Consider the following 56356-nt stretch of genomic DNA (forward strand, 5'->3'; position numbering starts at 1 on the left):
CGGCCCCTCCGCCCGCAACCCCTCCGCCCCGTGCACGCAGCGGCCACCGACAAACGTCGCCAGCACACCGATCTCGCTGATCCGCTCACTCGGCACCGCGGTCGGGTCGTCGTCGAGCAGCACCATGTCCGCCCGCAGCCCCGCGGCGAGCCGGCCGCGTTCGTGTTCCTGGTGCGAAGCCCACGCCGGGTGCGCGGTGTAGGCCCGCAGCGCCTCTTCCGCACCGACCCGCTCGTCCGGGCTCAGCACGACCCCGGCGCTGGTCGTCCGCTCGATCATCGACCGCAGGCCGGCCAGCGGCGCGCCGACGCCGACGCACGGCCGGTCGGAGCTGCCCGGCACCCGCAGCCCGGCGTCCACGAAGGACTTCTGCCGGTACAGCCACGGCACCCGCGCCTCGCCCAGCGCCTCGGCCATCGTGTCGCCGATCTCGTACAGGAACCTGGCCTGCGGCACCGGGACCACCCCGAGCGCGACCAGCCGCGGCAGCTGGTCCGGCCGCACCATCGCGGCGTGCTCGATTCGGTGCCGCACGTCCGGGCGCGGCAGCACCCGCTGCGCCTCCTCGAACGCGTCCAGCGTCAGGTCGATGGCGCGGTCGCCGATCGCGTGCGCGGCCACCCGCCACCCGCTGCGGTGCGCGGCGACGATGGTGTCCCGCAGCACCTTCGGATCGTCCTGCAGCACGCCGAGCCCGCCGTGCGAGCAGAACGGCTCGGTCAGGGCCGCGGTCCGGCTGCTCAGCGCGCCATCGGTGAAGATCTTCATCGGGCCCAGGCGCAGGAACTCGTCGCCGAACCCGCTGCGCAGCCCCAGGTCGACGCCGATCGTGCCGGTGTCGACCGGGTTGCCGCCGAGCGGGTGCAGCACCTCGCTGGCCGGCATCAGCTCCACCCGCAGCGGCAGCGCCCCGCGTTCGCGCGCCAGGTGGTAGGCCGTCGCCTCGGCCGGGCTGTGCCCGATCCAGCCGCCGCCGATCCCGGCCTCGGTCACCGCGGTGAGCCCCTCGCTGACGTAGACCTTCGCGGCGCGCTCGATCGCCGCGGCCAGCTCCTCCACCGGGTAGGGCTTGACCAGTGCGTCCACCAGCTGCTGGGCCTGCTCGGCGAGCAGCCCGGTCGGCGCGCCGTCGTCGTCACGGGCCACCACTCCGCCCTCGGGCACGCGCGCCGAGCCGTCGAGCACCCCTGCCTGGGCGAGGATCGCCGAGCTCACCGTGCACATGTGCGCCGACCGGTGCTTGAGCCACACCGCGCGCCCGCCGCCGGCGCGGTCCAGCGCGGCGCGGTCGGGGTGACCGCCCAGCACGAAGTCGTCGTACTTCGAACCGATCACCCACGCGTCCGACGGCAGTTCGGCGGCCCGCGCGGCGACCGTGTCGTACAGCTCGTCCAGCGTGCGGCAGCCGGACAGGTCGATCTCGGCCAGCGACAGGCCGTACCAGACCATGTGGTTGTGGGCGTCGGCGAAACCGGGCGTGAGAACCGCGCCGCCGCCGTCGACCACAGTGCGGGCGGCCAGGCCCTCGACCTCCTCGTCGAGGCCGACGATCCGCCCGTGCAGCACGCCCACGGTGTGCGCGCGGGGACGCTCGTCGGACACGGTCAGCGCACGGACGTTGCGCACCAGCAGGTCGAGCACGTGGAATCCTCTCGGTCGGGGGCCCTTCCCCGCAGACTAGGGGTCCGGGCCGCCCGGCCGCACGCACCAAGGCCGCGCGGTATAGGTCGTTATACGCCCGGCCGGGACTCGCGGTAGGCGTTGACCGACTCGGTGAGCCCGCGCAGCGTCGCCCGCAGCTCCTCCAGCTCGTCCACGGGCAGGCCCATCGCGTCGCCGATCACGCCCGGCAGCGGCACGGCTTTCGACCGCAGCCCGTCGCCTTTGTCCGTGAGCCGGATGCACACCGAGCGCTCGTCGTCCGCGCGGCGTTCCCGGCGGACGAACTCCAGCTTCTCCAGTCTCTTGAGCAGCGGCGACAGCGTGCCCGAGTCCAGCGACAGCGCCTGCCCGAGGTCCTTGACGGACAGCTCGCCGTGCTCCCACAGCGCCAGCATCACCAGGTACTGCGGGTAGGTCAAGCCGAGCTCGTCGAGCAGCGGCCGGTAGAGCGAGGTGACCGCGCGGGACGCGGCGTACAGCGCGAAGCAGACCTGATCGTCGAGCCGCGGTGCGGCCGGTTCGGCCATGACTCCTCCTTGGTCAGCACTCGATCATCCCCCATCCGGCGGTCGCGCGCCATCCAGGGGTGACACATCCCATAGTAGGCAATTAAGTTGTGCACAAGATGGTTTGATGCAATAGACCGACCGGGAGCGACCCGGTCCCCGAAGCCTCAGGGAGACAGCGATGACCGCCAACCCGCACAACCTGGCCCTGGAACCCGCCGCGCAGGCCTTCGCCGAGGCGACGGACAACCCGCCGTACCTGTTCCAGCTCCCGCCGGAGGAGGGCCGCAAGGCCGTCGACGAGGTGCAGTCCTCGGAGATCGCCAAGCCCGAGGCCGACATCGAGGACCTCACCATCGAGGGCGGGCCGACCGGCCAGGTGAAGGTGCGCATCGTGCGCCCCGCCGGCGCCACGGGCACGCTGCCCGTCGTCCTCTACATCCACGGCGCGGGCTGGGTGTTCGGCAACGCGCACACCCACGACCGGCTGATCCGCGAACTCGCCGCCGGCACCGGCGCGGCCGTCGTCTTCCCGGACTACGACCGCTCCCCCGAGGCGCGCTACCCGGTCGCGCTCGAGCAGAGCTACGCCACCGCGAAGTGGATCGTCGCCGAGGGCGCGAAGCACGGCCTCGACGCGAACCGCCTGGCGATCGCAGGCGACTCGGTGGGCGGGAACATGACCGCGGCCGTGACGATCCTCGCCAAGCAGCGCGGCGACGTGACCTTCCGCCAGCAGGTGCTGTTCTACCCGGTCACCGACGCGAGCTTCGACACCGGCTCCTACCGGCAGTTCGCCACCGGCTACTTCCTCGCCCTCGAGGGCATGAAGTGGTTCTGGGACCAGTACACCACCGACCCGGCGCAGCGCGCCGAGATCACCGCCTCGCCGCTGCGCGCGAGCCTGGACGAGCTGGCCGGGCTGCCGCCGGCGCTGGTGATCACCGCCGAGGCCGACGTGCTCCGCGACGAGGGCGAGGCCTACGCGAACAAGTTGCGCCAGGCCGGCGTCCCCGTCACCGCCGTGCGTTACCAGGGCATCATCCACGACTTCGTGATGCTCAACGCGCTGCGTGAGACCAACGCCGCCGAAGCCGCCATCAACCAGGCGGTCGCGGTGCTGAAGAAGGCTCTGCAGGACTGAATTCCCGAAGGAAGGGACCGAAGTGATCCTCGACGAGGTGGCCACCAAGACCGTCGCCACCGCACTCCAGCGGACGCTGACCGATCTGATCGACCTGGGCCTGCTGGCCAAGCAGGCGCACTGGAACGTCACCGGCCCGCACTTCCGCGCCGTCCACCTGCACCTGGACGAGCTGGCCGCCACCACCCGCGAGCACGCCGACAGCGTCGCCGAGCGACTGGCCGCGCTCGGGGTCTCGCCGGACGGCCGCGCGAGCACCGTCGCCGCCGAGTCCACGCTGCCCGGCCTGCCCGCCGGACCGCTGGCCGACCGGGCCGTGGTCGAGGCCGTGACCGGCATCCTGGCCGCCACGATCAGCGGCCTGCGCGCCGGGATCGAGGCCACCGGCGAGCCCGACCCGGTCAGCCAGGACCTCCTCATCGGCATCACCGCCGAGCTGGAGAAGCAGCACTGGATGTTCCAGGCCCAAACACGCTGACCACCGACGGCGCCGGCCGGGTTCGCCCCGGCCGGCGCCGGTCGCGTCAGGCACGCAGGTGCCGGGCCAGGAACCCGTCGTCGACGCCGGTCCAGCGGATCGTGCGGTGGTCGCCCGGGTTGGCGTGCAACGTCTTCTCCGGTGAGGCGAAGGCGTCGAACAACGCGAGCGCGGAGTCGCGGCTGACGTGCTCGTCGTCCCACGGCAGCAGGAACTGGACCGGCACGGTGATCCGTCGGGCCGCCGCGATCAGCGCGTCGTAGGCGAAGAACCCGCCGCCGAAGATGGCCGCGGTGATCCGGGGGTCGGCCGCCGTCAGCGGCACCCCGATCGCGGTGCCGAGCGTGATCCCGCCGGCGTAGCCGACGGGCGAGTCGCCGAACTCGGGCAGCGCGCGCAGCGCGTCCAGAGTGGCCTGCCATTCCGGCACGGCGCGTTCCACCAGCGAGGCGGTGTAGCGGACGCCGGCGGACTCGAACCCGGGCTTGTCACCGGAGTCCATCGCCTGCCGGAGCGCGGCGCGGGCCCGCTCGTCGTCCGCGGTGCGCGGGCGGTCGCCGTGCCCGGGCGCGTCGATGGCGGCCACGTGGAAGCCCCAGGTGGTCACGGCGTGACGGGCGCGCGCGGCGAGCGCCGGGGTCTTCTTGTGCAGGCCGCCGCCGTGCCCCACCAGCACCAGGGGCGCGTGATCGGGAGCGGACGGGGGCGACCACAGCACACCGGGAACCTCGCCGACGGTGAAGTCGCGCTCGACGACCTCGTCGCCGGAAGATTCCGCGGTGAACCGGAAAGATTGCATGGGTTGACGCCCTTTCGGGAGTGCTGCGGGAAAACAGGCGCTCCCGGCGATCCCTACGTCAACCGCCCAGCCGTGACGCCGAGGGGAGCACCCACGTGCGTGCCAGGTTCATGGGTCTCACCTCCTCGCGGTCCGTCACAGCCGCAGGCAGGTTAGCCGGTCTCGTCGCGCTCCGCACCGGCATTTCCGGTCGCGGCGATGACGCGGGCGAGCGCGGCGTGCAGCTGCTCCAGCTCGGCGACCTCCATGCCGAGCGTCTCCACGACCCGGTACGGGATCTTCTCCGCCTCCGCGCGCAGGTCCCGGCCGGACTCGGTCAGGTCGACCATCAGCGCCCGCTCGTCGGACCGGTTGCGTTCCCGCGTCAGGTAACCCAGCGCCTCCAGCCGCTTGAGCAACGGCGAGAGCGTGGCCGGCTCCTGGCGCAGGGTCTCGGCCAGGTCCTTCACCGACCGGGGCGCGCGGTCCCACAGCGCGAGCAGCACCAGGTACTGCGGGTGGGTGAGGCCGTAGGGCTTGAGCAGCGGCCGGTAGATCCCGATGACGCTGCGGGAGGCCACGGACAGGGCGAAGCACACCTGCCGGTCCAGCGCCAGCGGGTTCTCGCCCAGGTCGATCGCGGTCATGTGGCCGAGCCTACTCCATCCGTGAGGGCACTGATAATTAATGCACTAACTCTTAGGGTACTGTGGGGCACGTGACCGAGCGCCGACGCCCCAATCCCCTCCAGTGGCTGTGGTACGCCCTCGGCGGCCGCCTGCCCGAGCAGCACCGCACCTGGGTCCTGCACGACGTCACCGCCAAGACCTGGCTGTGGCGGCACGCGGCGCGCGCCTCGGTGCTGCTCCTGCCGCTCATGCTGGTCTGGCTGCTGCTGCCCGGCCCGCTCACCCTGCGGCTGAGCCTGGTGCTCATGGCCGGGATCGTCGGGTTCTTCTACTCCCTCGTCTACGCCGAGGAGAGCGTCGAGAACCGGATCCGCAAGCACGGCTACCCCTACGGCACCGCCCGCAAGGTGCGTGCCGAGGCCAAGGAGGAGGCCGAGCGGGAGGTCAAGGAGCGCTACATCGCGCGCTACCGCTCGCCGCAGTAGGACACCAGCCAGTCCACCGTCCGGTCGAGCACCTCCCCGGCCGCCTCGCGGAACCCGTGCCCGGCGCCGGCAATCGTGCACCAGCTCGTGTGGTTGCGCGCCAGCGCGGCATCCCGTGCCACCTCGTAGGGCACGTGCTCGTCGGCGTCGCCGTGCAGCACCAGCGCGGGCACCGTGCTCGCCAGGAACGCCGCACGCGGGTCGAGCCGGGCGAACTCCTCGAACAGCTCCGCGCCCAGCTCGAACCGGCCCTCGATGTCCAGGAAACCGTTCTCCCGCAACGACGACCGGTCGCCGTAGAGCAAGCGGCCCCGCGGCAGCGAGGGCTCCAGGAACGTCGCGCGCAGATCGAGCACCGGCTGCCACAGCACCAACCCGGACAACCGGTCGCCCAGTTCCGGCAACGACAGCGTGGTGCTCACCGCGCCGAAGCTGGACGCCACCACCGCGACCCCGCGGCCTCGTGCGGCCGCCCAGTCCACCGCCGCCCGCAGGTCCAGCCGCTCCCCCGCGATCGTCATGTCCCGGGGCCGGCCCGCGCTCGCGCCGTGCCCGCGGAACGAGAACCGCAGCACCTCGAAGCCGTGCCCGGTCAGCCGGTCCGCCAGCGCGCCGAACAGCCCGTTCTCGGTCAGGTCGCCGGTGATCCCGTGCGCCAGCACCACCACCGGGCCGTCCCCGGGGTGCCGACGGGCGTCCAGTGTCAGCCCGTCGGCCGTCCGCAGCTTCACGGCAGGTACAGCACGGCGGTCAGGATCATCCCGCCCAGCGCGACCACCCACGTGTAGGGCAGGGTCGAGATCATCGCCCGCTCCGGCCGCACCCCGGCGTACTGCGCGCTCCACACCGTCTGCGTGCTCGTCGGGTCGGAGACGCTGAACACCTGGTTGTAGGAGGCCATCAGGCCGACCACCGCGGGCATCGGGTAGATCCCGCCGGACACCAGCACGCCGGCGACCCCGGCGCCGAGGCCGAACACGTTGAGCGGCCCGCGGAACAGGCACAGCGGCACCAGCACCGTGAACACCAGCACGAACGCGACCGCGCCCGCCGGGCTGATCGCCGACACGATCGGCGTCAGCGCGGCCTTCGCGCCGGGCAGCTTGACCGCGGCCAGCAGCATCCCGATCGCGATGAACAACACGATCGGCGGGGCGGCCACGTCGAACGCCTTGTAGAGCGAGCGCAGCGCCTGCCCGTTGAAGTTGCCCCACCGGGTCGTGGTCAGCAGCGCGAACACCACGCCCGCCAGCAGCGACGGCACGATCGGCACCTTCAGCCCGAGCGCGAGCACGATCGGCACCAGCGGGGTGAGCAGCGCGTACCAGGGCGCGTCGCCGCGGCGGACCCGCGCGCTCGGCCGGGCGGCCTTGACCGACCAGGTGTGCCGGGCGCCGCGGCGGCGGGTCTCGATCAGCACGTAGGCGATGCCGGCGACCAGGGCCAGCGGGAAGAGCTTGATCATGATCGAGCGCACGTCGGACACCGGCGCGCCGAGCGCGTCGGACAGGAACTGCCACACCGGCAGTTCCAGCGGCGAGCCCGCGGCGATGCCCATCAGCACCGTGCCGCCCGCCACCACCGGGGCGACGCCGACCGCGATCATCGCGGGGATGCCGACCACGCCGGCGAGCATCGCGGCCGGGGCGGACCCGGTGATGCTGCCGCACAGAATGGCCACGGCGAACACGCCGAGCGCCACCACCGAGGGCCGCTCGCCACCGAACTCCACGATCTTGCGGACCAGCGTGGCGGCGATGCCGGTGTCGTCCATCAGCGCGCCCAGCCAGGAGCCGAGCAGCACCGCGATCATCGTCGCGGCCAGCGCGGGCGCGCCGTTCTGCAGGACGGTGGTGAGGATGCTGTTCTTGTCCCCGGTCAGGGGCGCGCCGGACAGCACGGCGATGCCCAGCGCGAGCAGCACGAGCGCGAACGCGGTCGGCAGCACGCGGGTGAGCATCAGGACCACGCCGGCGGCCATCAGGGCCAGGATCGCGATTCCCATGGTCAGTCTCCAGCTCGCAGGGAGGCGGCGAGTGCCGCGGTGAGGAGCAGCGGGCTCTTGCCCAGGCCGCTGCGGCGGTGGGCGAAGCGGTGCGCGACGAGCTCGTCGGCCCCGGCGACGTGGCCGGGCACGCGGAACCGCCCGAGCCGCATGGCGGTGTGCCCGAGGCGCCGGTTCAGTTCGCGCCCGGCGCCGTGGTGCAGCCGGTGGTGGACCAGCTCGTGCGCGACGGCCGCGGCGCGCAGGGCCTCGGCCGGCACGTCGGCGTCCCAGCCGTGGCGGACCGCGATCCGGCGCAGCAGGGCCAGCGAGTCGCGGTAGACGGTGACGACGCCGCGGCGCGCGTGGTACTCGGCCAGCAGAACTTCGCCGTCGCGGCGGCCGCCGTCGGCTTCGGTCACGCGCACCGGCGGGTCCGGCTCGTCCCGGTCAGCCAGTTCGTCGCCGAAGGCCAGTGCTGTTTCGGCCCACCGGGCCAGCTGCTCCGCGGGCCGGTTCTCGTGCGTGGGGGTCTCGCGCAGCAGCCGGACGGCGAGCTCCACATCGGACTGCCCGGTCACGGCCGGTCCGCCACGACAGCCACCACCGGCTCCTCCGGCGCGCGGGTCTTCAGCTCGGCGCCGATCAGGGCCACCAGCTGGTCGCGGTCGAGCACCCCGGACAGGTCGGCGATCTTCGGGCCGACCAGCAGCCACACCGCGGGCGCGCGGGACCCGCCGTCGCCGTAGCGGGTGTGCCGGTCGACCACCGTCGCGAGCCGGCCCGGCGCCTCGCCGACCGTCGTGCTCTCCACCAGCGCGCCCGCGCTGTGCAGGCGGATCACGCCCTCGCCGTCGACGACGCGGACGTGCTGCACCGGACGGCGGAACCGGCGGCGCGCCCGCGCGCCCCACACCCGGTGCTGGGGCGTGGCCGCGAGTTCGGTGACCTCGGCGGCCGGGACGCCCATGCTGCGGGCCACTTCGGCCCGCACCGCGGCTTCGTCCACAGTGGCCGCCCGGTCCTTCGTGCGCAGCTCGGTGGCGCCGGTGGCGACCGCGCGGATCAGGTTGCGCCGCGGGTCGACCGTCACGTCCACCTCGACCCCGGCCGGGTCCGCGCCCTGCTCGATCACCGCCGCCTCGGCCGCGGCGCGGGTGGCGAGGATGTCGGCGTTGGACGGGCTGGGCACGATCCGCTCGACCGACTCGCGCACCAGCGCCAGCGCCGCGCCGAGCGGGCTGATCACCTCGCTGTGCGCGGCGAGCTTCCAGTCGTGGCCGGTGTCCTGCCCGAGGAACGGCGTCACCGCGGCCGCTCCCCCGCCCCCGCCGACGAGCGTGATGTGCTCCAGGCGGTAGGCACGCACCAGCTCGTCGACCACGGCCCGGACCGGTTTGACCGCCTGCCGCAGCACGGCGCGGGCGGCCTCGTCGACCGAGGCGTCGAGCGCCTGGGCGAGCGGCAGCAGCGCGAGCCGGGCGGACTCGGCGTCGCTGCGGGCGTAGGCCCCGGACGGGACCGCGCCGAGGGCGTTGGCCGCGCAGGTCAGGGTCAGCGCGTAGCGGGCGCCCGACGGGGACTCCAGGGCGACGTAGTCGGCCGGGTCGTCCGGGCGCGGCGCGATGGTGACCAGCTTGGCGCCCGCCAGGGCGGAGGCCGGCGCGAAGCAGGCGTAGGACAGGCCGGCGATGTGCGCGCTGCGCGGCCCGACGTCGGTGACCGCCCGGCCGGAGAACCGGACCAGCGAGCCGCCGCCGATGCCGACCGTGCGCACGTCGAGCGCGGGCAGGTAGGTCTCCCGGCCGCCGAGGTGCGCGTGCCCGACCTGGACCCGGCCGCGGCGCACCACGCTGATGTCGGTGGAGGTGCCGCCGGTCTCCAGGAAGATCCCCTCGGACAGCTTCTCCCCCATCAGCGCGCCCGCGACACCGGCGGCCGGCCCGGACAACGCGGTCAGCAGCGGGCGGCGGCGCATCTCGGGCAGCGACATCACGCCGCCGTCGCCACGCATCACCATCAGCGGCGCGGTGATGCCGGCGCGGGTGACGCTGCGCTCGACCAGGTCGGCGGTGGTGATCATGCGCGGCATGATGCCCGCGTTGAGCACCGCGGTGCGGGCGCGCTTGGCCAGCCCGTACAGCCCGGTGATCTCGTGGGTGGAGGTGCCGGGCAGGCCCTGCTCGTGCACGGCCGCCATCACCAGCCGCTCACCCTCGGGATCGTCCACACTGAACGGTTCGACCGCCACGACCACCTCGGCGCCGTCCGCACGCAGGTTCGCGATCGCCTCCTTCACCGCGACCGGATCGCCCGGATCCCGCACCGCGGCGAACCGGACGGGCAGTTTGCGGCCCGGCGCGAGCTCCAGCCTGCCCAGCGCCCGCAGGCGTTTCGTGGCGAAGCCGTCGAAGCCGGAGCCGATCCCGGCGATGCCCACGGTCGCCACGTCGCCTTCGAGCAGCGCGTTGGTGGCCTGCGTGGTGCCGTGCGCCAGGAACGACACGTCCCCGGCCCCGATTCCGGCACTGGCCTGCAGTTTCTCCAGCGCCTCGAGGATCCCGGCGGCGACGCCGTCGGCGTGGTCGTGGCTGGTGGGAACCTTGACCTGGGCGAGAAGTTCGAACGAGCGCGCGTCGACGGCGACGGCGTCGGTGAACGTGCCACCGACGTCGATGCCGATCCGGACACCAGCCCGGCGGGGATGTTGCGTCATTGCCACACCTCCTTGGTGTGCAGGGATTTGATGCGGAGCGGCTTGCGGGGCGGCGCGGGTAGCGGAACCTGAGGCGGCCCCTGGCTGTGGGATCGCCTCCTGATGACCGCCAGGTCACCACGGCGGCGGTGCCGGTTGACGGCCCACCGCAAGCGGCTCCGCCCCTTCGGAAACAAAAATCAGTAGCCGCGGACCTCGGGCCAGTGGCGTTCCACGCCGGACTGGTCGAGCAGCCGGGCGAACTCGTCGAACAGCTTCTCGTCGTCGCGGACCTGGTGCGGTTCCACGCCGCGGCGCAGCGCGAACCCGGCCAGGTGCCCGGCGACCTCGCCGACGTTCCACTCCACCGGGTGCAGCCGGTAGCAGCCGTTGGTGATGTGCGTCGTGCCGATGTTCTTCGCGGCCGGCACCAGGTTGCGCACCCGCCGCGGCAGCAGCGCCCCGAGCGGGATCTCGAACGGCACGCTGGCGACGTCGACGTAGTTGTCGCCGGAAGTCGAGGGGTGCAGGTCGATGCGGTAGCTGCCGACGCCGACCGAGTCGGCGTGCCGCTTGCGCCCGTGCGGGCCGAGGACGTCCAGCGAGACGTCCTGCTCGGTGACGGTGGTGACCGCCTTGATCCGCCGCGATTCCCGCACGTAGGCGGACTTCGCGAGGCCGTCCGCGGTGCCGGTCACGTCGTGCCGCAGCTTCAGCCCGGGGAAGCCGGTGCCGCCGTCCGCGCGTGGCGCTTCGGTCTGCAGCCAGTACAGCACCGACAACGACAGCTGCTTGGCCTCGTGGTGGGCGCGGGCGATGTCCTCCGGGCCGGTTCGGCCGTCGATCTCCAGCGCGGGCCGCAGCCAGTAGTCGTTGAGCGGCCAGTTGACCAGGGTGATGTCGGAGTCGAACGCGCCCGCGTCGTGCAGGCCGCGGGCCAGGATCCGGCGGAAGCCCCACAGCTCCTTGTCACCGGCGTCGGCACTCTGGTCGGCGGTGATCGCGAGCGGGTCGCCGTCCGGGTTGGGCACGAAGGTGCGCTCGACCGGCTCCAGCGTGCGCGGGTCCGGCGCGAGGAACCCGAGCAGCGGGCCGGGCCAGAACTCCGGGGCGTAGGAGCGCCAGAAGTCGTACATCTCCGGCCGGTCGATCACGTGGTCCTGCCCGGCGTGGTGCGACAGCGCGAAGCAGTAGGTGATGCCCTGCAGGTTGGCCGGGTCGGCGTGCTCGGGGGCGTGCGGCTCGCCGTGCTCGTCGCGCGACTCGGCGCCCACGGCGAACTCGGTGCCGGTCATCGGCAGCAGGTCGCCGTTCTCGGTGGCGTCCAGCACGTAGCCGGCGCGGACGGTGGTGCGGGTGCCGTCCCGGCCCTCCAGGGTGACCGCGTCCACCCGGTCGCCGGTCGTCTCGGCCGCCACCGGGCGGTGTTCGAGCAGGACGGTGACGCGCCCGGCCGCGCGGTGCGGGGCGAGCATGGCCTCCAGCACCGCCAGCGCGACCTGCGGCTCGTGGCACAGCTTGCTGACCCGGCCGGCGCCGGGGTTGAGGTCGGTCAGGCGCGCGGCCTCCGCCCGCAGCGGGTAGTGGCGCCGGTAGTAGTCGCGGATGCCCTCGCGCAGGCGGCGGTAGGTCACGGTCGAGCCAAACCGCTCGATCCACGGGTTCTCGTCCGGCGGCACGGCTTGCGCGGTGAGCTGTCCGCCGAGCCAGTCGGTCTCCTCGGTGAGCACGACCCGGTGCCCGCCGCCCGCCGCGGCCAGCGCGGCGGCGACGCCGCCGAGTCCGCCGCCGACGACGAGGATTTCGGTGTCGAGTTCAGGCATGGTCCCTCTCCGGTGCGGGGCCGGCGGTCGTGCCGGCCACGGGCGGGCACCGCAGCAGCTGCTGCGGCGTGGTCTCGGTTTCGGTGATCAGGTCGACGAGCAGGCGCACGGCGCGCCGGCCCATCTCGCGGCGCGGGATGTCGAAGCCGCTGACCGGCTCGTCTCCCGGGGGGCGGCCGAGCACCGCCAGCGACAGATCGTCCGGTGTGGACAGTCCGGCGGCGTCGAGTGCCTGGCGCACCGCGGTGTAGGCGGCGCCGGTGTCGGTTTCCTCCACGACGATCGCCGTCACGCCGTCGGCGAGCCAGCCGCGGACTGTGTCAGTGGTCAGCGCGGGCCCGTCGAGGCGGACGATCCGCGCGTCCGGCGCCGCCTGGCGGAGGCCGCGTTCGCGGTCGGCCGAGGAAGGCGCCTCGTCGGCTTCCCGCACGTACAGCAGGTTCCGGTGCCCCAGCCCGGCCAGCCGTGTGGCGACCTCGGCCGAGGCCGCGACGTAATCCGCGCCCACGTAGGGGATGCGGCCGCCGAGTTCCTCGCGCCGTCCGATGTAGACGAGCGGGAACCCGGAGTCGACCAGCTTCGCGATCGGCTCCTCGGGCACGTGCCGCCCGAAGAACAGGCAGCCGTCGGCGACGCGGGTGCGCCGGATCGCGGCCTCCCCGGACGCCTCGGCGCCGCTCAGCCCGGTGAACAGGATCAGGTCCTGGCCGAGCGCGGCAGCCTCCTCCTCGACCCCGACCAGGATCGGGTAGTAGGAGTCGGCCACCTCCATCGGGAACGTGGCGCGGAAGGTGTAGAGGCCGAGCATGTTCGAGCGCGCCGACGCCAGCCGGGTCGCGACCGGGTGCGGCACGTAGCCCAGGTTCTCCGCCACTTCGAGCACCCTGCGGCGCGTCGACTCGGCCATCCGCACCCCGGACCGGCCGCCGAGCACAACCGACACCGTGGCCTGCGAGACGCCGGCGATGCGGGCGATGTCGGCCTGCCGGGGCATGTCACGCCTGGACGGCACGGGGACCTCCTGCTGTTGCTAATGCGGATTAGCTGAGGCTCTGGCACGAGCAAAGCGGTGTCAAGGAACTTGTCCGAAACCGGACAAGGACGGGACTAATACGTATTAGCACCTTGACGCCACTCGAACGGGTCACGGACAGTCCCGTGTCGTCAACGCCGACGAAAGGGAGTCACCGAATGACCGAGCTCTCCCGCCGGGCCACGCTCAAGGTCGCTGCCGGGCTGGGCCTGGCGGCCTTCGCCGTCCCCGCCCTGCCCGCGCAGGCCGCCCCCGCGGGCTTCCCCGACTACCGGTTCCTGCGCACCGCGTTCGACAAGAGCGCGCTGAAGTACAACCCGACCGGCGAGCTGATCTTCCCGTGCGTCCGCGGCACGGTCGGCCGGGTGCGCAACGCGCTGGGCCGCTACTACCTGTACTACGCGCCGCACGACGCGCCCGGCGGGATCTGCCTGGCGTACGCGGATTCGCTGGAGGGGCCGTTCACCGAGTACCCGGCCAACCCGATCGTGTCCAACGTGTGGGCGCCGCACTACTCGGTCAGCCACGTCTCGTCGCCGCACGTGATGTGGCACGCGCCGACGCAGGAGATGTGGCTGTACTTCCACGGCGAGAACACCACGACCCGTCTGGCGCGGTCGAGCGACGGCATCGACTTCACCTACGACAAGGTCGTGCTGTCGGCGTCGATGCTGCCCGCCGGCACCAGCGAGACGTCCTACGCGCGGGTGTTCGAGCACAGCCTGCCCGCGCTGGGCGCGAAGTACGTGATGGTCTTCATGATCAACAACCAGACGAACCGGCGCACGATCGGCTGGGGCTGGTCGGCCGACGGGCGGAACTGGGAGTTCGCGCAGGAGCCGCTGATCCGCCCGGAGGAGGTCGGCGCGCGCGACATCAGCGGGCCGTCGGTTCTGAAGCGCAACGGCAGCACCTACGTGGTGTACCACTGCAACATCGAGGCCGGCGGGTCGATGCTGATCACCGAGGTGGGCAACGACTTCAGCCTGCGACGGCACCTCGGCGTGTTCCACGCGCCGCTGCCCGGAGCCCCCGACAACGGCCGGTGCGCATCGGCGTCGTTCGGCACCGAAAACGGCGTGGAGTACATGTTCTACGAGGCGGGCGCCCGTTTGGAGGGCTCGATCGCGATCGCGCGAGCGGTCTAGGCAGCCATCGCCTGGTGGGCGCGGCGCAGCTGGAGGGCGAACCACAGGGCGCCGGCGCCGCGCAGCACCAGGGCGATTCCGAGCCAGATCGCGAGCGTGAGGATGGTCAGGCCGGGCCACACCAGGGCCACCACCCCGATCAGCAGGGTCACCACGCCGAGGCCGAGCCACAGGCCCCACATCGGCAGGCGCCGCCGCCACGCGAGTGACGCCGCGATCTGCCCGGCGCCCGCGACGACGAACCCGATCCCGACCACCACGGCGAGCGTGAGCAGCGTGATGCCCGGCCAGGCCAGCGCGATCACGCCGATCCCGATCCACACCACGCCGAGCAGGTAGAACGGCCACCGGGTGCGGTGCCGGTCGGCGGTGAGGATCTCGTCGAAGCCCTCGAACAGCAGGGCGATCGCGACGATCACGGCGAGCGTCCCCACCGCCACGGCCAGGTTCACCAGCAGCAGCACCCCCAGCACCGCGGTGGCGACCCCCAGCAGGGCGACCATCCACCACCGCCCGGTGACCCGCCGCAACTCACCGCCCGTCCCCTCGCCGAGCGTCACCCGGAACGCCCCGTAGGGCTGGTGCACGGCCATGACGGTTCCCCTTTCCGCAGCCGGAACAGCCACCGTAGGCCCGCGCCGCACACCCCGCCAGTCCGGTGGGATACCAATGGAATCCGGCTCGGCCCTTAGATCATTCGGCGGCTTGTGCAACCGCGCGCCCCCTGATTGCGTCGTACCCCGGACGAGTCATGGGGGTGGCGCGTGTCGAATCCACTGGTGGCGCAGGCCCAGTCGCAGACGACGGGCGTGACGGGGATCGGCATCGCCGAATCCGCGACCGACCTGGCCAACGGCATCAAGGACGGCTCCTGGGTCGAGGGCGGGCTGGGCGCGCTCGGCGTCGGCCTGGAAGTGCTGTCGATGGTGATCGACCCGCTCGGCACCCTCGCGCAGTACGGGGTGTCCTGGCTGATCGAGCACGTCCGGCCGCTCAAGGAAGCCCTGGACTGGCTGGCGGGCGACCCGCCGGTGATCCAGTCCTTCGCCGACACCTGGGCCAACGTCGCGACCGAGGTGAACACGATCGCGCAGGACCTGACCACCGAGGCGAACACGGGCACGGCAGGGTGGACGGGCGAGGGCGGCGACGCCTACCGCGCCAACGTCGCCGCCCAGACCGACGCGATCGCGGGCGCGGCCACACTGGCCGACGGGATCTCCACGGGCGTCCTGATCATGGGCCAGGTCGTGGCCATGGTGCGGGAGATCGTCCGCGACCTGGTCGCGGAACTGGTCGGCAAGCTCATCACCTGGGCGCTGGAAGCCGTGTGCACCCTGGGTTTCGCGACCCCGCTGATCGCAGCGCAGGCCACCACGGCGATCAGCAGCGCCATCACGCGGATCGCCGACCTGATCCGCAAACTGGTGAAGACCGTGGGGAACGCGGCGCCGAAGATCCGCCGGGTGATCGACAAGCTGGGCGAGATCATCGAGAAGCTCTCGGCGCTGGGGCGGAAGTTCGGCCGCCACGGCGACGGCCCGACCACCCCGTCGGCCGCGCGGAGCGGGGACGGGATTTCCACCCCCGACGTGGACGGCACACCGTCCACTCCGGACACCCCAGCGAGCCCGGACACCCCGGGCACACCCGGCACCGCAGGCTCGCTGCGCACGGCGGTGAGCAACGCGGGGAACAAGCTCCGCGATCTGGCCGTCAGCGCGAAGGAGAAGATCGGGCGCGCGCTGGGCGACCCGGTGGACATGGTCAGCGGCGAGGTGCTGCTGACCCAGACCGACCTCGACCTCCCCGGGGTGTTCCCGCTGCGGCTGGAGCGCATCCACCTGTCGAACCACCGTTCGGGCCGGTGGTTCGGCCTGTCCTGGGCGTCCACACTGGACCAGCGGATCGAGGTCGACGCCGCCGGGGTGGTGTTCGCCGCCGCCGACGGGAAGCTGCTCGTCTACCCGCGGGGCGACGACGGCAGCCTCGCCAAGGTGCCCATGGCGGGGCCGAGGCACGTCCTGGCGGGGAGCCAGCGCGACGGATACACGATCACCGACCCGGAAACCGGCCGGGTGCTCAGGTTCTCGGTGGTCGACCCGCGCTCGCCGGGGACCATGCCGGTCACCGCGATGTCCGACCGCAACGGCAACACCGTGGAGTTCCGGTACGACGAGGCGGGCGCCCCGGTCGAGCTGCGGCACTCCGGCGGCTACCGCGTCGGCGTCACCACCGAGTCCGGGCGCGTCGTGGCGCTGACGATGCTCGGCGCCGGCGCGGGCGGCGCCGACGTCCCGGTGATGCGCTACGACCACGACGAGGACGGCAACCTCTCCGCGGTGGTCAACTCCTCCGGGCTCGCCATGCGCTTCGCCTACGACGGGCAGAGCCGGATGACCCGCTGGAAGGACCGCCGGGGAACCTGGTACGAGTTCACCTACGACGACGCCGGCCGTTGCGTGCGCGGCACCGGGGCCGACGGCATGCTGAACAGCACCTTCGCCTACGACGCCGCGCACCGCCTCACCCGGCACACCAATTCGCTCGGCCACACGACGACCTTCCACTACGACGAGCGCGGACAGGTCGTCCGCCGCGTCGACCCCCTTGGCGGCACCACCACCAGCGAGTGGGACGACCGCGGGCGGCTACTCGCCGAGACGGACCCCGTAGGCGCGACCACGCGGTACGTCACAGACGAAGCCGGCGATCTGATCGAGGTGGTCCAGCCCGGCGGGGGCCGCCTGCGCGCCGAGTACAACTCGCTGCACCAGCCGGTCGCCGTCACCGACGCCGCCGGCGCGGTCTGGCGCTGGACCTACGACGAGCGGGGCAATCCCCGCACCAGCACGAGCCCCACCGGCGCCACCACCACCTACACCCACGACGGCCGTGGCCACCTGCTGGCCGTCACCGACGCGCTGGGGCACACCAAGCGGTTCGAGACCAACGCGGCCGGCCTCCCGGTGACCGTGATCGACGAGGTGGGCGCCACCACCCGGCACACCTACGACGGGTTCGGCCGGGTCGTCAGCACCACCGACCCGCTGGGCGGGGTGACGCGGTTCGGGTGGACCGTCGAGGGCAGGCCCGCGTGGCGGACCCTGCCCGACGGGTCGACCGAGCGGATGACCTACGACGGCGAGGGCGACACGGTGGAGCACGTCGACCTCACCGGTGCGGTCACGCGGATCGAACACACGCACTTCGACCTCAAGTCGGCCGAGACGACCGCGGACGGCGCGCGCGTGGAGATCCGCTACGACACCGAGCTGCGCCCCGTCGCAGTGGTGAACCAGCAGGGCCTGGAGTGGCGCTACTCCTACGACGCCGCGGGCAACCTGGTCCGGGAGACCGACTTCAACGGCCGGGTCCTGACCTATCGGCACGACGCGGCCGGCCGGGTGGTGGAACGGGTCAACGCGGCCGGCGAGGTGATCCGCTACACCTACGACGCCAGGGGCGCGGTCGTCGAACAGGTCACCGGTGAGGAGGTCACGACCTTCGAGCACGATCCGGCCGGGCGCATCGTGCGGGCCGTGAACTCCGCGGCCGAGGTGACCGTCTCCTACGACGCGGCGGGGCGGGTGCTCGCCGAGACGTGCGACGGGCGAGCGGTGTCCTCGGTGTACGACGCGCTGGGCAGGCGGGTGCTCCGCACAACCCCGTCCGGCGGCCGGACGGTGTGGAGCTACGACGCGGCGGGCCGCCCCCGCGCCCTGGAGACCGCGGGCCGGGCGATCACGTTCGCCCACGACGCGGCCGGGCGGGAGACCGAGCGGCGGTTCGGCGCCGCGGCGCTGAGCCAGACCTGGACCGACAGCCACCGCCTGCACACGCAGGTGCTCACCGCCACCGGCGGGGGCCGGGGGCCGCGGGTCACGCAGCGGCGCGCCTTCACCTACCGCGCCGACGGCGGTGTCACCGCGATCGTCGACCAGCTGGCCGGGCCGCGCCAGTACTCGCTGGACGTGCTGGGCCGGGTCACCGAGGTGCGTACGCCGGGCGGGACGGAGCGCTACTCCTACGACCCCGCGGGCAACATCACCTTCGCCGCGTCCGCCGGGGCCGGCGAGGACGGGCCGCGCGCCTACCGCGGCACCCGGCTGGACCGGGCCGGCGGCCTGCACCTGGTGCACGACGCCGAGGGGCGCGTCGTGCTGCGCAGGCGCCGATCGCTGTCCGGGCGGGACCGGACGTGGCGCTACGAGTGGGACGCCGAAAGCAGGCTCACCGCGGTCGTCACCCCGGACGGCGTCCGGTGGCGCTACTCCTACGACGCGTTCGGGCGGCGGGTCGCCAAGGAGCGCCTGGCCGCCGACGGCAAAACCGTGGTCGAGCGCACCGTGTTCAGCTGGGACGGCACGCGCCTGGCCGAGCAGGTCACCTCCGGCGACGGCAGCGCGACGGCGACGGCGTGGGATTGGCACCCGGAGAGCTGGCGTCCGCTGACCCAGGTGGAGCGGACCTCCGCCGCGGACGCGCCCCAGGGGTGGGTGGACAGCCGCTTCCACGCCATCGTCACCGACCTGGTCGGCACGCCGACCGAGCTGGTCGACCCGGGCGGGACGGTCGCCTGGCGCGCCACCACCGCGTTGTGGGGCGGCGCGGCCGGCGGTGACGGGGCCGCCACGCCACTGCGGTTCCCCGGCCAGTACCACGACCCGGAAACCGGCCTGCACTACAACCTGCACCGCTACTACGATCCGCTCACCGGCCGCTACCACAGCCCCGATCCGCTGCACCTGCTCGGCGGCCTCGGCATCCACTCCTACGTCCGCAACCCGCTGACCTGGCTGGACCCGCTCGGGCTGCACGGGTACGACGACTCGCACAAGACCATCGCCTTCACCGACCGCGTCAACACCCTCAGCGGCTGGGGCAGGCACGAGCCGCACTTCACCCGGCCCTCCTTCAACGACATGCGGCAGTTCCACCAGCAGATCGGCCACCCGCTGGTCGCCGAGCCGAACGGACGGGACCTGGGAGTGTTCGGGCGGTACTTCGCGATGCACGCCGAGCGCCAAGCCGCCTACCTCGACCCCGACGCGCCGATCCGCGTGTCGTCCACGATGTGCGACGACTGCCAGGGGTTCTTCCTCGCCCTTGCGCAGCACCGCGGGATCCCCCAGCATGTCTCCGACCCGCACCACGATTTCACCTTCCACACCAACGGGACGATGAGTGCCACACCTCGACACTGACACCCTGACCCGCCTCGCGGACGCGTTGCCGCCCGACGGCGCACTGCCCTACGCCGACCGGCGCGCCATCCACACCGAACTGGGCGACGACGCGCTGTCCAGGCTGGAACTGCTGTGCGCGCAACGGGTCCGGCCGATCTGGGACGCCGCGTTCCCCGGCGACGACGAGCCGGTGCGGCTGCTCGCCGCCGCGCAGGCCGACCCCGCCGCCACGGGCCTGAAGCAGGCCGTCCGGGACGCGCACACCCACCTGGACAACCTCTCGCTGCGCGGCGGCACCGCCGTGTCCGCCGGTCTCGCATACTGGGCCGTGGCGCGCAACCTGGTGTTCGGCAGGCCAGAGGAACCCGGCGACGTCGACGACGAGACCGACCTCGACCCCGACGACTGGTCGCCCTGCTTCTACGCGGCCAACGCCGCGGCGGGCGGTCCTACGTGGCTGGACGGCAGCGACTCCGCCGCCCGGCGGGAGTTCTGGCGCTGGTACCTGCTCGAAGCCGTGCCGGCGGCCGCGCGGTCCTGACCCGCGCCCGGTGACCGTCCGCACCGACGGCTCCTCCATCGGAGCCGCGCGGATCACCGGACGAGTGCCCGCGCCGTGCCCGTCGTCACCGCACCGGGCACCGCGCGCGGCCCGAAGGGAGGAGATTAGTCCCTCCGCCGCCCGGGTAACTCCTGCGCCGTGGACACGGCAGGCAAGATCACCAAGGCCCGCGAACCCGACGACCCGCCCCGCCCGCGCCGGCGGCCCAGGACCGCGAGAGCGTTGACCTGCCTGGGAATCCTGCTCTCCTCGGCGCTGCTGCCGGGTGCCGTGGCGCAGGCCGCGCCCGCCCCGCGGGTGCTGCTGAACCAGGACTTCCCGGACCCCGACGTGCTCAAGATCGGCACCGACTACCACGCCTTCGCCACCGGCGGCCCGTCCGGCCGGATCCCCGTCGCCGTCGCCAAGGACGCCGACGGGCCGTGGCGCGTCACCGGCGACGCGCTGGCCGCCGATCCGTCCTGGGTGGACCCCAAGGGCGGCTACTGGGCGCCCGACGTGACCCGCCGCGCGGACGGCACCTTCCTCATGTACTACGCGGCGGTGTCCAAAACGGACCGGCACCGCTGCATCGGCACGGCGGTCGCGAACTCCGTGGCGGGCCCCTACCAGCCGGCCGGGGACGCGCCGCTGATCTGCGACCCTGGCGACAAGGGCGACATCGACCCGCAGACCTTCCAGAGCCGCGACGGCACCCGCTACCTGCTCTACAAGGGCGAGCACCCCGGCGGCGGCGCCTCGGCGATCTTCGTGCAGAAGATGACCCAGGACGGCACCGCGCCCGACGGCCCGCGCACCGAGATCCTGCGCGCGGACCGCCCCGAGGAGAAGGGCATCGTCGAAGCGCCGGTGATCACCCAGCGCGGCGGCCAGTACGTGCTGTTCTACTCCGCCGACGACTACCGCAACGCCACCTACCAGACCCGCTACGCCACGGCGTCCTCGCTGACCGGCCCGTACACCAAGGCCGACCAGCCGCTGCTGACCACCGAGTCGGTCGGCCACGCCACCGAAGGCCCCGGCGGGGCGGACGTCGTCGGCGGGCGGATCTACTTCCACGGCTGGCTCAACGGCCAGCGCGCCGCACGCGGCCTGTTCGGCCTCAACCTGGAGTTCGTCAAGGGCGTGCCGCAGGTGTCCTAACCGGACTCCCCCGCGAACCGCGCCTCGAGATCGCTCACCTCGGGCAGCCCGACGAGGTCGGTGAACTCGCCGAACGACGGCAGTCCGGGCAGCGCGGCCGCGGGGGTCCCGTCCCGGCGCACGGTGTCCAGCAGGGCGCGGACCCCCGCGGTCGCGGCGAGCAGCGTGCCGATCGGGTAGAGCACGAGCGAGAAGCCCAGCTCGCGGATCCGCTCCAGGGACAGCGGCGGGGTGCGGCCGCCCTCCGCCCAGTTGAACACCAGCGGGGCGGCCCCGGACAGCTCCCGCGCGACGGTGGCGATGTCCTCCTCGCTGGTCGGGGCCTCCACGAACAGCAGGTCGGCGCCGGCCTCGGCGTAGGCGCGGGCGCGCTCGATCGCGTCGGCGAGCCCGTGCACGGCGGCGGCGTCGGTGCGCGCGATCAGCACGAAGTCCGGATCCCGGCGAGCCGCGGCGGCCGCGCGCAGCTTGCCGGCCATCTCCTCCCGCGGGATGACGGCCTTGCCGCTCAGGTGCCCGCACTTCTTCGGGCTGACCTGGTCCTCCAGGTGGATGCCCGCCACCCCGGCCTGCTCGTAGGCCCGCACGGTGCGGACCACGTTGAGGGCGTTGCCGTAGCCGGTGTCGGCGTCGGCGATCACCGGGACGTCGACGGCCGACACGATCCGCCGCGCGTTGTCGATCATCTCCGTGCCGGTCAGCAGGCCGACGTCCGGCCGCCCGATCAGCGAGGCGGTGGTGCCGAACCCGGTCATGTAGACCACGTCGAACCCGGCCTGCTCGACCAGGCGCGCGGTGAGCGCGTCGTAGGCCCCGGGCGCCACCAGCGGCCCCGGCGCCGCCAGCAGCTCCCGCAACCGCTTCCTCGGCGCGGGCCCGCGGCCCAGCAGGTCTCCCACCACGTCCTCCTCGTGCCCGGTCGCCCCGGCGTCCGTCACCTACGCTAGTCCGCAGGGCGGCAGGCTCACCGAGTGGACAACGGCGCAACGTTCGTGCAACGTTTTACCTGTCCGGGTAGTCGAGTGAGGGGTGGCTGGATGCGGACCGTGACGGGCCCGGCGGATCGGATCGTCGTGGTGGGGGCGGGACTGTCCGGGCTGGCGGCGGCGCTGCACCTGGCCGGGCGGGGACGGCAGGTGACCATCGTGGAGCGCGAGCCGGTGCCCGGCGGCCGGACAGGACGCCTGGACCTGGGCGGTTACCGCATGGACACCGGGCCCACCGTGCTGACCATGCCCGACCTGGTCGACGAGACCCTCGCCGCGGTCGGCGACAGCGTCCCGAACCGGCTCGACCTCGTCCCGGTCACCCCCGCCTACCGCGCCCGCTTCGCCGACGGCAGCAGCCTCGACGTGCACAGCGATCCCGAGGCGATGACCGAAGCGGTGCGGGCGTTCGCCGGGCCGTCCGAAGCGGACGGGTACCGGCGGCTGCGCGAGTGGCTGACCCGGCTGTACCGGACCGAGTTCGACCGGTTCATCGCCGCCAACTTCGACTCCCCGCTCGCCCTGGTCACCCCGCACCTGGCCCGGCTGGTCGCGATGGGCGCCTTCGGTCCGCTGGACCGCAAGATCGGCCGCTTCCTCCGCGACGAGCGGCTGCGCCGGGTGTTCTCCTTCCAGTCGCTCTACGCCGGGCAGTCGCCCCAGCACGCGCTGGCCGTGTACGCGGTGATCGCCTACATGGACACCGTGGCCGGGGTGTTCTTCCCGCGCGGCGGCATGCGCGCGCTGCCCGACGCCCTGGCCGCGGCGGCCGCGGACGCCGGGGTGGAGTTCCGCTACGGCGCCGAGGTCACGGCGCTGCGGCGGTCCGGCTCCCGGGTGACCGCGGTGGAGACCACCGGCGGCAGCCTGCCCGCCGACGCGGTCGTGCTCACCACCGAACTGCCCGCCGCCTACGAGCTGCTCGGCCGGACCCCGCGACGGCCGGTGCCGCTGCGGCCCGCGCCGTCCGCGGTCGTCGTGCACGTCGGCACGCGGCAGCGGTGCGACACCGCGCACCACACCATCCTGTTCGGCGCGGCGTGGCGGCGGACGTTCCACGAGCTGATCCACGAAGGGCGGCTGATGAGCGATCCCTCCCTGCTGGTGACCCGTCCGACGGCCACCGACCCCGCGCTCGCGCCGGACGGGCGCGACCTGCTCTACGTGCTGGCCCCCGCGCCGAACCTGCGGCGCGGCCCGGTGGACTGGGACCGCGTCGGGGACGCCTACGCCGACGAGGTTCTCGGCCACGTCGCCGAGCGGCTGCTGCCCGGGCTCGGCGACGGCATCGAGGCCAGGCACGTCGTCACCCCGGCCGACTGGGCGCGGCAGGGCATGCTGGCCGGCACCCCGTTCGCGCTGGCGCACACCGTCGCGCAGACCGGCCCGTTCCGGCCGCGCAACCTGGTGCGCGGCACCGGCAACGTGGTGCTCGCCGGCGGCAGCACCGCGCCCGGGGTGGGCGTGCCGACCGCCCTGGTGTCCGGGCGCCTCGCCGCCGACCGCATCACCGGCGCCCACGTGACCCGCCCACTGGTGGCGGCGCGATGACCGGGGCCCTGGACGCCGCCGGGATCACCGAACCACGCCTGCGCGAGGCCTACGTCCGCTGCCGCCGCCTCAACGCCGAACACGGCCGCACCTACTACCTCGCCACGCGCCTACTGACCAAGGCGCAGCGCCCGGCCGTGCACGCGCTCTACGGGTTCGCCCGCTTCGCCGACGACATCGTCGACTCCGCTCCCCCTGGCAGCGATCCGGCCAGCCGCCTGGAAGCGCTTTCCGCGGAGCTGTTCGCCGGGCTGGACAGCGGCCGCAGCGACGACCCGGTTCTCGCGGCCGTGGTGGACACCGCGGGCCGCTACGGGATCCGCCGCGACCTGTTCACCGCGTTCCTCGACTCGATGCGGATGGACCTCACCGTCACCGGCTACGCCGACCGCGCCGCGCTGGACCGCTACGTGTACGGCTCGGCGGAGGTGATCGGCCTGCAGATGCTGCCCGTGCTGGGCACGGTCGGCGAGCCGGCGGAGGCCGCGCCCTACGCGGCGGCGCTGGGCAAGGCCTTCCAGCTGACCAACTTCCTGCGCGACGTCGCCGAGGACCTCGACCGCGGCCGCGTCTACCTGCCCGCCGACGAGCTCGCCGCGTTCGGCGTCGACCGGGACCTGCTGCTGTGGTGCCACCGCAACGGCCGCACCGACCCCAGGGTGCGGGAGGCGCTGGCCGCCCAGCACGCCACCACCCGCGAGATCTACGCCTACGCGCGCGACGGCATCGACCGGCTGCACCCGGTGTCCCGGCCGTGCATCGCGACCGCTCTGGTGCTGTACTCGGAGATCCTGGACCGGATCGAGGCGGCCGGGTTCGCGGTGTTCGCCCACCGGGCCCGGGTCGGCCGCGCCCGCCGGGCGCGGCTGGCGCTGTCCGGGCTGGCGCGGGCGATGTGGGCGCGGCGCGGCCGGCGGGCGGCGGACCTGACCGCGGCCGCGACGGAGAGGTGGGCGTGAATGGACCACTACCAGTACCTGCTCGTCCTGGCGGGGTGCCTGGCGATCACCCTGCCGCTGGAGTTCCTGGGCGCGCGCGTCTACCGGCGCCCGGTCGCGCTGGCGCGCGCGGTGCTGCCGGTCGCGCTGGTGTTCCTCGTGTGGGACGCGATCGCGATCGCCGCCGAAGTCTGGTGGTACAACCCCGCCTACGTCACCGGGTTGCGGCTGCCGTTCGCCATCCCGCTGGAGGAGCTGCTGTTCTTCCTGGTCATCCCGGTGTGCGGGGTGCTGACCTACGGGTGCGTGCAGGCGATGCTCGGCCGCCTGCGTGAGCTGCGGAAGGTGCGCCGGTGACCGGGCTGGGATACACGCTGCCCGCGGTGCTCGCGGTGATCGCCGTGTGCGCGTGGGAGTTGCTGCACCTGCGCACCGGGCTGTTCCGCAAGCCCGCGTACTGGATCTCGATGGCGATCGTGGTCGGCTTCCAGATCCCGGTGGACGGCTGGCTCACCAAGCTGAGCGCGCCGATCGTGCTGTACGCGCCCGAGCACACCAGCGGGCTGCGCTTCCCGTGGGACATCCCGGTCGAGGACTTCCTGTTCGGGTTCGCGCTGGTCACCGCCGTGCTGCTGCTGTGGGAACGGCGCACCGCCAAGGAGGAGGCATGACCCTGGACCGCACCGGACTGGCCCGCCACGAGGTGCCCGGCGCGTTCGACACCGGCGCCGCCGCCTACGACCGGCTGGTCGGCGCGAACCCGGGCTACCACGAGCACCTGCGCCTGTCGGCCCGCCGGATGCGCCTGCCCGGCGGCGGCCGGGGCCTGCGCCTGCTCGACGCGGGCTGCGGCACCGGCGCCTCCACCGCCGCGTTGCTCGCTGCCGCGCCGCACGCCGAGATCGTCGCCTTCGACGCCTCCGCGGAGATGCTCGCCCAGGCGCAGCGGAAGTCCTGGCCCTCGACCGTCCACTTCGTCCACAGCCCGGTCGAGGAGCTGGCCGCGTCCGGGATCTCCGGGCCGTTCGACGGGATCTTCGCCGCGTACCTGATCCGCAACCTCGCCGACCCGGACGGGCAGCTGCGCGCGCTGCGGGCGCGGTTGAAGCCGGGCGGCACGTTCGCCGCGCACGAGTACTCGGTGCGCGACTCGCTCGCCGCCCGCCTGGTGTGGCACGCGGTGTGCTGGAGCATCATCATCCCGGCCGGGCGGGTGGCGACCGGCGACGCGACGCTCTACCGGCACCTGTGGCGCAGCGTCCTCGCCTTCGACGGCGCCGCGCGGTTCCGGCAACGGCTCGCCGGCGCCGGGTTCACCGCCGTGCACAGCGAGACGATGACCGGCTGGCAGCGCGGCGTCGTGCACACCTTCCTGGCCACCAACCCCGAGGAGCCCGCGTGACCGACCGCCGCGCCGTCCGGCACCGCGCCCCCACCGGCGCGGCGGACGCCCGAACGCTGCGGCACCGGCCGGAGGTCGTGGTGGTGGGCGGCGGAATCGCCGGGCTCACCGCCGCCACCGGGCTGGCCGAGCGCGGCGTGGCCGTCACGGTCGTCGAGCGGGAGGACGAGCTCGGCGGGCGGGTGTCGGCCTGGACGGACCGGCTCGCCGACGGCAGCACCGTGTCGATGAGCCGCGGCTTCCACGCGTTCTTCCGGCAGTACTACAACCTGCGCGCGCTGCTGCGGCGCGCCGACCCGGAGCTGTCGCGGCTGCGCCCGGTCGCCGACTACCCGCTCGTCGACGGCGAAGGACGCCGCGACACCTTCCGCGGGCTGCCGAGCACGCCGCCGTGGAACGCGCTCGCCTTCGCGCTGCGCAGCCCCACCTTCCGCGTCCGGGACCTGCTGCGGCTCAACGCCCGCGCCGCCGCGCCGCTGGCCGCGGTGTCGGTGCCGGGCACCTACGACCAGCTCGACGACGTGGACGCGGCGACGTTCCTGGAGCGCATCAACTTCCCGCCCGCCGCCCGGCACCTGGCGTTCGAGGTGTTCTCCCGCAGCTTCTTCGCACCGCCGTCGGAGATGTCGGCCGCGGAGCTGGCGACGATGTTCCACCTGTACTTCCTCGGCTCGTCCGAGGGGCTCGTGTTCGACGTGCCGGACTCGGCCTACGACACCGCGCTGTGGGAGCCGCTGCGGGCGTACCTGGCGGGTCTGGGGGTGCGGTTCCGCACCGGCGCCGAGGCCGGATCCGTGGCGCGGGACGGCTCGCGCTGGTCCGTCGACGGTCTCGCCGCCGACGGTGTGGTGCTCGCGGCGGACGTGTCCGGGCTGCAGTCGATCGTGTCGGCGTCGCCGGATCTCGCCGACGAGGAGTGGCGGTCGCGGGTGCTCGGGCTGCGGATCGCGCCGCCGTTCCTGGTGCACCGGCTGTGGCTGGACCGCCCCGTCGCGCCGGACCGGCCCGCGTTCCTCGCCACCGGCGGGCTCGATCCGCTGGACAACATCAGCGTGCTGGACCGCTACGAGCGCGAGGCCGCGACCTGGGCCGCCGAGCACGGCGGGTCGGTCGTCGAGCTGCACGCCTACGCCTGCGCCGACGAGGTCGTCGCGCTGCGCAAGCAGCTGGTCGACCGGCTGCACCAGCTGTACCCGGAGACCGCGGGCGCGCGGATCGTCGGCGAGCTGGTGCAGTGGCGGCGGGACTGCCCGCTGTTCGGCGTCGGCGACTTCGCCCGCCGCCCCCGCGTCCGCACCCCGTTCGACGGGGTCGTGCTCGCCGGGGACGGGATCCGCATCGATCTCCCGGTCGCGCTGATGGAACGCGCGGCCGCGACCGGCTGGCACGCCGCGAACTGCCTGCTCGCGCGGTGGGGGCTGGCCGGGCACGAACTGACCACCGTGCCGGTCCGCGGGCGGTTCGCGCCGCTGCGGGCCCTGGCCGCGTTAGGAGGGTGAGATGGCACCGCGCTGGCCCCGGAACTGGCCGCTGCAACCGATCCCGCGTACGCCGTGGGCGCGTCAGGAGCCCACGTACCGCGACGCGAAGCCGTCGCTGATCGAGGCCGCGCTGAAGCGGGCCGAGGCGCGGCCGTCGGGGAACTGGTACGTGTTCGCGGCGAGCCGGGACGTGCGCGGCGACCGGCCCTACGGGTTCTCCGTGGCCGGGACCGAGCTGGTCGCGTGGCGGGACCGGGCCGGGAAGCTGCTGGTGGGGCCCGGGGCGTGCCCGCACCTGGGCGCGCCGATGGCGCTGGGCGCGGTCGACGACGGCGGCCTGCTGTGCCGGTGGCACGGGCTGCGGCTGGACGAGCGGTCGTGCCGTCCCGCGTTCGACGACGGGGTGCTGGCGTGGGTGCGGCTGGACCGGGCCGGCGGCGAGGAGCCGTTGCCCGCGCCGGTCGTGCCCGCCCGGCCTGCAGGTGGGGTGGACTCGGTGGCGCGGCTGGAGGGTGTGTGCGAGCCGCGGGACGTGATCGCGAACCGGCTCGACCCGTGGCACGGCTCGTGGTTCCACCCGTACTCGTTCACGCGCCTGAGGGTGCTGTCCGCGCCGGCCGAGGTCGACGTGGCCGAGGAGGACGACCGGTTCGTCGTGTCGGTGACCTTCCGCGTCACCCCGACGCTCGGCGTGCCCGTCCAGGCGGAGTTCACCTGCCCCGGCCCGCGCACGATCGTCATGCGCATCACCGAGGGCGAGGGGGTCGGCAGCGTGGTCGAAACGCACGCCACGCCGCTGGGCCCGGGCCGCGACGGCCGCCCCCGCACGGCGGTGATCGAGGCGGTGGTGGCGGCGTCGTCCCGCCCCGGCTTCCGGTTCGCCCGGGCCGCCGCGCCCGCGCTGCGCCCGCTGATGCGCCACGCGGCGGCCCGCTTGTGGAAGGACGACCTCGCCTACGCCGAGCGGCGCTACCAGCTGCGCAGCGAGGACTGGAGCCCCCGCGACACCCGGGCGTGAGGGCTCGTCCAGCCGCCACCTGGAATCCTGCCGCCCCGCCGGCCGGGCCGCCCGCGCCCGCCTTCACGGGTGGACCAACCGCGCAGGCAGGCCGGATTGGCGGCCGCGCCCCGCGCCAGTCCCCGTCGGCCGGTCCCCACCACCACCGGCGCCTTCACGAGTGGACCAACCGCGACGGCCGCCCCAAGCCGTCCACCACCAGCACGCTCATCCACCCCACCCGCACCTTCACGAATGGACCAACCGCGACGGCCGCCTAGGCCGTCCTCTACCAGCGCGCCCTTTCAATCCCGCCACCCCACCGGGCACTCCCCCACCACCGGCACCCACACGAGCGGACCAACCCGCGACGGCCGCCCCAGGCCGTCCACCACCAACGCGCCCATCCAATCCCCGCACCACCCCACCGGCACCTTCACGAGCGGACCCAACCGCGACGGCCGCCTAGGCCGTCCTCTACCAGCGCGCCCTTTCAATCCCGCCACCCCACCGTGCGCTCCCACCACCACCGGCACCTTCACGAGCGGACCAACCGCGACGGCCGATCCGAAGCCGGCCACACATAAGGCAGGTCGTCCGGCACCCCGTCGAAGAACCGCCGGTAATGCTCCGGATCCTTGTGCAGCAGCGCCGACTGATGGCTGCGGTGGAACTCCGGGTCGCCGAGCCACGGCGGCATCTCCCCCGCCTCCCGCAGCGCCTGCTCGTCCCGCGGCTGCGGCACCCCGACCGCGCGCGCCAGGTCGTCAGTCAGTTTCACCGCGCACGTGTCGGTACGCCCGGCCGCGCACCACACCCGGCACACCTCCAGCCCGTAGCGGGTCAGGGCCTCCTCGTAGCCGGTCCACATCTTCGCCGCCGGGTGGTGCCGCCACCCGTAGTTCGGCACCGTCAGCGCCCGCAGCACCTGGAGCGTCTCGACGCGCTGCTTGCCGAGGCGCCGCGTGTCCAGCACCCGCGCGGTCTCGGCGAATCCCGGGTACGGCAGGAACGTCTGCATTCAGCCCACCCGCTCGTCCGGCGTCGCCTCGTGCCCGGCCACCCCCCGCGAGCGCCGCTCCCGTTTCAGCTCCGCCTCGTACAGGTGCCGCCGCCCGCCGGTCAGCTCGCGCGCCTGCCGCTCGAACGCGCGGAACGGCTGGTAGTAGGTGTCGTCGAAGTCCTCGACCACCTGGAACGTCCACCGCCCTGGCAGCACGTTGCGGCCCACCAGCTCGCGGGCGATGCGGTCGGCCAGCTCGTCGTGGCCCGCCTTGCGCAGCAGCTCGACGGCCTCGCCGACGGCGAAGTCGGTGGTGCCGGTCATGCGGTGGAACTGGTAGAGGTGCCCGCGCGCGACCTCGAGGGTCTCCAGGGCCTCGGTGAGCTTGCCTACTGCCTCGACCGTCGCGCGGTCGTACCGGTCGGCCTCGGGGTTCTCGTCGTCGAGACGGGCGTCAGTCATGTCGGCGGGGTACCCACCGCGAACCGTTTCACAGCCGTTGCCGGACGAGCACGGGTTCACGTTTCGTGCGCGAGACCGCCACCCCAGCCAGGCAGAGGACGCCGCCGGCGAGCGAGAGCCAGCCCGGGACCTCGCCGAGCACCGCCCAGGCCATCAGCACCACCACGGCCGGCACGGCGTAGGTGGTCGAGCCCATCTTGCCCGCGGTCGTGCGGGCAAGCGCGTACGCCCAGGTCGTGAAGGCGAGCGCGGTCGGGAAGACGCCGAGGTAGAGCATGCTGAGGGTGGCCTCGGCGGGCGCGGTCGCGAGGTCGTCGAGGAGCTGCCCGGCGAATGGCAGGCACGCGAGGGCGCCGATCAGGCAGCCGAAGGTGGTGACCTGGAGGGCCGAGGCGTGCTTCAGAGCGGGTTTCTGGCTGACCACGCCACCCGCGTAGGTGATGGCCGCGAGCAGGCAGAGCACCACGCCGAGGACGGGCGCGTGGCCGCGGCCGGACATCGACAGCCCCACGACCACGGCGCCTGCGAAGGAGACGGCGAGCCCCGCGAGCAGCCGCCCGGGGAAGCCTTCGCGCAGCAGCCAGCCGCCGAGCAGGGCGATCAGGATGGGGCCGACGTTGACCAGCATGGCGGCCGTGCCCGCGTCGACGAGCTGTTCGCCCCAGTTCAGGACCACCATGTAGGCGCCGAACCACAGCACGCCCGCCCCCGCGATGCCCGGCCACGCCTCGCGTTTCGGCAGCTCTTCGCGCCGGATGACCAGGAAGACGAGGAGGGTGAGCGCGCCGGCGACGAGCCGCCCGAGCGCCAGCGCGCCCGGCGCGAAGTGCTCACCGGCCGCCCGGATGGCCACGAAGGCCGACGCCCACAGGACGACGGTGGTGAGGGCCGCGACCATCGCGCGGCGGTCCATGCTGAGATCCACGACCCGGACGCTATTCGCCGGACGTGTCGGTGTCCGGCGATTTTTCGCCACGACGCCCGACGAGCCGGTCCAGCAGCTCGCGGTTGCCCGGCCAGGCCTGTGCCAGCACCTCTCGTGGTACGAGGCGCGCCGCATACCGCAACGCCAGCGCGACGACGAGAACGTCGTCGAGAGGCCCGATGACCGGCAGGAACTCGGGAATCAGGTCGATCGGCGAGAGCACCCAAAGCCCCGCGACCACGACGGCGACCTTCGCCCGCCGCGGCACGCGCGGATCCTTTCGGAGCCGTTTGACGGTGATCACACAGTCCGGCAGGAGCCGCGCGAGATCCCTGGCCAACCCCGGCGGCAGCAGCTTCGCGAGGAGAATCAGCAGCGCCCACGTGGCGAGGACAACCCCAGCCGCGATCAGGACGCCCGTGAGCCAACCAGGCACTTCGCGCTCCTCCGGGTAGGCCTCGGCAGGAGCCTACCCGCCTCACCCTGTGTGACCGGCCGCTCTTATAGCGCACTGTTGATCACGCGCAGTGACCCACCCCCCGTGAACGAGCGTCCGCGGATGGGCTACTCTTGTGCGCACAAGAGAAGAACAGGTCCGAGTGGCGGAATGGCAGACGCGCTAGCTTGAGGTGCTAGTGCCCGTAAAGGGCGTGGGGGTTCAAGTCCCCCCTCGGACACACGCGCTAGCCACACGGGGCGACACCGTAGCAATCACGGTGCGCCCCTTTGGTTCGTAGAGGAGCCCTACGCCGAGCTCGCCGCACAACTGGTTGAGCGCTCCTGGGTCGGCTTCCGTCAGCTTCGCCCCCACGTCACCGAGCGAGTCGATCATGGCGTGTATCTCGGCGTCGGTTACGGCCGCCGGGGCGGGCGCACCTTCCAGTTCGGCTCTGGCAGCCGCCCCGCCAGCGTCGAGAACAGCTCGCGCCGCACGGCGAACAGCAACCGGCCCGCGAGCACGCCCAGGTCGGGGTTCGTCGCGTTGCGTTCCGCCCGGGTCACCATCCGCCGCTCCTCGCCGTCGCCTTCCGCGGACAGCCTAACGATCAGCCCGGCCGCCGCCCGGTGACGGTTTCCCCGATCCACCCGGTGATCTCCACCCAGACCGGGTGGCCCGGGTGGACGACGTCGAAGTGCGTGCCGCCTTCGACCTCCAGGTAACGGGCGGTGCCGCCCTCGGCGGTCACCTTCTCCGCGTAGCGGCGGCTCCATTCGGCGGGGACGGCCTCGTCGGCGGTGCCGTGCACGGCGAGGACCGGGACGCCGTCACCAGCCAGTTCCAAGGGCGAGGTCCAGGCGTAGTGCCCGTCGGCCAGCAGCGGCACGATCCCGTCGCCGACGGCGCCGGAGACCGCGGGCCACACATCGGGCCGGGCCGGTTCGGGCGCGTCCTTCGGCGGCTCGGCGTCCGGGTCGGCGAGGACCTTGCCGAAGCCTGCCGCGTCGGCGGCCCGCAGGTCGAGCGCGCCGGCCAGTTCGACCAGGCCGACCGGGGTGATCTTCGGGCAGGCGCCGGGTGTTTCGGGCGGAAGCGCGCCGCGGTGGGCGGCCCAGGTGGCCAGGTGCCCGCCGGCAGAGTGGCCGAGGAGGACGACGCGGGTGGTGTCGAGGGCCGGGTCGAGGCCGTCGAGGGCGTCGATCGCGGCAGCGACGTCGAGGAAGGTGCCGGGCCAGCCGCCGCCGGGCTCGCCGATCCGGCGGTATTCCACGTTCCACACCGCATAGCCGCGCCCGACGAGGTCGTCGGCGACGTCGGTGATCTGGCGGCGGTCCCACATGGCGGTCCAATAGCCGCCGTGGAGGACGGCGACGACGGGGAAGGGGCCGTCGCCTTCGGGCAGATACAGCTCGCCGACCTGCGACGGCTCGGGGCCGTAGGCGACGGTGCGGACCCGCCGGGCGGCGTCTTCGGCGTCGTCGTAGCGCACGCCGCGTTCGGCGCCGACCAGTGAGCCAATGGTGGCGAAGAAGGCACCGATCGCGGGGAGGTTGGCGCCCTTGGCCTTCGACTCGTCCCACGCGGCGTCGTCGGTCCACTCGACGAAGTCCAGCCACGTCCGCTCGTCGAGGCGGACCAGGCGCGCGGCGAGGAAGCCGCGCCGGTCCTCCCGGAACGCGGCCACCATGCCCGGGCGCGCGGCCAGCATCGCCTCGGTGTTCTCCGGTGCCACGGTGAACGTGGTCAGCTCGATGACCGACATCGTCAGCTCCTCAATCTGCGGTCCGCCAGGTAGTACTCAACTATGATAGTCATAAAGCATGACTAAATTCGACGCTGTGGCGGCCGTCTCCCTGCGGTTCGGCGTGTCCCTCACCCCGGCCCTCGACATCGCCTCCGTTTGCGCTCGCGCCCTGGCCGCCGAAGAAGGAGGCTTGGACCTGGTCGGCGTTCAGGACCACCCCTACGTGCCGTCCTATCTGGATGCGTTCGTGGTGCTGGACCAGATCCTGGCCGCGACGCGGACGATCAGCGTCTTCCCGGACGTCGCCAACCTGCCCCTCCGCCCGCCCGCTGTGCTGGCGAAGACGACGGCCGCGCTCGACATCGTGTCCGGCGGACGGTTGGAGCTGGCGCTCGGCGCCGGCGGGTACTGGGACGCGATCACCCGGATGGGCGTGCCCCGGCGCACCCCCCGCGAGGCGAACACCGCGTTGCGGGAGGCAATCGTCCTGATCCGCGCGCTGTGGGCGGACGACGTGGCACCAGTCGAGCTGGCGGGAGAGCACTACTCGCTCGCCGGCGTGCCAGCGGGCCCGGCTCCCGCGCACCCGATCGAGATCTGGACCGGAGCCCAGGGCCCGAAGGCGCTGGCTCTCACCGGCGAGATCGCCGACGGGTGGGCCGCGCCGATCGCCGCCTACCTGCCCTACGAGAGATGGGGTGAAGCCAACCGGTTGATCGACAAAGCCGCCGTCGCCGCAGGCCGCGATCCGGCGTCCGTGCGCCGCATCGCGCAGGTCGTCGGCACCATCACGACAGCCAAAGGCCGGCCACGGCTCGACGAGGGCACCTCGCCCGTGCGGGGCACCGCCGGGCAGTGGGCGGAAGTGCTGGCGCGGCTGGGCTCCGAGCAGCCGTTCACCTCGTTCGTGTTCTGGCCCGAGCACGAGACGACCGACCAGATCACCGCGTTCGCCGGCGAGGTGGTGCCCGAGGTCCGTCGGCTGCTGGGCGAGCAGAACGTGTCGAGAGACGAATCCGACGGAAAACGAGCCGATCACGTGAGGCTGGATCGCGCGGACCGCCGGATGATGGGCGCATGAAGGACACGCACTTCGACCTGCTCGTGATCGGTTTCGGCAAGGGCGGCAAGACGCTCGCGGCGACGATGGGCCGGCTCGGCAAGCGCGTGGCGATGGTCGAGCAGTCCGCCGCGATGTACGGCGGCACCTGCATCAACATCGGCTGCGCCCCGACGAAGGCGCTCGTCCACCACGCCGAGCACCCCGGGGCCGGCAGCCCGGGAGAACGCCACCGCCAGGCCGTCGAGGACACCCGCTCGCTCACCAGCGCCCTGCGCGGCAAGAACTTCGCCATGCTCGACACGATCGACTCGGTGGTGGTGATCACCGGACGGGCGGAATTCCTCGACCCGAAGACGGTCCGGGTCACCGCAGGCAACGACGTCCTCGAACTCGGCGCGGACACGATCGTGGTCAACACCGGCGCCGAGCCGATCGTCCCGCCGATCCCCGGGCTGCGCACGAGCGCCCACCTGCTGACCAGCACCGAACTGATCGACCTCGACCACCTGCCGCAGCGCCTGGCGATCCTCGGCGGCGGGTACGTGGGCGTGGAGTTCGCGTCCGTCTACGCCCAGTTCGGCAGCGCCGTCACCGTGCTGGACGCAGGCCCGCGGATCATGCCCCGCGAGGACGACGACATCGCCGCGGCGGCCACCGGGATCCTGCGTGACGCGGGCGTCGAGTTCGTCGCCGGCGCCCACGTCACGGACGTGCGCGACACCGGCGAGGGCGTCAAGATCACCTACGAAGCCGGCGGCCGGACGCACACGCTGGCCGCGGACGACGTACTCGCGGCGACCGGTCGCCGCCCGGTGACCGAGGGGCTCGGCCTCGACCGGGCCGGCGTGCGCACCACCCCGTCCGGCGCGATCGAGGTGGACGAGTCCCTGCGCACCAGCCAGCCACACATCTACGCCGTCGGCGACGTCAACGGTGGCCCGCAGTTCACCTACATCTCCCTCGACGACAGCCGGATCATCACCGACCAGCTGATCGGCGCGGGCCGTCGGTCCACTCTGGATCGCAGGTTCGTGCCGTACACGGTGTTCATGACCCCAGCGCTGTCGCGCGTCGGACTGACCGAGCGCGAAGCGGTCGAACAGGGACTTCCAGTGAAGGTCGTCGAGAAAGCCGTGGCGGACATCGCCGGGATGCCCCGGGCGAAGATCGTCGGCGAGACGCGCGGGCTGATGAAGTTCGTCATCGACCGCGAGACGGATGAATTGCTGGGTGCGGCCTTGCTTAGCATCGACTCTCAGGAGCTGATCAACGCGGTCACGCTGGCGATGCGCCACGGCGTGACCGCGAGCGAGCTGAGGGATGCGATCTACACGCACCCGTCGTCGACGGAGGCGTTCAACGAGGTCCTGGCGGCCCCGCCGGTCCGCGAGGCGTAGTGCGAGACAGAGCGCAGCCCGGACGGGTGTGTTCTCGATGAAAGATCTGCAACGGTCGCAAGCCCAGTTGGCGCCAGATCGCGGAGTGAAGCTATTGTGGGCGCAGGAGTTCGCTGGTGCGCCCGGAGCGTGCGCCGGGATCCAGCGCCCGATCCGGGGCAGGCGCGCGTAGCGCCAAGGACCCGTTAGGTAGCGGACCGAGTCGGTCATCTGCCGTTCGGTCAGCGCCATCTCCCGATCGCCCCAGACACCCAGCACCCGGCAGGTCATGGGCGGCAGGTCGGCGTGCCGGTCCCACAGGGCGAACGTGTCCGCGGGGACGTTGGCGCGGTACCAGTTCAGGCCGGCGGTGAGGGCGCCGGGCCGGGCCAGATCGGTCAGCTGACAGTCGAGGCCGGGGTCATCCGTCCGCGACGCGCCGTCGTAGGCCCAGTCACGGAACCACCTCCAGTCCTCGCACGCCCGCCAGGGCCCAGGCCACCAAGGCACCCCAATCGTGTGCGGCCACGGCGGCACACCAGACGTCCAGCACGTCCAGGAGACCGGTGACGTCACCGAGAATGTGCTCCAACGCGTAGGCGTCCACACCGTCCGGGCGATCACTTTCACCGAAACCCCGCAGATCGGGGGCGATCACCCGGTAACCGACGGCACTGAGCGCCTCGATCTGGTGACGCCACATCGTGGCGCGGTCCGGAAAGCCGTGCAGCAACAGCACCGCGGGCCCCGTGCCGACGTCGATCACGTTGAGGGTGATCAAGCCGACGGTACTCTCCTGCTCGGGAAATCCACAGAAGACGACCTCTCTCACCTCACCGGCCGGCTGTCAGCTTGGCGAGCACGTCCGGGTACCGGCGCGTGTGCGCATCACCGTCCAGGGTCAGCGTCTCCCCGGTGATCCACGAGTCCCGTGTGGACAGGAAGTGGACCGCGTTGGCGACGTCCTCCGGGATCCCGCTCCGGCCGAGCGGCGTGTTGTCCGTGAACTCCTCAGCCAATCCGGGGACCCTCAGCAACGGGGCGACCAGCGGAGTATCCACCAGCCCCGGAGAGACCGCGTTGACCCGGATCTTCTGCGGCCCCAGTTCCAGCGCCGCGACCTGGGTCAGCATCACCACCCCGGCCTTGGCGGCGCAGTAGGCCGCCATGCCCGCGGCCGGCTGGGTCGCGTTCAGGGAGGCGATCGTGACGATCGACCCATACTCATCCATGCGGCGGGCCGTGTGTTTGATCACCAGGAACGCACCGGTCAGGCAGACGTCGACGACCCGCCGCCAGTCGTCCGCGTCGAAGCCGGTCAGGGGCGCGACGGCACTCGTTCCCGCACAGTTGACCACCGCGTCTACACGGCCCGAGCGGGATCCCACCAGGTCGAACATCGTGTCGACCGCGTCGTCGTCGGTGATCCGCACCTGGTGGGCCCAGCTGCGGCCACCCAGTTCGCGGGCGCGGGTCGTCGCGAGGTCGCCGTCGAGGTCGGCGACCACGACAGTCGCGCCATCACGGGCGAACCGCTCGGCGGTCGCCAGCCCGATCCCGGACGCGCCGCCGATGACGACCACCACCCGCGGATCCGTTGTGCTGCTGGGGTTCATGCTGCTCATCCGATCGGAATGTTCTCGTAGTAGGGGACGACGATCAGGTCGGTCGCCGTGACATCACCCACCATCGCCGTGGTCGTCGGGTGCACCGGCTCGGCGGCGACGGCGATGTTGAGGCAGACCGGCCGCCCGGAAGCGAACGCGCGCGCGACCGCCGGACCGATGTCCTCGAGCCGCTCGATCCGTTCCCCGTAAGCACCGAACGCGATCGCGACCTGTTCGTAGGCGCTGTCGGCGAGTTCGGAAACCACCACCCCGGACTGGCCGAACACGGCTTGCTGCCCGTGGATCGACATGCCCCAGACCGCGTTGGTGAACACCACGGTGACCACCGGGATTCCGTGCCGCACCATGGTGTCGAACTCGGACAGGTGGAAAGCCGCCGAGCCGTCGCCGGTGAACAGCAGGACCGGGCGGTCGGGGTCGGCGCGGTGGGCCCCGATGGCGAACCCCTGGCCCACGCCGAGACATCCCGGGTAGCCCAGGCGCAAGACGCTGTTCGGCTCCTCGGCGGCGAAGTGGTATCCGGCCCACGCCGGGACTTCGCCACCGTCGAACACACCGACGGTCCGGGGCGGCAGCGCGGCCATCACTTCGCGCGCCGCATGGTACGGGTGCAGGCGGCCGGACTCGGTCGCGGTGCCGGCACGCCACCTCCGCCTGCGGGCGGTGCTTCGCCGTGGTCTGATGGCCACGGTCATGGTCAGCGCACTGCCCATGAGCGCGATGCCGCGCGGCCCGTTCCCGCTCTCGTCCTCGCCGACGCGGCTTCGTCGATCAAATGCCTCAACACGGAGCACCTGATTGCGACGTGCATCAGACCCATGCCGTGGACCGGCGCAGGTGATATCCGACGGCCAGGAGGACCTGGCCGACCGTCGGGGGACCAGTCATCTGACGGGCCCTGCCGGGCGGAGCCGGGCCCAAGATAGTGACACCTTCGGATGGCGAGGCGAAGGCTTCGCCGCTAGGAATGGAGAGTGCATCATGCCGACGATCACGACTGCTGATGGCGTGGAGATTTTCTACAAGGACTGGGGTACCGGTCAGCCGATCGTGTTCAGTCACGGCTGGCCTCTCTCGGCGGACGATTGGGACACCCAGCTGCTGTTCTTCCTGGCCCACGGCTACCGGGTCATCGCCCACGACCGGCGCGGGCACGGCCGCTCCGCGCAGGTCGCCGACGGGCACGACATGGACCACTACGCCGACGACCTGGCCGCGCTGACCAGCCACCTCGACCTGCACGACGCCATTCACGTCGGCCACTCCACCGGCGGCGGCGAGGTCGTGCGCTACCTCGCCCGCCACGGCGAATCCCGCGTCTCCAAAGCCGTCCTGATCGCGGCCGTGCCGCCGCTGATGGTGCAGACCGACGCCAACCCCGGCGGCCTGCCCAAGAGCGTCTTCGACGACCTGCAGGCCCAGCTGGCCGCCAACCGGGCCCAGTTCTACCTCGACCTGGCCTCCGGCCCGTTCTACGGCTTCAACCGCCCCGGCGCCGAACCCTCCCAGGGTCTGATCCGCAACTGGTGGCGCCAGGGCATGGAAGGCGGCGCGAAGGCCCACTACGACGGGATCGTCGCCTTCTCCCAGACCGACTTCACCGAAGACCTGAAGAAGATCACCGTCCCGACCCTCGTCATGCACGGCGACGACGACCAGATCGTCCCCTACGCGGACTCGGGCCCGCTCTCGGCCGGGCTGCTGCGCAACGGCACCCTCAGGACCTACCCGGGATTCCCGCACGGCATGCCCGCCACCGAGGCCGACACCATCAACGCCGACCTGCTCGACTTCATCCGGTCATGAGCAGCCCGATCGCGGTGCTCGGCGCCACCGGCCGCCAAGGCGGCGCCGTGGCCCGCCACCTTCTCGAGCACGGCGCACACGTCCTCGCGCTGGTCCGCGACCCCGACAGCGCGAGCGCGCACCGGCTGCGGGAGGCCGGCGCGGACACCGTCCGCGCCGACCTGGCGGACGCGGGCTCGCTGGTGGCCGCTTTCCAGGACACAGCCGCGGTCTTCGCGATGACGACGTACAACGCCGACGGGGCGGATTCGGAAGTCCGGCAGGGATCGGCCATCGCGGACGCCGTCGTCGCCGCGAAAGTGCCGTCCGTGGTCTACAGCTCCGTCGGCGGCGCGGACCGGGCGACCGGGATCCCCCACTTCGAGAGCAAGTGGGCGATCGAACAGCGGCTGCGCTCGACCGGCGTGCCGCTGACCGTGATCCGGCCGGTCTTCTTCATGGAAAACCTGATGCGTGCCGGTGTCGTCACCGCCGAGGCGGACGGGCAGGTCTTCCGGTACGCCTTCGCGCCAGGGGTGCCGGTCCAGATGATCGCCTCCGACGACATCGGCGCGATCGCCGCCCGGGCGGTCCTCGACCCCGACGCCATCCCGGGCGGTCAGCTGGAGATCGCCGGCGACGAGCTGACGCCGGAGCAGATGGCGGCGGCCTTCGCCGAGGCTTCGGGCCGCCCCACCCGGTTCGAGCCGACGCCGATCGACGCGGTCGCCGACGCGGACCGGCAGGCGATGTACACCTGGCTCGCGACCACGCCGGGGTACCAGGCCGACTTCGCCACCACCTCGGCGCTGCGGCCCGGGATCCGGTCCTTCCCCGCCTTCCTGTCCGGCGCCAACCCGTGAAGGAGCCCGTGATGACACCCCGGCCGCATCACCTCCCCCGCGCGATCGAGGTCCGCGGCGTGCGGCACAACTCGCTGCGCGACCTCGACGTCGACGTGCCGCTGTGGCGGACCGTGGCGGTGGCCGGGGTGTCGGGGTCGGGGAAGACGTCGCTCGCGATGGGGACGCTGTACGCCGAAGGGCTGCACCGGTTCCTCGAGGGCCTGTCCACCTACAGCAGGCGGCGGATCGGCCAGGCCCAGCGGCCGGACGCCGACCGCATCGACCACTTGCCACCGGCGCTCGCGTTGCGGCAGCGGCCACCGGTCCCCGGACCGCGCAGCACGGTCGGGACGATGAGCGAGGTCCTCAACGTCCTGCGGTTGATCATGTCGCGCCTGGGGACCCACCGCTGTCCCAACGGCCACGATGTGCCACCGGCGGTCGCCACGCAGGGGATGGAGATCGTGTGCCCGGTGTGCGGGGTGCGGTTTGAGCACCCGGGCGCGGAGTCGTTCGCGTTCAACTCCGTCGGTGCCTGCCCGGGCTGCGACGGGACGGGCGTGCGCACCGAGGTCGACCCCACGGCGCTGGTGCCGGACCCAGGCAAGACGATCGACGAGGGCGCGGTGCTGTCGTGGAACGTCGGCGGGCGGCGGCTGAGCCGGTACGCCGCCGGTGAGCTGGGAGTGCGGCTGGACGTGCCGTACCGCGAGCTCACCGCCCGGGAGAAGGATTTCGTCATGCACGGCGAGCCGGTGCGGCAGCAGGTCGTCGTCTCGGGCCGCAACGGCAGGCAGGTGACCCTGGAGGTCACCTACGACAACGCCATCACCGCCGCCCGCCGCTCGGAGAAGAGCAAGTTCCTCGTCACGCACACCTGCCCGGTCTGCCACGGCTCCCGGCTGCGGTCCGAGGCCCTGACCAGCCACCTGGACGGCCGCGACCTCGCCGAACTCAGTGCTCAGGACCTCGACCACCTCGCCGCGTTCGCCGGCGGCCTGCCCGCGCTGATGCCGGCCGAGCTGACCCGGCTGACCACCGGGCTGGTCGGTGAGCTCACCGGTGCGCTCACCCCGCTGCTGGAGCTCGGCCTCGGCTACCTGAACCTGGACCGGGCCGGATCGACGTTGTCCACCGGCGAGCGGCAGCGCATCGAGCTCACCTCGACTGTCCACGCGAGCACGACCGGCATGCTGTACGTCCTGGACGAGCCGTCCGTCGGGCTCCACCCGAGCAATGTCGCGGGGCTGCGCAAGGCCATCGACGCCCTGGTGCGCAACGGCAACTCGGTGGTGCTGGTCGAGCACGACCTCGACGTGATCCGCACCGCCGACTGGATCATCGAGCTTGGCCCTGGTGCCGGGCGGCAGGGCGGCACGGTCGTCGCCGAGGGCACCCCGGCCGAGATCGAAGCCGACGAGCGGTCGATCATCGGCCCGTTCCTGACGGGCCGCGAAACGGTCGAGCGCGCGCCACGACCGCGCGCCGGCGAACCGGCCACCATCACCGTCAGCAGCCTCCACAATCTGTCCGGGGTGACGGCCACGTTCCCGCTCAACCGGCTCACCGCGATCGCCGGCCCGTCCGGCACGGGCAAGACCGCCCTGGTGCTGGAAAGCCTGGTCCCCGCTGCGCGGGCACAGTTGGCCGGCACGCCGCTGCCCGGCCACGTCGCCCGGCTGGAGCTGGGACCGCTACGCGGCGTCGTGGAGATCGACGCGACGCCGATCGGCCTCAACGCCCGGTCCACTCCGGGCACCTACACCGGTGCCTTCGACGCGATCCGAGCCCGCTTCGCGGCCGCGACCGGACAGGCCGCCGGGCAGTTCTCCTTCAACACGAAGGAGGGGCAGTGCCCGACCTGCAAGGGCCTCGGTTCGATCGACCTGGACGTGCAGTACCTGCCCGACATCACGGTGGAGTGCCCGACCTGCCACGGCGCGCGGTTCGGTGAGAAGACGCTCGAGTCGCGTGTGGACGGTCTCACGATCGCGGACGTTCTCGAGCTGACGGTCGACGAAGCCCTGGAACGCTACGCCGACGTGCCCACCATTGTCCGGCCGCTGCGGCCCGTGGCCGAGGTCGGGCTGGGGTACCTGCGGCTCGGTGAGCCGACGCCGGCCCTGTCCGGCGGGGAGTCCCAGCGCCTGCGCATCGCCGCGCGCCTGCGCAGCAGCCAGCGGAACGTGCTGTATGTGCTCGACGAGCCCTCGACCGGACTGCATCCGGCCGACATCCGCGCCCTGGTGGCGGTGTTCGACCGCCTCCTGGACGCCGGGGCCACTGTCGTCGTCATCGACCACGACCTCGACCTGATCGCCGCGGCCGACCACGTGCTCGACCTGGGCCCCGTCGGCGGCCCCGGCGGTGGCCGCATCGTCGCCCAGGGGACGCCGGACCAAGTCGCCGCCGACCCCGCCAGCGTCACCGGCCCGTACCTCACCGAACGCGTCGGGCTTCGGGGTCGTCGCGAGTGAGGTAGCACCACATGCGCTCCTCGATCCCGCCGGTCCACACCGCACGGGCTGTGGCTTCGTCCGCGCTGAATTCGACGGCGCCGGCACCGGTGGACCGCACGGCCAGATCCAGTTCGCTCGCGGTCTCGAGGAACTGCGCGAGAACCACAGCCCGCGGCAATGACTCACCCACGACGACCGCACCGTTGCCGCGAAGCACGATCGCCGGCGCGTTCCCCAGCGCTTCCGCCACCGACTCCGCGGCCATCTCCGTCCGGACCAGCCGGGGATCGGGCCACAACGGCGGTCCCGGAGCGAAGTACGCCCCGGTACCGTCGAGCGGACGCGCGGTGCACCCGAGCGCCGACAGCGCCCGCACCGCGACGGGTAGCACTCGCGCGATACCACCGACGTCGGCTCGGCGCCGGTAGATCGCCTGGTGCAGCCGGACCTCACCCGGAACATCGCGGGGCAGCTCGCCGGTCACCGCGACGACGATGCCGGGTCGTCGCCCGATCTGTCCCAGTGGGACGGCCGGCGTGACGAGGAAAGTGGACTCGTCGCGCCGGAACGAGCAGTGCCCGTACGCCGTGACGAGTCCCGCCCTGGACAGCGCCCTGGCCGCGGTCCGGAGCATGCGCTGCAGGTCCGGTTTCACGGCCGGTAGACCGCGAACACCTTGGACGAGTTGAAGACGTAGGACTCCTCGAACACGCTCCAGTCCGGCTTCGGACGGCCGAGTTCCTCCATGGCCCCGGCCAATGTGTACCAGTTGAGCAGCTCCTGCTGGCCGCTGTCCTCGATCTCCGTCGTCGTCCGGGTGCGCCAGACGTCGTAGTCGCCCTTGGTCATCGCGTCGTACAGCACGCGGTCGGCGGCGACGTCGGGCTGGAGTCGCCACGTCTTGTCGGTGTTGAAGGCGTGGCTCCAGCTGGAGGACGCGACGAGGACGACCCGAAGGTCGGTGGCGGCGAACGCCCGCGCCACGGCCCGGCCCACCTCCATGAACCGCCACGGCGGCGGCGACGGCGGATCCAGCTGCGCGGGCGTCTCGCCGAGGGACACCGCGAACCCCTTGTTCGCCACGACGAGCGATCCGTAGCAGTTCAGCGGGAACGCGATGACCGGATAGGGGAACCCGCGGCGGTGGTAGTCGAGGTAAAGCAAGGTGTTGAGGAAGGCGTGGGCGAACCCTTCCTGATGGAGAGGCCGGTACGCGTACGAGACGTCGATCCCCTGCTCCAGGAGGTCCTTCGCCAAGCCCCTCGCGATATCCGGAGCGCCCTTCACCTCCAGCACCGTGTCCGGACCCTCGTTCCACACGTTCGGCTTGTCGTCCATGCCCGACGAGTGCGCCATGGTCGCCCACGGCTTGATCGTCAGGTCGGGATAGGCCAGGACCGCGTACGGCGGGATGATGTCCTCGCGGAAGTTCTCGTATTGGTCGTCGCCCCAGATCAGGACGACGTCCGGCTCGAAGGCGTCGATCTCCGAGCGGCAGTGGTCGAGGGCGGACACCAGCCGTTCCCGGTGCCGGGTCGCCGCGGCCCGGCCCTCGTCGGAACCCCACTCCTGCCGCATCCGTTCCGGCCACGAGGCCGGATCTTTCGCGTGCTCGGGCACGAGCGGATCCTGGAGGTTCTTCCGCAGCAGCCACGCCATGTCCTCGTCCACCCCGGACAGTGGCGGGTAGTGCGTCACCCCGATCCCGAGAATTTCGCCCACGGTGTTCCTCGCAATCGTCGTGTCCGTCGAGAAGAAGCGCAGTGAATACCGGCTTCGCCGGAGCGTCAACGGTTGCCGTTTCGATGAGAGAAACGGTCCGCTTCGGCTTTGCGCCCGCGGCCACGAACCTGGGTCGTATGAGCCGAACGAAGGTGACGGCAGCGATCGTGGGGCCGGGGAACATCGGGACCGATCTGCTGGCCAAACTGCAGCGAAGCCAGGTGATCGATGTCCGTTACGTGGTCGGCGTGGTGGAGTCCGACGGCCTGGCGCGGGCCCGCGCGAAAGGCGTCGGAGCGTCTGCGGAGGGCGTGGATTGGCTGCTGCGGCAGGACCCGCTGCCGGATCTCGTGTTCGAGGCGACCTCCGCGAAGGCCCACATCGCGAACGCCCCGCGCTACGCGGAGGCCGGGATCCAGGCCGTCGACCTCACCCCGGCCCACCTCGGGCCGATGGTGTGCCCGCCGGTCAACCTGCACGCGCACCTCGATGCACCCAACGTCTCGATGATCACCTGCGGTGGGCAGGCCACGATCCCCGTGGTGCACGCGGTCTCCCGGATCACCCCGGTGCCCTACGCCGAGATCATCGCGTCGGTCGCGTCGCGCGGCGCCGGCCGCGGCAAGGCGATCATCATCTCAACCCGGTCGAGCCGCCGATGATCAAGCGCGACACGGTGTTCTGCATGATCGGTGCCGACGCCGACCGGGCGGCGATCACGGCTTCGGTCCACGAGCCCGAACTGCCGCACGCCGTGCGGATCGTCGACACCACCCTGCGCGACGGCTCGCACGCCATGACGCACCGGTTCACCGAGACGCAGGTCCGCGACACGGTCCGGGCCCTCGACCGCGCCGGCGTCGAGGTCATCGAGGTCACCCACGGCGACGGACTCGGGGGCTCGTCGTTCAACTACGGCTTCTCCCGCACCGACGAAATGCGCCTGATCGCCGCCGCTCGCGACGAAGCGAAGCAAGCGAAGATCGCGGTACTGCTGGTTCCGGGAAGCGGGACGGTCGACGACCTCAAGCGGGCGCGCGACCACGTCGCCGACCTGGTCCGGGTCGCCACCCACGCCACCGAGGCCGATGTCTCGCCACAGCACTTCACCGCCGCCCGTGACCTCGGGAGGGAGATCGCGGGGTTCCTCATGATGGCCCATCGCGTCTGGCCGGAAGACCTGGCGAAGCAAGCGCGGATCATGGTCGACGCCGGCCGCCAGGCACCGTACTGCACCGACTCGGCGGGCGCCTTGCTCATGCACGAAGCCCGGGCCCGGTTCGAGGCTCTCGTCGCGGAAGTCGGCGACGAGGCTTGGGTCGGCTACCACGACCACCAGAACCTGTCCTTCGGCGTGGCCGACTCCGTCATCGCGCACGAGGCCGGCGTCCGGTACATCGACGGATCGCTGTGCGCACTGGGGGTCCGGGGCAGGCAACAGCCCGACCGAAGTGCTCGCCGCGGTGTTCGACCGGCTCGGATCGACACCGGGCTCGACGTGGGGGCCCTGCTGGACGCGGCCGAGGACGTCGTGCGCCCGTACCTGACCCGCTGGCCGAAGCTGGACCGCAACGCGGTCGTGCGGGGCTGGGCCGGGGTGCGCTCGTCGTTCCTGCTGCACGCCGAAACAGCCGCCGAGCGGTACAAGGTGCCCGCTCCCGACATCCTCCGGCGGGGCGGCGAGCTGGGCCTGGTCGGCGGCCAGGAAGACATGATCATCGACAGTACGATCGAATTGGCGGGTGAGCGGCGATGACTTCGTTCGGGCACATCATCGACGGCCGGGAGCAGGACTCGCTCGACGGCTCGCGATTCGACTCGATCGACCCGTGGACGCGCGAACCGTGGGCCGACCTGGCCCTTGGCGGACCAGCCGAAGCCGGCCTCGCGGTCGCCGCCGCCCGGCGCGCGTTCGACGAAGGACCGTGGCCGCGCCTGGGATACGCCGAACGCGGTGCGCTGCTGCACCGGCTCGCAGACCTCGTCGAGGAGCACGCCGACGAGCTGGCGCTCGCCGACTCCCGCGACATGGGCAAACCGGTCGCCGACGCCCGGGACAAGGACGTCCCCCGTGCGGCGCGGAACTTCCGTTTCTTCGCCGACCACGCCCGGCTCGCGACCTCCGAGGCCTATCCCTCGGACACCGGGCACCACGCCTACGCCCGCTTCGAGCCGGCCGGGGTCGTCGCCGCGATCGCTCCCTGGAACTTCCCCCTGATGCTGGAGACGTGGAAGGTCGCACCGGCTCTGGCCTGGGGCAATACCGTTGTGCTCAAGCCGGCCGAGGACTCACCGGCCAGCGCGACGATCCTGGCCCGCCTGGCGATCGAGGCCGGGTTCCCGCCCGGCGTGTTCAACGTGGTGCACGGCTACGGACCCGCGTCCGCCGGGGAAGCACTTACCACCGATCCGCGGGTCGACCGGATCACCTTCACCGGCGAATCCGGCACCGGCCGGATCATCACCGCCGCCGCCGCGCGCAACCTGACGCCGGTGAGCCTCGAACTCGGCGGTAAGGGCGCCAACCTGGTCTTCGCCGACGCCGACCTGGACAACGCCGTCGACTGGTCGATCAAGGCGATCTTCACCAACGCCGGGCAGGTCTGCCTCGCGGGTTCACGCCTCTTCGTCGAGCGTCCGGTGCTCGAGGAGTTCACGGCCCGCTTCGTCGCTGCCGCCGAGGCCTTGGTGATCGGCGACCCGCGGGACCCGGCCACGCAGGTCGGCCCGTTGGCGTCGGAGACGCATTGGCGCAAGGTGTCCGGCTACCTCGACGATCCCGGCGGCAAGGTGCTCACCGGCGGGCGCGGCGACGGATGGGTCATCCGGCCGACGATCGTGTCCGAGGTCCCCGCCGATTCGCCGCTGCAGTGTCAAGAGGTCTTCGGGCCCGTCGTGACGATCACGCCGTTCGACACCGAAGCCGAGGCCGTCCGGGCGGCGAACGACTCGCCGTTCGGCCTCAACGCCATGGTGTTCACCGAGAACCTGTCCCGCGCCCACCGGGTCTCCGCGGCCCTGCGCGCGGGCACGGTGTGGACGAACTGCTTCTTCGTCCGTGACCTGCGGGCGCCGTTCGGCGGCGTGGGCGACTCCGGCTGGGGCCGGGAAGGCGGCAACTTCAGCCGCGAGTTCTTCACCGAGCCCAAGGCCGTGGTCATGGCCATCCGGGACGAACGGTGAAGGACACGCGGGACAAGGCCCGCGCGCTCTACGACGCCCGCAGCACCCGGACCCCGATCCCCCCGTTCACCGACGACGAGCCGGGTCTCGGGATGGCCGACGGCTACGCGGTACAACGTGAACTGATCGACCTGCTGCTCGCCGACGGCGACCGCATCGTCGGCCACAAGGTCGGGCTGACGTCCGAGCCGATGCAGAAGATGATCGGCGTCGATTCACCGGACTACGGGCCGGTGCTGGTGTCCACCGTCTACCGCGACGGCGACGAAATCCCGCTCAGCCGGTTCATCGCTCCCAAGCTCGAAGCCGAAATCGTGTTCGTGCTCGGTGATCGCCTGGAAGGCCCGGGAGTCACCATCACGGAAGCGCGGGCGGCGGTCGCCGGGGCGGTGGCCGGGATGGAGATCGTCGACTCCCGCATCGAAGACTGGCGCGTCCGGCTCGCCGACACCGTCGCCGACCTGGCGTCCAACGGCGCCGTGGCGACGTCGAGCCGGATCGTCCCGATCGATGGGTTCGACACCCGGCTCGTGGGCATGACATTGACCCGCAACGGCGTGGTGATCGACACCGGCGCCGGTGCGGCCGCCTTGGGTGATCCGGTGGCTGTCGTCGCCTGGCTCGCCAACGTCCTGGGTGCCGACGGAGTAGCCCTCGAACCCGGGCACCTGATCATGACCGGCGCGCTGCACGCGGCCGTCCCCATGGCCCCGGGGGACGTCTTCCGCGCCGACTTCGACCGCCTGGGACCGGTGACCGTGCGGGTGAGCGGATGAACAACGTCGGCAAGTGGGCTGAGCAGCTGGCGAAAGCGGTCGCCGACCGCATCGCGATCCCCAGGCTGTCCGCTGAATCCCCGGAACTCGACCTCGAGACCGCTTACCGCGTACAGCGCGAACTGCGCGCGGCCGCCGGCCCCCTGGCCGGCCGCAAACTGGGTGTGACGTCCCGGGCAAAGCAGGCTCAGGTGGGCGTCTCCTCCCCCGTCCACGGATATCTCGCCGCAGCGGATGCCGTCGACCTCGGCGAGCCTTTGGACACCGCGCCGCTGATCCAGCCCCGGTGCGAGCCGGAGATCGTCTTCCTCCTGGGCCGTGAACTCGCCGGGCCGCACGTCACCGCCGCGGACGTCCTCGCCGCGTCCCGCGGCGTCGCTGTGGGGATCGAGGTGCTCGACTCCCGTTACACCGACTACGAATTCACGATGCCGGACGTCGTCGCCGACAACACCTCCGCCGGCCGATACGTGGTCGGCCCGCCCGTGGATCCGTCCGGCATCGACCTCCGTCTGGTCGGCGTGCTGCTGGAGAAGAACGGGAAGGTCGCGGCCACCGCGTCTGGCGCGGCCGTGCTCGGCCATCCGGCCGCCGCGGTGGCGTGGCTGGTGCGCCGGTTGTGGACGGAAGGCGAAGGACTGCGCGCGGGTGAGATCGTGCTGTCCGGCGGACTGACCGCCGCCGTCCCGGTGGCTCCGAAAGACGTCGTCGTCGCCTCGATCGACCGGTTGGGCTCGGTCGAGCTTGCTTGCCGCTGACCCACCGACGAAAGGCACACACCATGCCACTCATCCAGGTCACGCTCGTCGAAGGGCGTTCCCCCGAGCAACTCCGCGCGCTGGGCGAAGCACTCACCATCGCCGCCGAGCAAGCCATCGGCGCGAAGCGGCAATCGATTCGCGTGGTGCTCACCGAGTGCAAACCGGAGCACTGGTTCATCGCGGGCGACTCGATGGCGCACCTTCGCGACACCGGTGCCAGGTGACCGTCACCGTCACGGTCATTCGACGGGCGCTGCCGGTGGCAGTTCCGACCACCATGGGTCCGGCACGCGACCGAACCGACCTTGGGAGGGCACCATGCCGCACCGGTACCTCAGCACACTGACAACGCCGGCCGTCGAAGCCGCACAAAAGCAGTACGGCAGCTACTCCGCCATCCAGCGGATGACCAGCGGCTGGCACACCGACGGTGTCCTCGGCGAGGACGAGATCGGCTTCATCGCCGAGCGGGACAGCTTCTACCTCGGCACCGTCGGCGAAACCGGCTGGCCGTACGTCCAGCACCGCGGTGGACCGCCCGGCTTCCTCAAGGTGCTCGGCGTGGAAGACGGCGCGAGCCTGCTCGCCTGGGCCGACTTCCGGGGCAATCGCCAGTACGTGTCCGTGGGGAATCTCGGCGCCTCGGCCAAGGTGTCGCTGTTCCTCATGGACTACCCCCACCAGCAACGCCTCAAGATACTGGGAGAGGCCCGCTCTCACGACGCCCGGACCGAAGAGGCCGCGTCGCTGCTGGAAAAGGTCGCCCTTCCGGGCTACCGGGCCCACGTGGAGCGCATCATCACCGTCAGGGTGCGCGGCTATGACTGGAACTGTCCCCAGCACATCACCCCGCGCTGGACCGAAGCGGAACTCGCGCCGATCCTCAACGCGGCCGGCCACCACCCCGACGATCGCCGTCCCCGGTGATGGCCACCGGAACCTGGGACCTGACCCGGTCCTCGCTCAGGGAGCTGTTCCTGTTCAGCAGCCTGTCCGATGCCCAGCTCGACTGGCTGCTCGGACACGCGTCGCTGACGCAGTGGCCGGCCGGCACCGAAGTCGTCCGCGAAGGCGACCCCGCGGCTTCGTTCCACGTGCTGCTTTCCGGCACCCTCCGGATGACCAAGCAGGACGCCGGCGGCGAAGTGGAGCTCAAACGCTCTGGCCAACGTGGGGCCTACTGCGGCGCGATCCGGTTTTTCCACCTCGAAGAACACCAGACGTACCCGACGTCAGTTCACGCGCTGAGCGACCTGGTCCTGCTGACCCTGCCGGCCGATGAACTCGCCGCGCAGTTCCGCAGCTGGTTCCCGATGTCCGCGCACCTGCTGGAAGGCTCGTACGCGAACTGGCTCACCACGGACGCGATCGTCGGCCGCAGACGTCAGCTGCTGGCCCTCGGGCAGTTGTCGGCAGGCTTGACCCATGAGCTGAACAACCCGGCAGCGGCCGCCGAGCGCGCCACCGCGGCCTTGCGCCGGCAGGCCACCGCCACGCAGGTCGCGTTCGTGCAGCTCATCGAGGACGGTGTTGGTCCACGCGCACTCCGGGAGTTGCTGCGGCAGCGAGACCGGCTGGTCAACCGGTTGTCGTCTGTTCCTTCTTCGACCGCGCTCCAACGGACCGACCGAGAGGACGAGATCGACGGCTGGCTGGAGACCCACGCGCTGGAGCAAGTGTGGGAGGCACCCTCCATCTTCGCCGGCGCGGGCGTGACCACGGCCGACTTGGCCGAGGTCACGCACTCGGCCGGCCCCTCGTTCGCGAGCGACGCCCTGCGTTGGCTGGCTCACGCGTTGGAGTCCGAGCTGCTCCTCAGCGAGATCCAGGAGTCGATCAGCCGCATGTCGGCTCTCGTGGGAGCCACCCAGGAGTACACCCACCTGGACCGGACGCCCTACGCGTGGATCGACGTCCACGATGGGCTGCGGGCCACGTTGGCCCTGCTCCACACCAAGATCGGTCCGCGAATCCGGGTGACCGAACTCTACGACCGCCGGCTGCCGCGCATCCCGGCCTACCCCGCCGAGCTGAACCAGGTGTGGACGAACCTCATCGACAACGCCGTCGCGGCGATGGATGGTGCCGGCACGCTGACCCTTCGCACCACTTTGGTCTCCGATCAGGTGTGTGTCGAGATCCGCGACACCGGCCACGGCATCCCCTCCGAGAACCGGCGGCGGGTCTTCGAACCGTTCTTCACCACGAGGCCCGTCGGTGAGGGCGACGGGCTGGGCTTGGACACCGCCTGGCGCATTGTGGTGGAGCGCCATCACGGCGACCTGAGGGTCGAGTCCGAACCCGGCGACACGAGATTCCAGGTGCTGATGCCCACCGCGGAGCGGCAACCACCGAGGTGACGCGCGTCGCCGGCTACTCCCCTGCCCGCTCGGCGGCGGCCTTCAGCGACGCGTGGGTCGGCGCGTCCGGCACGTGCGACGGCCGCAACGACTCCATCTCCTTACGCAGCACCGGAACCACTTCACTGCCGAGGATCTCGAGCTGGTCCAGCGCGGTCTTCAGCGGCAGCCCCATGCCGTCCACGTTGAACAACTGCCGCTGGTAGTCGCCGAAGTCCTCGCGGAAGCGCATCGTGCGGTCGATGACCTGCTGGGGGCTGCCGACCGACAACGGGGTCTGGTCCATCGTTTCCTCGAGCGACGGGCCGCCGCCGTAGACCGGCGAGTGGTCGAAGAACGGCCGGAACTCCCGGATGGCGTCCTGGGAGTTCGCGCGGAGGAACACCTGCCCGCCGAGGCCGACGATCGCCGTGTCCGCCGGGCCGTGACCGTGGTGCTCGAACCGTTCGCGGTAGAACGAGACCATGCGGCGCGTGTGGTCGACCGGCCAGAAGATGTTGTTGTGGAAGAAGCCGTCGCCGTAGTAAGCGGCCTGCTCGGCGATCTCCGGGCTGCGGATCGACCCGTGCCAGACGAACGGCGGTACACCGTCCAACGGCCGCGGCGTGGAGGTGAACCCCCGCAGCGGGGTGCGGAACTTTCCCGTCCAGTCGACGACGTCCTCGCGCCACAATCGCCGCAGCAGGGCGTAGTTCTCGACCGCCAGGGCGATTCCGTCGCGGATGTCCTTGCCGAACCACGGGTACACCGGCCCCGTGTTGCCACGGCCCAGCATGAGGTCGACGCGGCCGTCAGCCAGGTGCTGCAGCGTCGCGTAGTCCTCGGCGATCTTCACCGGGTCGTTCGTGGTGATCAGCGTCGTCGAGGTCGACAACAGGATCCGGCTCGTGCGCGCGGCGACGAAGCCCAGCAGCGTGGTCGGTGACGAGGGCACGAACGGTGGGTTGTGGTGCTCCCCTGTCGCGACGACGTCGAGGCCGACCTCCTCGGCTTTGACCGCGATGCGGATCATCGATTTGATGCGCTCGGTTTCGGTCGGCGCGACTCCCGTCGCGGGATTCCGCGCGAGATCGCCGATCGTGAAGATGCCGAACTGCATGGTGACTCCTATTCCGCCTGTGCCGTGGCGAGGTCTTCGCGCACGAGGGGGACGAGTTCCTCGGCGAAGATCTCCAGCTGGCGTTCGTGGTCGTCGCCGGGCCAGAAGACGATGCCGTTCATGCCGTGCTCGGTGATGCTCGTGACGACGTCGTCGCGCCACCGGGACAGTGGGCCGTGGAACGCGCCGCGATCGGCGCCGCCGATGACCCCGGAAACGTTGTAAACCTTGCGGATGCCCGCCGGGTCCCGGCCGGCTCCGGCGGCCGCGTCGTCGATCCGGCGGACAGCGTCGCCGAGGCGGTCGAGCCCGAGGTAGGCGTGCGACGGGAGCCAGCCGTCGGCGCGGGCACCGGTCAGTGCCAGCGTCCGCGGCCCGTACGCGCCGAGCCACAGGCCGAGGCCGCGACCCGGCCGCGGCCCCGGGTGCACGCCGGACAGGGCGTAGTACCGGCCGGTGGTGCGCACGCTGCGTTCCCCGCTCCACATCGCGCGGACCACGGTCACGGCCTCGGCCAGGGCGTCGACCGCTTCCTTCCGGTCGCGCCGCGGACCGCCCATCGCCTCGATCGCCTCCCAGAAGGCACCGGCGCCGAGTCCGAGCTGAATCCGCCCGCCGGACAGCAGGTCGAGGCTCGCGGCCGACTTCGCCAGCACTGCGGGCGGGCGCAACGGCAGTGAGGACACGGTGGGGACCAGCGTGACGCGCTCGGTGCTCGCCACCAGGTAGGTGACCAGCGTCCAGGTGTCGTAGAAGGCGGACTGGTACGGGTGATCCTGCACCGTCACCAGATCGAGCCCGAGCCGTTCGGCCGCTCGCGCCTGGCGCAGTGGTGCGTCCGGTTGCCGCCACACCGGGTCGACGTTGGCTCCGAACAGGACGGGAAGGGCCATGATCTGCTCCTGGTGGGTGAGCGGGCCCCCGGCGGGCCGGGGGCCCGTCGCGGTCAGACGCCCGCGGGTTCCGGCTGGGAAGCGACGAAGGAGACCAGCGAACCGTAGAACGGCAAGGCGTGCTCGGCGAAGATCCCGGCCAGCTCGGCGCCGCCCTGCTCCCGCCAGTCGTGCAGCAGCTCGGCGGCGACCGCGACCGTGCTGTTCAGCACCACCCCGGCGGCCTGCATCCGAAGCGCGGCCGCTTGCGAGGCCAGCGCGTTCCACGTGCCGGAGGCGTCGAGCACCGCGTGCACCTGGTAGCCCTTGGCGACCCCGGACAGCGCGGCGAACGCGACGCACACGTCGGTGCTGATGCCGGCGACGATCAGCTGGTCGCGGCCGGTGGCGCGAACGGCCGCCTCGAACTCGGCGTTGCCGAAGGCGTCGATCTCCCCGGGACGGCGCACCACCCGGACGCCGGGCAGGAGGGCCTGCAGTTCCGGCAACAGCCGGCCGTTCGCGCCTTCGTCAGCGCTGGTCGTGACGATCACCGGCAGGTCTTGCGCCTTCGCGATCTTGGCGAGCGCCAGCACGTTGCGCCGAAGCTCCTCCTGATCGTGGTCGTGCACTCCGAGCAGCAGGCCGACCTGGTGGTCGACGAGCAGCAGGGCGGCACGTTTCCGGTCGAGGCGGGCGGCGGGGTAGGTGTTCGCGGTCATGTCGGGCAACCTCTCTACGGACGAACCTGATAAAACCAAGTTACTTTTTAAAACTCGCGGCGGCAACCTTCGGAGCGTGACGTGCGCGACACGCGGTCACTTCACCGCGTAACCCGCGTCGACCGGGAGTGCGACCCCGGTGATGTAACGCCCCTCGTCCGATGCGAGGAACAGCACGGCGTTGCTGACGTCGTCGGGATCGAGGTAGGCGACCGGTAACGCGTTGAGCGACCGGTAGACCGGTAGCACGTCGTCCTCCCCCGGGCTCTCCAGATCGGGCCGGAAGAGCGCGAAGTTGGTGGGGTTCAGCAACATCGGAGTGCCGACAGTGGTCGGGTTGACGCAGTTGACCCGGATCGAATGCTCCGCGAGCTCCAGTGCCAGCGTCCGCATCAGCCCGGTCAGTCCGGCTTTGGCCGCACCGTAGGGAGCGAGGTTCGGCACCGACCGCAGCCCGATCGACGAGCTGGTGATGACGATCGCCCCGCCCCCGCGTGCCACGAGGTGGGTGATCGCCGGGCGCACGGTGTGGAACACTCCGCTGAGGTCGGTGTCGATGACCGCTTGCCAGTCCGCCGCGGTCGTCCGTGCCGCCGGCCCGGGTTGGCCCTGGATACCGGCGTTGGCCACGACGACGTCCAGGCCACCGAGCTCGGCGACGCCGCGGTCCACCAGTTCGGCGACGGCGTCCGGGTCCCGGACGTCGGCCCGGGTGGCGATGATGCGGCGGCCGAGCCGTTCCACCAGGCGCACGGTTTCGGCCAGGTCTGCCGGTGACGCCGCCGGCGCCCCTTGCGCGGGCACCGCGGCCGCCACGTCGAACGCGATGATGTCGGCGCCTTCCTCCGCGAACCGCACGGCGTGGTTGCGTCCCTGCCCACGAGCCGCGCCGGAAATCAGGGCGACCTTGCCCGTCATGCGTGCTGTCACTGTTCTCCCTGGGGTGCTGCGAAGGCTTTCACGCGAAGGCGCGATCGAGTCCGTGCGTGGTGAATTGGTTCGAGGAAAGCCGTTGCGAGGCCTCCGCGGCGGCCAAGCGGACCGCCCGGACCGACGACGCGCGGTGGATGTCGTGGGTCCGGGCGGTCACCGACACCGCGCCGACCACGTGGTGACCGGCGTCGAACACCGGTGCCGCCACGCAGGAGACGCCGATCTTCGACTCCTCGTCATCGCGGGCATACCCGTGGCGCCGCGCGGTTTCCAGCTGGCCGAGGAACACTGCCGGGGCGACAATCGTGCGCGGCGACTGGCGACGCAAACCCTTGTCGAGGACGGCGTGGGTGTACTCCGTCGGGGCGTGCGCGAGCACCGCCTTGCCGACCGCCGTGCAGTGTGCGGGCATGCGGCCGCCGACACGCGAGGACATCGGCGGCCCGTCCGGGGCCTGCAGTTTGTGCAGGTACACGACCTCGGTCCGGTCGAGCACCGCGAGGTGCACGGTGAGCCCGGTGCCCGCGTGCAGCCGGGCCAGGACCGGGGACACGACATCCGGGATTCCCCGCTGCCGCGGAACGAGCTGGCCGAGTTCGAACAGCCGCAGCCCGAGCCGGTAGCCGTTCGCCTCCCGGGCGAGCAGCCGCCAGCCGACGAGCTGGTTGAGCAGCCGGTAGGCGGTGGGCTTCGGCATCCCCGTGCGGCGGTGCAGCTCGGCCAGGGTGAGGGCGTCGTCGTCCGGGCGGAACGCGTCCAGCAGCTGCATGCAGCGGCCGAGCACCGAATCCTCGGACGGCGCTGGTTCCGGCATCCTCATCGCGGCCGTCAGACGAGCGCCCGGTCCTGCCAGCCGGCGAGAAGCTTGTCCTGGCCGTCGATCCCGGGGGTGCCGTAGACGAAGTAGGTCTCGGCAGGCAGGGTGCCGCCGCCGATCGCCAGGCCGGTGTCGAAGTCCGACAGGTCCCAGGTCACGGTCTCGTGGTCGGGTTCGAACTGCAGGATGCCGGAGTTGCCGAACAACTCGATGCGGTTGCCACCGGGTTCGAACACGTACAGGAAGGCACCCTGGGTGATGCCGTGCACGTCCGGTCCGGCCTCGATCTGGATGCCGTACTCGCGGCACAGCTCGGCGGCGTCGGAATTGTGCTGCGGCACGCCGTACCAGAACGCGAGGTGGTGCAGCCGCCCCTTGGTGCCGGTCTGGTCGCGCATGATCGCCATTTCGTGGCCGAGGGCGTTGACGCTCATCCACGCGCCGATCTCGGTGCCGCCGGAGGCGCTGTCGACGACCCGCTCCCGGGTGCCGAACCCGAGGGTGCGCTCGAACAGTTCCTTTTGGACAGTGACGTCGGAGGCCATCAGGTTGACGTGGTCGAGCCGGCGCGGCGGCAGGCCCTGGAGCGGCCGCTTCGAGCGGCGGGTCAGGATGCGGCTGCGCAGTTCGGTGGGGGCGGTGTACTTTTCGACCTCCCACACCAGTTCCATCGGGTGCCCGTCGGGGCTCTGGAACGCGAAGGTGCGGCCCACCCCGAGGTCGCCCTTCGTCCACCCCAGGCCGAGCCCGGCGGCGTCGAGCGCCGCG

At 72.1% G+C, this 56356-nt stretch carries 54 protein-coding genes, 1 tRNA gene and 2 pseudogenes (1 of these 57 running past the window's edge); 28 read left to right on the top strand and 29 right to left on the bottom strand.

Annotated features, from left to right (window positions below; all coding sequences use genetic code 11):
* A partial coding sequence (locus L2C96_RS03395; RefSeq protein ID WP_237335065.1) for an amidohydrolase occupies positions 1 to 1641 on the bottom strand: 1641 nt, incomplete at its 3' end.
* An 89-nt stretch (positions 1642 to 1730) separates the two neighbouring features.
* On the bottom strand, positions 1731 to 2189 hold the full coding sequence (locus L2C96_RS03400) for a MarR family winged helix-turn-helix transcriptional regulator (protein ID WP_020423244.1): 459 nt from the start codon (positions 2187 to 2189) through the stop codon (positions 1731 to 1733).
* 160 nt (positions 2190 to 2349) lie between these two features.
* Here L2C96_RS03400 and L2C96_RS03405 point away from each other — a divergent pair, with 160 nt between their 5' ends.
* Together L2C96_RS03405 and L2C96_RS03410 are read left to right on the top strand one after the other, a co-directional pair.
* A complete protein-coding gene (locus L2C96_RS03405) occupies positions 2350 to 3312 on the top strand; it encodes an alpha/beta hydrolase (RefSeq protein WP_237335066.1) in 963 nt (320 codons plus the stop codon).
* A gap of 22 nt (positions 3313 to 3334) precedes the next feature.
* Positions 3335 to 3790 carry a Dps family protein gene (locus L2C96_RS03410; protein ID WP_237335067.1) on the top strand — a complete coding sequence of 152 codons (456 nt, stop codon included), beginning with the start codon at positions 3335 to 3337 and terminating at the stop codon, positions 3788 to 3790.
* A gap of 46 nt (positions 3791 to 3836) precedes the next feature.
* Here the strand turns inward: L2C96_RS03410 and L2C96_RS03415 are convergent, their stop codons facing one another.
* Both L2C96_RS03415 and L2C96_RS03420 read right to left on the bottom strand, forming a co-directional pair.
* Positions 3837 to 4589 (bottom strand): dienelactone hydrolase family protein, encoded by a 753-nt coding sequence (locus L2C96_RS03415; protein WP_237335068.1) that lies wholly within the window; start codon positions 4587 to 4589, stop codon positions 3837 to 3839.
* A 152-nt stretch (positions 4590 to 4741) separates the two neighbouring features.
* The gene (locus L2C96_RS03420) at positions 4742 to 5215 is read right to left on the bottom strand and encodes a MarR family winged helix-turn-helix transcriptional regulator (protein ID WP_017982263.1); all 474 of its coding nucleotides are present in this window, start codon (positions 5213 to 5215) and stop codon (positions 4742 to 4744) included.
* A 71-nt stretch (positions 5216 to 5286) separates the two neighbouring features.
* Here L2C96_RS03420 and L2C96_RS03425 point away from each other — a divergent pair, with 71 nt between their 5' ends.
* The gene (locus L2C96_RS03425; RefSeq protein ID WP_237335069.1) at positions 5287 to 5682 is read left to right on the top strand and encodes a DUF5313 family protein; all 396 of its coding nucleotides are present in this window, start codon (positions 5287 to 5289) and stop codon (positions 5680 to 5682) included.
* Here L2C96_RS03425 and L2C96_RS03430 read toward each other — a convergent pair.
* The 6 genes from L2C96_RS03430 to L2C96_RS03455 all read right to left on the bottom strand — a co-directional run bounded on the left by L2C96_RS03430 (position 5664) and on the right by L2C96_RS03455 (position 13178).
* Positions 5664 to 6413, bottom strand: coding sequence for an alpha/beta hydrolase family protein (locus L2C96_RS03430; RefSeq protein WP_237335070.1), 750 nt, complete (start codon positions 6411 to 6413; stop codon positions 5664 to 5666). The genes L2C96_RS03425 and L2C96_RS03430 overlap by 19 nt on opposite strands.
* On the bottom strand, positions 6410 to 7687 hold the full coding sequence (locus L2C96_RS03435) for a transporter (RefSeq protein ID WP_237335071.1): 1278 nt from the start codon (positions 7685 to 7687) through the stop codon (positions 6410 to 6412). Before L2C96_RS03435 ends, L2C96_RS03430 begins: the two co-directional genes overlap by 4 nt.
* Before the next feature lie 2 nt (positions 7688 to 7689).
* Entirely contained in the window at positions 7690 to 8247 is a 558-nt protein-coding gene (locus tag L2C96_RS03440) for a hypothetical protein (RefSeq protein WP_237335072.1), read from the bottom strand.
* The gene (locus tag L2C96_RS03445; RefSeq protein ID WP_237335073.1) at positions 8244 to 10382 is read right to left on the bottom strand and encodes a hydantoinase/oxoprolinase family protein; all 2139 of its coding nucleotides are present in this window, start codon (positions 10380 to 10382) and stop codon (positions 8244 to 8246) included. Before L2C96_RS03445 ends, L2C96_RS03440 begins: the two co-directional genes overlap by 4 nt.
* A gap of 179 nt (positions 10383 to 10561) precedes the next feature.
* Positions 10562 to 12184, bottom strand: coding sequence for an FAD-dependent oxidoreductase (locus L2C96_RS03450; RefSeq protein ID WP_237335074.1), 1623 nt, complete (start codon positions 12182 to 12184; stop codon positions 10562 to 10564).
* Entirely contained in the window at positions 12177 to 13178 is a 1002-nt protein-coding gene (locus L2C96_RS03455; RefSeq protein ID WP_272881978.1) for a LacI family DNA-binding transcriptional regulator, read from the bottom strand. The genes L2C96_RS03450 and L2C96_RS03455 overlap by 8 nt, the downstream gene beginning before the upstream one ends.
* 197 nt (positions 13179 to 13375) lie before the next feature.
* Here L2C96_RS03455 and L2C96_RS03460 point away from each other — a divergent pair, with 197 nt between their 5' ends.
* Positions 13376 to 14365: a glycoside hydrolase family protein gene (locus tag L2C96_RS03460; protein ID WP_237335076.1), complete on the top strand. Its 990-nt coding sequence runs from the start codon at positions 13376 to 13378 to the stop codon at positions 14363 to 14365.
* Here L2C96_RS03460 and L2C96_RS03465 read toward each other — a convergent pair.
* Positions 14362 to 14958 (bottom strand): HdeD family acid-resistance protein, encoded by a 597-nt coding sequence (locus L2C96_RS03465; RefSeq protein WP_020423231.1) that lies wholly within the window; start codon positions 14956 to 14958, stop codon positions 14362 to 14364. The two genes, L2C96_RS03460 and L2C96_RS03465, sit on opposite strands and share 4 nt — an antisense overlap.
* Positions 14959 to 15129: 171 nt before the next feature.
* Between L2C96_RS03465 and L2C96_RS03470 the strand changes: the two genes are divergently transcribed.
* The 3 genes from L2C96_RS03470 to L2C96_RS03480 all read left to right on the top strand — a co-directional run bounded on the left by L2C96_RS03470 (position 15130) and on the right by L2C96_RS03480 (position 21259).
* On the top strand, positions 15130 to 19572 hold the full coding sequence (locus L2C96_RS03470; RefSeq protein ID WP_237335077.1) for a DUF6531 domain-containing protein: 4443 nt from the start codon (positions 15130 to 15132) through the stop codon (positions 19570 to 19572).
* Positions 19553 to 20095 (top strand): Imm5 family immunity protein, encoded by a 543-nt coding sequence (locus L2C96_RS03475; RefSeq protein WP_237335078.1) that lies wholly within the window; start codon positions 19553 to 19555, stop codon positions 20093 to 20095. The genes L2C96_RS03470 and L2C96_RS03475 overlap by 20 nt, the downstream gene beginning before the upstream one ends.
* 159 nt (positions 20096 to 20254) lie before the next feature.
* Positions 20255 to 21259 (top strand): glycoside hydrolase family 43 protein, encoded by a 1005-nt coding sequence (locus L2C96_RS03480; RefSeq protein ID WP_237335079.1) that lies wholly within the window; start codon positions 20255 to 20257, stop codon positions 21257 to 21259.
* Here the strand turns inward: L2C96_RS03480 and L2C96_RS03485 are convergent.
* The gene (locus L2C96_RS03485) at positions 21256 to 22197 is read right to left on the bottom strand and encodes an isocitrate lyase/PEP mutase family protein (RefSeq protein WP_237335080.1); all 942 of its coding nucleotides are present in this window, start codon (positions 22195 to 22197) and stop codon (positions 21256 to 21258) included. The two genes, L2C96_RS03480 and L2C96_RS03485, sit on opposite strands and share 4 nt — an antisense overlap.
* A 99-nt stretch (positions 22198 to 22296) precedes the next feature.
* On the opposite strand from L2C96_RS03485, the gene crtI reads away from it, so the two are divergent.
* The 7 genes from crtI to L2C96_RS03520 are packed head-to-tail and all read left to right on the top strand — an operon-like array spanning position 22297 to position 28635.
* Positions 22297 to 23796 (top strand): phytoene desaturase family protein, encoded by a 1500-nt coding sequence (crtI, locus tag L2C96_RS03490; RefSeq protein ID WP_237335081.1) that lies wholly within the window; start codon positions 22297 to 22299, stop codon positions 23794 to 23796.
* Complete coding sequence (locus tag L2C96_RS03495) at positions 23793 to 24755, top strand: phytoene/squalene synthase family protein (protein WP_237335082.1); 963 nt, start codon at positions 23793 to 23795, stop codon at positions 24753 to 24755. The genes crtI and L2C96_RS03495 overlap by 4 nt, the downstream gene beginning before the upstream one ends.
* Complete coding sequence (locus tag L2C96_RS03500; protein ID WP_237335083.1) at positions 24756 to 25091, top strand: lycopene cyclase domain-containing protein; 336 nt, start codon at positions 24756 to 24758, stop codon at positions 25089 to 25091.
* Positions 25088 to 25405 carry a lycopene cyclase domain-containing protein gene (locus tag L2C96_RS03505; protein ID WP_020419108.1) on the top strand — a complete coding sequence of 106 codons (318 nt, stop codon included), beginning with the start codon at positions 25088 to 25090 and terminating at the stop codon, positions 25403 to 25405. Before L2C96_RS03500 ends, L2C96_RS03505 begins: the two co-directional genes overlap by 4 nt.
* A complete protein-coding gene (locus L2C96_RS03510; protein WP_237335084.1) occupies positions 25402 to 26136 on the top strand; it encodes a class I SAM-dependent methyltransferase in 735 nt (244 codons plus the stop codon). Before L2C96_RS03505 ends, L2C96_RS03510 begins: the two co-directional genes overlap by 4 nt.
* Entirely contained in the window at positions 26133 to 27635 is a 1503-nt protein-coding gene (locus L2C96_RS03515) for an FAD-dependent oxidoreductase (protein ID WP_237335085.1), read from the top strand. Before L2C96_RS03510 ends, L2C96_RS03515 begins: the two co-directional genes overlap by 4 nt.
* Before the next feature lies 1 nt (position 27636).
* Positions 27637 to 28635, top strand: a complete 999-nt coding sequence (locus L2C96_RS03520; protein ID WP_237335086.1) for a Rieske (2Fe-2S) protein — start codon at positions 27637 to 27639, stop codon at positions 28633 to 28635.
* 517 nt (positions 28636 to 29152) lie between these two features.
* Here the strand turns inward: L2C96_RS03520 and L2C96_RS03525 are convergent.
* Genes L2C96_RS03525 through L2C96_RS03540 form a run of 4 tightly spaced genes read right to left on the bottom strand, consistent with a single transcriptional unit; the run spans position 29153 to position 31440 of the window.
* Positions 29153 to 29635: an MSMEG_6728 family protein gene (locus tag L2C96_RS03525; protein ID WP_237335087.1), complete on the bottom strand. Its 483-nt coding sequence runs from the start codon at positions 29633 to 29635 to the stop codon at positions 29153 to 29155.
* The gene (locus L2C96_RS03530; RefSeq protein WP_237335088.1) at positions 29636 to 30079 is read right to left on the bottom strand and encodes a hypothetical protein; all 444 of its coding nucleotides are present in this window, start codon (positions 30077 to 30079) and stop codon (positions 29636 to 29638) included. It abuts the gene before it with no gap.
* Positions 30080 to 30107: 28 nt separating this feature from the next.
* Entirely contained in the window at positions 30108 to 30992 is an 885-nt protein-coding gene (locus L2C96_RS03535; RefSeq protein ID WP_237335131.1) for a DMT family transporter, read from the bottom strand.
* A gap of 22 nt (positions 30993 to 31014) precedes the next feature.
* On the bottom strand, positions 31015 to 31440 hold the full coding sequence (locus L2C96_RS03540) for a YkvA family protein (protein ID WP_237335089.1): 426 nt from the start codon (positions 31438 to 31440) through the stop codon (positions 31015 to 31017).
* Positions 31441 to 31597: 157 nt separating this feature from the next.
* On the opposite strand from L2C96_RS03540, the gene L2C96_RS03545 reads away from it, so the two are divergent.
* Positions 31598 to 31681, top strand: a tRNA-Leu gene (locus L2C96_RS03545).
* Positions 31682 to 31856: 175 nt separating this feature from the next.
* Here L2C96_RS03545 and L2C96_RS03550 read toward each other — a convergent pair.
* Together L2C96_RS03550 and L2C96_RS03555 are read right to left on the bottom strand one after the other, a co-directional pair.
* Positions 31857 to 32009, bottom strand: coding sequence for a hypothetical protein (locus L2C96_RS03550; RefSeq protein ID WP_237335090.1), 153 nt, complete (start codon positions 32007 to 32009; stop codon positions 31857 to 31859).
* 41 nt (positions 32010 to 32050) lie between these two features.
* Positions 32051 to 33205, bottom strand: coding sequence for an alpha/beta hydrolase (locus L2C96_RS03555; protein WP_237335091.1), 1155 nt, complete (start codon positions 33203 to 33205; stop codon positions 32051 to 32053).
* 58 nt (positions 33206 to 33263) lie between these two features.
* On the opposite strand from L2C96_RS03555, the gene L2C96_RS03560 reads away from it, so the two are divergent.
* Together L2C96_RS03560 and L2C96_RS03565 are read left to right on the top strand one after the other, a co-directional pair.
* Positions 33264 to 34268 (top strand): LLM class flavin-dependent oxidoreductase, encoded by a 1005-nt coding sequence (locus tag L2C96_RS03560; RefSeq protein WP_237335092.1) that lies wholly within the window; start codon positions 33264 to 33266, stop codon positions 34266 to 34268.
* On the top strand, positions 34265 to 35647 hold the full coding sequence (locus L2C96_RS03565) for an FAD-dependent oxidoreductase (protein ID WP_237335093.1): 1383 nt from the start codon (positions 34265 to 34267) through the stop codon (positions 35645 to 35647). The genes L2C96_RS03560 and L2C96_RS03565 overlap by 4 nt, the downstream gene beginning before the upstream one ends.
* A gap of 433 nt (positions 35648 to 36080) precedes the next feature.
* On the opposite strand, the gene L2C96_RS03570 is transcribed toward L2C96_RS03565, so the two are convergent.
* From L2C96_RS03570 to L2C96_RS03580, 3 genes are read right to left on the bottom strand one after another with little or no spacing between them, the layout of a single operon-like run.
* Complete coding sequence (locus L2C96_RS03570) at positions 36081 to 36407, bottom strand: alpha/beta fold hydrolase (RefSeq protein WP_237335094.1); 327 nt, start codon at positions 36405 to 36407, stop codon at positions 36081 to 36083.
* Positions 36408 to 36459: 52 nt separating this feature from the next.
* Entirely contained in the window at positions 36460 to 37251 is a 792-nt protein-coding gene (locus L2C96_RS03575; protein WP_237335095.1) for an SDR family NAD(P)-dependent oxidoreductase, read from the bottom strand.
* Complete coding sequence (locus tag L2C96_RS03580) at positions 37248 to 37967, bottom strand: thiamine pyrophosphate-dependent enzyme (protein WP_237335096.1); 720 nt, start codon at positions 37965 to 37967, stop codon at positions 37248 to 37250. Before L2C96_RS03580 ends, L2C96_RS03575 begins: the two co-directional genes overlap by 4 nt.
* 268 nt (positions 37968 to 38235) lie before the next feature.
* Between L2C96_RS03580 and L2C96_RS03585 the strand changes: the two genes are divergently transcribed.
* From L2C96_RS03585 to L2C96_RS03595, 3 genes are read left to right on the top strand one after another with little or no spacing between them, the layout of a single operon-like run.
* Entirely contained in the window at positions 38236 to 39060 is an 825-nt protein-coding gene (locus L2C96_RS03585) for an alpha/beta fold hydrolase (RefSeq protein WP_027936037.1), read from the top strand.
* Complete coding sequence (locus L2C96_RS03590; RefSeq protein ID WP_020419099.1) at positions 39057 to 39902, top strand: NmrA/HSCARG family protein; 846 nt, start codon at positions 39057 to 39059, stop codon at positions 39900 to 39902. Before L2C96_RS03585 ends, L2C96_RS03590 begins: the two co-directional genes overlap by 4 nt.
* Before the next feature lie 11 nt (positions 39903 to 39913).
* Entirely contained in the window at positions 39914 to 42361 is a 2448-nt protein-coding gene (locus L2C96_RS03595) for an excinuclease ABC subunit UvrA (RefSeq protein WP_237335097.1), read from the top strand.
* Here the strand turns inward: L2C96_RS03595 and L2C96_RS03600 are convergent.
* A complete protein-coding gene (locus tag L2C96_RS03600; RefSeq protein ID WP_237335098.1) occupies positions 42324 to 42998 on the bottom strand; it encodes a class II aldolase/adducin family protein in 675 nt (224 codons plus the stop codon). The two genes, L2C96_RS03595 and L2C96_RS03600, sit on opposite strands and share 38 nt — an antisense overlap.
* Positions 42995 to 44065, bottom strand: coding sequence for a DODA-type extradiol aromatic ring-opening family dioxygenase (locus tag L2C96_RS03605; protein WP_020419096.1), 1071 nt, complete (start codon positions 44063 to 44065; stop codon positions 42995 to 42997). Before L2C96_RS03605 ends, L2C96_RS03600 begins: the two co-directional genes overlap by 4 nt.
* Before the next feature lie 137 nt (positions 44066 to 44202).
* On the opposite strand from L2C96_RS03605, the pseudogene L2C96_RS03610 reads away from it, so the two are divergent.
* The 8 genes and pseudogenes from L2C96_RS03610 to L2C96_RS03645 all read left to right on the top strand — a co-directional run.
* A pseudogene (locus tag L2C96_RS03610) lies at positions 44203 to 44798 on the top strand (acetylating acetaldehyde dehydrogenase); the annotation flags it as partial.
* A gap of 63 nt (positions 44799 to 44861) precedes the next feature.
* Positions 44862 to 45794 (top strand): annotated as a pseudogene (gene dmpG / locus L2C96_RS03615) (4-hydroxy-2-oxovalerate aldolase); the annotation flags it as partial.
* 23 nt (positions 45795 to 45817) lie between these two features.
* Entirely contained in the window at positions 45818 to 47248 is a 1431-nt protein-coding gene (locus L2C96_RS03620) for an aldehyde dehydrogenase (protein WP_237335099.1), read from the top strand.
* Complete coding sequence (locus tag L2C96_RS03625) at positions 47245 to 48024, top strand: 2-keto-4-pentenoate hydratase (protein WP_020419094.1); 780 nt, start codon at positions 47245 to 47247, stop codon at positions 48022 to 48024. The genes L2C96_RS03620 and L2C96_RS03625 overlap by 4 nt, the downstream gene beginning before the upstream one ends.
* Positions 48021 to 48782, top strand: a complete 762-nt coding sequence (locus tag L2C96_RS03630; protein ID WP_020419093.1) for a 2-keto-4-pentenoate hydratase — start codon at positions 48021 to 48023, stop codon at positions 48780 to 48782. The genes L2C96_RS03625 and L2C96_RS03630 overlap by 4 nt, the downstream gene beginning before the upstream one ends.
* Positions 48783 to 48805: 23 nt before the next feature.
* A complete protein-coding gene (locus L2C96_RS03635) occupies positions 48806 to 49009 on the top strand; it encodes a tautomerase family protein (protein ID WP_020419092.1) in 204 nt (67 codons plus the stop codon).
* Positions 49010 to 49103: 94 nt separating this feature from the next.
* Positions 49104 to 49712, top strand: a complete 609-nt coding sequence (locus L2C96_RS03640; RefSeq protein ID WP_237335100.1) for a pyridoxamine 5'-phosphate oxidase family protein — start codon at positions 49104 to 49106, stop codon at positions 49710 to 49712.
* Positions 49712 to 51145 (top strand): ATP-binding protein, encoded by a 1434-nt coding sequence (locus tag L2C96_RS03645; RefSeq protein ID WP_020419090.1) that lies wholly within the window; start codon positions 49712 to 49714, stop codon positions 51143 to 51145. The genes L2C96_RS03640 and L2C96_RS03645 overlap by 1 nt, the downstream gene beginning before the upstream one ends.
* Positions 51146 to 51158: 13 nt before the next feature.
* On the opposite strand, the gene L2C96_RS03650 is transcribed toward L2C96_RS03645, so the two are convergent.
* The 6 genes from L2C96_RS03650 to L2C96_RS03675 all read right to left on the bottom strand — a co-directional run.
* Positions 51159 to 52244 carry an LLM class flavin-dependent oxidoreductase gene (locus tag L2C96_RS03650; RefSeq protein ID WP_020419089.1) on the bottom strand — a complete coding sequence of 362 codons (1086 nt, stop codon included), beginning with the start codon at positions 52242 to 52244 and terminating at the stop codon, positions 51159 to 51161.
* 8 nt (positions 52245 to 52252) lie between these two features.
* Positions 52253 to 53137: an LLM class flavin-dependent oxidoreductase gene (locus L2C96_RS03655; protein ID WP_020419088.1), complete on the bottom strand. Its 885-nt coding sequence runs from the start codon at positions 53135 to 53137 to the stop codon at positions 52253 to 52255.
* A 53-nt stretch (positions 53138 to 53190) separates the two neighbouring features.
* Positions 53191 to 53838, bottom strand: a complete 648-nt coding sequence (locus tag L2C96_RS03660; protein ID WP_020419087.1) for an isochorismatase family protein — start codon at positions 53836 to 53838, stop codon at positions 53191 to 53193.
* Between the two features lie 96 nt (positions 53839 to 53934).
* Positions 53935 to 54768, bottom strand: coding sequence for a mycofactocin-coupled SDR family oxidoreductase (locus tag L2C96_RS03665; RefSeq protein WP_027936035.1), 834 nt, complete (start codon positions 54766 to 54768; stop codon positions 53935 to 53937).
* A 28-nt stretch (positions 54769 to 54796) separates the two neighbouring features.
* Entirely contained in the window at positions 54797 to 55585 is a 789-nt protein-coding gene (locus L2C96_RS03670) for an IclR family transcriptional regulator (protein ID WP_020419085.1), read from the bottom strand.
* Between the two features lie 14 nt (positions 55586 to 55599).
* A protein-coding gene (locus L2C96_RS03675) for a VOC family protein (RefSeq protein WP_051123555.1) crosses the window boundary here: on the bottom strand, positions 55600 to 56356 show its 3' portion. Its footprint extends 266 nt past the window's final position; 757 of the gene's 1023 nt are visible here — the last part of the coding sequence; its start codon lies beyond the right edge, outside the window; the stop codon is at positions 55600 to 55602.

The sequence above is a fragment of the Amycolatopsis tucumanensis genome (genome assembly GCF_021654135.1).
Lineage (GTDB): Bacteria > Actinomycetota > Actinomycetes > Mycobacteriales > Pseudonocardiaceae > Amycolatopsis_E > Amycolatopsis_E tucumanensis.

Coding starts and splice junctions, on each gene's coding strand:
- L2C96_RS03400 (WP_020423244.1), bottom strand. CDS start 2,189: ATGGCCGAACCGGCCGCACCGCGGCTCGACGATCAGGTCTGCTTCGCG.
- L2C96_RS03405 (WP_237335066.1), top strand. CDS start 2,350: ATGACCGCCAACCCGCACAACCTGGCCCTGGAACCCGCCGCGCAGGCC.
- L2C96_RS03415 (WP_237335068.1), bottom strand. CDS start 4,589: ATGCAATCTTTCCGGTTCACCGCGGAATCTTCCGGCGACGAGGTCGTC.
- L2C96_RS03420 (WP_017982263.1), bottom strand. CDS start 5,215: ATGACCGCGATCGACCTGGGCGAGAACCCGCTGGCGCTGGACCGGCAG.
- L2C96_RS03435 (WP_237335071.1), bottom strand. CDS start 7,687: ATGGGAATCGCGATCCTGGCCCTGATGGCCGCCGGCGTGGTCCTGATG.
- L2C96_RS03445 (WP_237335073.1), bottom strand. CDS start 10,382: ATGACGCAACATCCCCGCCGGGCTGGTGTCCGGATCGGCATCGACGTC.
- L2C96_RS03450 (WP_237335074.1), bottom strand. CDS start 12,184: ATGCCTGAACTCGACACCGAAATCCTCGTCGTCGGCGGCGGACTCGGC.
- L2C96_RS03455 (WP_272881978.1), bottom strand. CDS start 13,178: ATGCCCCGGCAGGCCGACATCGCCCGCATCGCCGGCGTCTCGCAGGCC.
- L2C96_RS03460 (WP_237335076.1), top strand. CDS start 13,376: ATGACCGAGCTCTCCCGCCGGGCCACGCTCAAGGTCGCTGCCGGGCTG.
- L2C96_RS03465 (WP_020423231.1), bottom strand. CDS start 14,958: ATGGCCGTGCACCAGCCCTACGGGGCGTTCCGGGTGACGCTCGGCGAG.
- crtI (WP_237335081.1), top strand. CDS start 22,297: ATGCGGACCGTGACGGGCCCGGCGGATCGGATCGTCGTGGTGGGGGCG.
- L2C96_RS03495 (WP_237335082.1), top strand. CDS start 23,793: ATGACCGGGGCCCTGGACGCCGCCGGGATCACCGAACCACGCCTGCGC.
- L2C96_RS03500 (WP_237335083.1), top strand. CDS start 24,756: ATGGACCACTACCAGTACCTGCTCGTCCTGGCGGGGTGCCTGGCGATC.
- L2C96_RS03510 (WP_237335084.1), top strand. CDS start 25,402: ATGACCCTGGACCGCACCGGACTGGCCCGCCACGAGGTGCCCGGCGCG.
- L2C96_RS03520 (WP_237335086.1), top strand. CDS start 27,637: ATGGCACCGCGCTGGCCCCGGAACTGGCCGCTGCAACCGATCCCGCGT.
- L2C96_RS03525 (WP_237335087.1), bottom strand. CDS start 29,635: ATGCAGACGTTCCTGCCGTACCCGGGATTCGCCGAGACCGCGCGGGTG.
- L2C96_RS03530 (WP_237335088.1), bottom strand. CDS start 30,079: ATGACTGACGCCCGTCTCGACGACGAGAACCCCGAGGCCGACCGGTAC.
- L2C96_RS03535 (WP_237335131.1), bottom strand. CDS start 30,992: ATGGACCGCCGCGCGATGGTCGCGGCCCTCACCACCGTCGTCCTGTGG.
- L2C96_RS03550 (WP_237335090.1), bottom strand. CDS start 32,009: ATGGTGACCCGGGCGGAACGCAACGCGACGAACCCCGACCTGGGCGTG.
- L2C96_RS03555 (WP_237335091.1), bottom strand. CDS start 33,205: ATGTCGGTCATCGAGCTGACCACGTTCACCGTGGCACCGGAGAACACC.
- L2C96_RS03560 (WP_237335092.1), top strand. CDS start 33,264: ATGACTAAATTCGACGCTGTGGCGGCCGTCTCCCTGCGGTTCGGCGTG.
- L2C96_RS03565 (WP_237335093.1), top strand. CDS start 34,265: ATGAAGGACACGCACTTCGACCTGCTCGTGATCGGTTTCGGCAAGGGC.
- L2C96_RS03575 (WP_237335095.1), bottom strand. CDS start 37,251: ATGAGCAGCATGAACCCCAGCAGCACAACGGATCCGCGGGTGGTGGTC.
- L2C96_RS03580 (WP_237335096.1), bottom strand. CDS start 37,967: ATGGGCAGTGCGCTGACCATGACCGTGGCCATCAGACCACGGCGAAGC.
- L2C96_RS03585 (WP_027936037.1), top strand. CDS start 38,236: ATGCCGACGATCACGACTGCTGATGGCGTGGAGATTTTCTACAAGGAC.
- L2C96_RS03590 (WP_020419099.1), top strand. CDS start 39,057: ATGAGCAGCCCGATCGCGGTGCTCGGCGCCACCGGCCGCCAAGGCGGC.
- L2C96_RS03595 (WP_237335097.1), top strand. CDS start 39,914: ATGACACCCCGGCCGCATCACCTCCCCCGCGCGATCGAGGTCCGCGGC.
- L2C96_RS03620 (WP_237335099.1), top strand. CDS start 45,818: ATGACTTCGTTCGGGCACATCATCGACGGCCGGGAGCAGGACTCGCTC.
- L2C96_RS03630 (WP_020419093.1), top strand. CDS start 48,021: ATGAACAACGTCGGCAAGTGGGCTGAGCAGCTGGCGAAAGCGGTCGCC.
- L2C96_RS03635 (WP_020419092.1), top strand. CDS start 48,806: ATGCCACTCATCCAGGTCACGCTCGTCGAAGGGCGTTCCCCCGAGCAA.
- L2C96_RS03640 (WP_237335100.1), top strand. CDS start 49,104: ATGCCGCACCGGTACCTCAGCACACTGACAACGCCGGCCGTCGAAGCC.
- L2C96_RS03645 (WP_020419090.1), top strand. CDS start 49,712: ATGGCCACCGGAACCTGGGACCTGACCCGGTCCTCGCTCAGGGAGCTG.
- L2C96_RS03650 (WP_020419089.1), bottom strand. CDS start 52,244: ATGCAGTTCGGCATCTTCACGATCGGCGATCTCGCGCGGAATCCCGCG.
- L2C96_RS03655 (WP_020419088.1), bottom strand. CDS start 53,137: ATGGCCCTTCCCGTCCTGTTCGGAGCCAACGTCGACCCGGTGTGGCGG.
- L2C96_RS03660 (WP_020419087.1), bottom strand. CDS start 53,838: ATGACCGCGAACACCTACCCCGCCGCCCGCCTCGACCGGAAACGTGCC.
- L2C96_RS03670 (WP_020419085.1), bottom strand. CDS start 55,585: ATGCCGGAACCAGCGCCGTCCGAGGATTCGGTGCTCGGCCGCTGCATG.